The sequence below is a fragment of the Nitratireductor thuwali genome, from assembly GCF_036621415.1.
GTDB classification, from domain to species: Bacteria; Pseudomonadota; Alphaproteobacteria; order Rhizobiales; family Rhizobiaceae; genus Chelativorans; species Chelativorans thuwali.
Genome location: NZ_CP030941.1, coordinates 1,140,841 through 1,197,001 on the forward strand (window position 1 = coordinate 1,140,841; position 56,161 = coordinate 1,197,001).

Consider the following 56,161-nt stretch of genomic DNA (forward strand, 5'->3'; position numbering starts at 1 on the left):
CGAAGGCGGCGAGCGAGCAGGCCATCACATTGCCCGCCACCGAGAGCGCCGATATGACGAAGGAATTCCAGAAGAAGGTGCCGAAATCCACCCGCAGGCCGAACCAGCCGCGCGGGTAGGCGGCAAGCGATACCGCCGACGGGATGAGCGACGTCGAGGAGAAGATCTCCTCCTCCGGCCGGAACGAGGCCGAAAGCATCCACAGCAGCGGATAAAGCATCACGATGGAGGCGCCGATCAGGAGAACATGCAGCACTACCGAGACCCACACCCTGCGCTTGCCGAGGCCGACGACCTCGAGCGGGCGGGCGTCCTGCATGACGGCAATCGCGGGATCAGTCATCGTAGTGCACCCAATAGCGAGCGGACAGGAAGGAGAAGGCTGTGAAGAGCGCGATGATCACCAGCAGGATCCACGCCAGCGCCGACGCATAGCCCATGCGGAAGAAGCCGAAAGCCTCCTGATAGAGATAGAGCGTGTAGAACAGCGTCGAATTGATCGGCCCGCCCGTGCCGCCGGAGATGATGAAGGCGGGGGTAAAGGCCTTGAATGCTTCGATGGTCTGCACCACGGCGTTGAAAAAGACGACCGGCGTGAGCAGCGGCAGGGTTATCTTCCAGAACTGGCGCCACTTGGACGCGCCGTCCAGGCTCGCCGCCTCATACATGTCCTGCGGTATCTGTCTGAGGCCCGCCAGGAAGATGATCATGGGCGAGCCGAACTGCCACACCGACAGGACGATGAGCGTGTAGAGCGAGTAGTTCGGGTTGGAAATCCAGCTCGGTCCGATGATGCCGAAATTGGCAAGGAAGGAGTTCACCAGGCCGTTGCCGGCGAACAATTGCCGCCACAAGACGGCGATCGCCACCGAGGCGCCCAGCAGCGACGGCAGATAGAAGATGGCCCTGTACCAGGGCAGGCCGCGGATGCCCCTGTTCAAGGCCATGGCGACGAGAAGCGCAAAGGCCAGCTTCAGCGGCACCGATATGAGCACGTAGAAAAACGTCACCTGCATCGATGCGACGAAGCGCGGGTCCGCCGTGGCGATGCGCACATAGTTCGAGGCCCCGGTCCAGCGCGGCGGCGTCAGGAGGTCGAAATCCGTGAAGGAAAGATAGAGCGAGACCAGTGCCGGGCCGGCCGTCAGCCCGAAGAAGCCGATGAACCACGGCAGGAGGAACATGTAGCCCGCGCCGTTGCGCGACCAGGCGCGTGCGAGCCTGCTTCGGAAGGATGTGTGGACGGGGGCGTGAGAGGCGATGGCGGTCATTTGCGCTCGGCTTCGCTCCGGCAATTCAGCTGCGCCCCGTCCGCGGGCGGAGCGAACCGGCGCTTCCGCCGGTTGCGCACAGCCAGGGATGGGGCTCGGACGCCTGCCGCCTGCGCCGGGAAAGGCGCAGGCGGCCAGGGCGCTAGCCGCGGGCCAGGATCGACTTCGCCTCCTCGACGAAGGCTTCCGCGCCCGATTGCGGCGTGTGCTGCTCGAACGCAACCTCCTCGCTGACACGGATCAGCATCTTGTCGATCTCGCCCGCGCCGAGCGGCGGCGGGGGCGGCAGCGGACCGGCGAGATCGCCCAGCCCGCCGATATACTCGACCGCAGCGCGGCCCGTCTCGTCGAGATGCGGCTTGAGCGCCTCGCGCACCGCTGCCGATTCGGGCACCCCGCGCTCGACGTCGAGGACGGCCGCCGCCTCGGGATTGGTCACGAAGAAGGAGATGTAGGCCGCCGCAGCCTCCGGGTTCTCGCTCTGCGAGGACACCGAGAAGAACATCGACGGCTTGCGGTAGTGACCGCCGCCGGCACCCGCTTCGATGCGCGGATAGGCGTGCATCACGATCGGGTCCTTGTTGATGGTCTGGTAGCCCACAAGCTGGTTCGAATGGGCATAGGAGACCGCCGCATGGCCGAGCGAGACCATGCCCGTCTCGATCTGGCGCTTGTCCAGCGCCTGCAGGTCCGGTGGCACGCAGGCCTTGGATTCGCGCATGGCCGCCCACAATTCGAACCACTCGCGCGCATCCTCCGCGTCGAAGGCAAGTTCACCTTCCTCCGTATAAAGCGCCTTTCCGCGCTGGCGGACGAAGTTCTCGAAGAAGGGCTCCACGCCCGATCCGTCCGACAGACCATAGAAGTTCTGCCGCTTGCCGGCCGCGGTGATCTCCTCGCCGATGCGCTTCATCTCGTCGAAGGTCAGCGACTGGTCGGGAATGGCGATTCCCGCCTCCTCGAAGGCGGCGGAATTGACCATCATGGCCGAAGAGTTGGCCCCGAGGCTGACGCCGTAGAGGGAGCCGTCCACCGATCCGCCGTCAAGGGCGGCCTGGTCGAAATCGGAAACGTTCAGCACGTCGGGGACGTAGCCCTCCAGCGGCGCCAGCGCGTCGCGGCGGGCATATTCGAAGATGTAGCGGTAGTCCATCTGGATGATGTCCGGCGCGTTCCGCCCGGCCACCTGGGTGGCGAGCCGTGGCCAGTAATCATCCCAGCCGACGGTCTCCCCGTCGATCGTGACGCCCGGATTGGCCTCCATGTAGAGATTGCTGACCTTGAAGGTGCGATCGGCTCGCGGCTGCGAGCCCCACCACATCAGCCTCAGCCTGGTCTCCTGGCCGAAGGCAAGGCCCCCGCCAAGGGCGGAAGCCGAAAGTGCTGCTGCACCGCCCGCAAGAACACTGCGCCTGCTTATCCGATATGCCATTGATGTTCCTCCCATTTTTCCTGCCGCGGCCTGCGCATCTCCTCAAACGCGCAAGGCACACCTCCTCCAGTGCCGGTAATAACCAGACAGTTACAAGCTGAATAATCCTCAGCCGCCTGTCAAGGCGCGAACGCAGCTCGGCGCAGATAGAGGCGTTTCAACGGAGGTTTCCAGATAGCCGCCGCCACGGGCAAGTTCGGGCCGGGCACGGCCTGTTGCCGCGAGGCGGCCGTCTCCGGCCGGCGGACGAAAGCGACTTGCAAAATCGTTCATTGATGATCGATCGGAAGCGCTGCTCCGGTGCGTCGGCCCCGTCCGTCAGGCCCCGTGCATCACGCAAGCAGCGGGCGTGGGCGCTCGCGCATCTCCCGGCGAAAGTCGGACGGGCTCACGCCGGCCATCTTGCGGAAGCTTTTGTTGAAGGCCGACAGGGACCCGAAACCGCTTTCCATCGCCACACGGAGCACGTTGGCGTCCTGCTGCATCAGCAGGGCCTGGGCGTAGGACAGGCGAAGCAGGTTCACATATTCGTTCAGCGTCATGCCGGTCGACTTCTTGAAGACGCTCATCGCGTATTTCGGATGGATGTCGGCCGAAACGGCTATGTCGGCCGAGTCGATCTGCTGGCGGAAGTTCGTGGCTATGAAGGCGCATATGCGCCCGATATTGTGAAAGCTCTGCTGATCCGGTGCTTCGATGGGCGTTGCCGGCAGCCCGTCCGCCGCCGACAGGCGGTATGGGCCGAACTGGATGCGCTCGATCCTGAGCAGCAGTTCCTCGAGCGCGTGATTGACCAGTTGCGGCTTGTCCGAGCACAGATACTCCGACCAGCGCGTGAAGTTGGCCGGATCGCTTTCGTCCGCTTTCTCCGCGACCAGCGCCCCGCCCCGCATGAGCCGCTGCTGGATATCGTGCGGAAGCCGCAGCCGGAAGAAATTTATGAGCGGCATGTGGATGGCGACGTAGAAGGGATCCTCGGACGTATCCACGACCCGGTGCGGTAGACCGCCCCAGAAAATGCACAGGTCGCCCGCCTCCAGGCGAACCGGAAAGCCGTGCATTCGATAATCGACCGAGCCACGGAACACGTAGTTGATTTCGACCTGCGCGTGCCAGTGCGCCGAACTCATGATTCCCGGCTGCATATGGCTGACGACAAGCGCATTCGGCACCTTTTCAACGGTGCTCTTCACGGGATTCCAGTAGCGCTTTCCCAGCGTCTTACTATTGGACAACTTTGCCTTCCCATTACGCAAGACGTCCACCCTAGAGCCGCTACTCTATCGGTCGCCCGAATGTCGGGCAATGGGAAAGGGAGGACTTTCGATGGACGTTCATCTCGGCCGCGCCGCGCTCGCACTGGCTTTTGCCTTGGGCGCGACCCCGGCCTACAGCCAGTCTGGGGAGCTTACCGTCTGGAGCTGGAACATTGCGGCTTCGTCGCTCGAAGCGGTTGCGGAGAAGTTCAAGGAAAAGCACCCCGACGTCGAAATCAACGTCCAGGACCTGGGCAACGACCAGGTCTTCGACCGGCTGCTCGCCGGCTGCGCGGCAGGCGGTTCGGGGCTACCCGACATCGTCTCCGTAGAAAACCACGAAGCCGAGATTTTCTGGGCGCAGTTTCCCGGCTGCTTCAGCGATCTGACGGAGCTCGGCTATACGGAGGAGATCGCTTCCGGCTTTCCCGAATTCAAGCGGACCGAACTCGAAGTCGGCGATGCCGCCTACGCGATGCCCTGGGATTCCGGGCCGGTGGTCATGTTCTACCGCCGCGACTATTACGACAAGGCGGGCGTCGACCCGCAGGACATCGAGACCTGGGCCGATTTCATCCAGGCCGGCAAGAAGATCATGGAGGCCAATCCGGGGGTCGTCATGACCCAGGCCGACCTCAATGGCGACACCGAGTGGTTCCGCATGATCTCCAACGAGCAGGGCTGCGGCTACTTCTCCAACGATGCCAGCGCCATCAGGGTCAATCAGCCGGCCTGCGTGGCAACCCTCGAGGCGATCAAGGACGTCTATGACGCCGGCCTCCTGAAGGCGGCCAACTGGAACGAGAAGATCCAGTCCAACACCGCCGGAACAGTCGCCACGCAGATGTATGGCGGCTGGTATGAGGGCACGATCCGCTCCACCTCGCCTGAACAGGCCGGACAGTGGGGCGTCTACCTGATGCCGAGCCTGTCCGAAGACGGGCCCCGCGCTGCCAATCTGGGCGGTTCCGCGCTGGCCATTCCGGCAGCTTCCGAAAACAAGGATGCGGCCTGGGCCTTCGTCAATTATGCGCTGGGCACCAATGAGGGCCAGGTCACCATGCTGCGCGAATACGGCCTCGTCCCATCGTTGCTGTCGGCCCTCGACGCTCCCTACGTCCAGCAGGAACAGCCCTTCTGGGGCGGCCAGAAGATCTGGATCGATATCCTGGGAACGCTCGACAAGATCGAGCCGAGCCGCGGTACGCCCTTCTTCGGCGATGCCGATCAGATCGTCCAGGACGTGCAGACGCAATATCTGAATGGCGGCTTCCCCGATGCCAAGGCCGCGCTGGACAGCGCCGCCGAGCAGATCGAGCTCGTCACCGGCCTTCCCGTTCAAGAATAGCGAACGGCGCGGGGCCAGGCGGCCCCGCTTCACGCCGAAACCGGGGAGACCATCGGAATGCGCGCGCGCACGCGGACGGCCTACGGCTTTCTCACGCCCTATCTCGTGATCTTTGCTGCCTTTTGGGTGTGGCCGATCATCTATTCCTTCTGGCTGTCTTTCCTGCAGACGCGGGGCCTTCCCTGGCGCTTCAACCCCGGCGCGACCTGGGGCCGTCTGATCGTCGACCCGGCCTTTGCCAACGCGCTCAAGAACACGCTGCTCATCCTGGCGATCCAGGTGCCGGTGATGATCACCCTCGCCACCATACTCGCCGTCCTGCTCAACTCGCCGCTTTTGAAGGCGCGCGGCCTCATGCGCTTTGCCTTCTTCGCGCCGGTCGTCGTCGGCGAGGTGGCCTATGCCGCCGTCTTCCGGCTGATGTTCAATGCCGAGTTCGGGGTCGTGAACAAGATCGCCGGCGGTGTCGGCCTTCCCGCCGTGGAATGGTTTTCAAACCCGACCGCGGCCATGGCTCTCATCATCATCGCCATCACCTGGCGCTGGGTGGGCTACAACGCGATTCTCATCCTGTCCGGTCTGCAGTCCATTCCGGCCGATGTCTACGAGGCGGCGACGCTCGACCGGGTTTCGAAATTCAAGCAGTTCATTTTCATCACCCTGCCGCTTCTGCGGCCGGTCATCCTCGTCTGCCTGGTCCTGTCGATCATCGGCACCATGCAGCTTTTCGTCGAGCCGTTCCTGATCACCAATCGCGGCGGCCCGGGCAGCGCGACCGAAACGCTCGGCCTGTTCCTCTACCGGCAGGGCTTCACGGTGCTCAATTTCGGCTACGCCTCGGCGGTCGCCTACACCATCGCCGCGCTCGCCGTCCTGATCTCGCTCGTCAATTTCTGGCTGGCAAGGGAGCCGAAATGAAATCCAGATCCGCCGCCCGGCTGACGAACGCGATCGTGCTGCACGCGATCCTGGTGCCCTTGGCCATCGTCTGGCTGTTTCCGATCTGGATGATGTTCGTCTTCTCCACCATGCCGGAGAATGCCATTTTCAGCCCGAACGTCGTTCTCTTCCCGTCGGATCAGTTCTGGGTCAATTTCCAGCTTCTGGAAGCCGACACCAACTTCACGCGAACCGTCTTCGTCTCGGTCGTCGTGGCCCTCGTCTACACGTTCCTGTCGGTCATGCTCACTTCCATGGCCGGCTGGGCGCTGGCCCGCTACCGGTTCTTTGGCAAGCGCATCGTCCTCGGCATCATCCTCGGCACGCTGACCCTGCCCTTCTTCGTGGTGATCATCCCGCAATTCATCATGGTCGCGCGCGACTTCGGGCTGGCGAATACATGGTTCGCGCTGATCGTGCCCCCGCTTTTCAACTCGCTCGGCGTTCTGTTCATGCGCCAGTCCTTTTCCATGATGCCGGGTGATCTTTTCGATGCCGCCCGCGTGGAAGGCGTGAAGGAATGGCGCATCTTCCTGTTCGTCGCCCTGCCCATGGCGAGGCCGACGCTGGCGGCGCTCTGCATCATTCTCTTCCTGTTCTCCTGGAACAACTATCTCTGGCCGCTCCTCATCAGCAACCAGCCCGACATGATGACCGCGCCCGTGGCGCTCGGCACGCTGATCGGTTTCACGCGGGTTTCCTGGGGCGGCATCATGACGGGCGCGGTCGTTTTGACCGTCCCCATGCTCATCGTCTTTGTCGTTTTGCAGCGTCACTTCATGGCGGGGATCACCGCCGGAGCGATCAAGTAGGAAGGTTGTCTGATGGCGGGGGTAACCCTCAACGAGGTCAAGAAGCGGTTCGGAGCCTTCGAGGTCATACACGGAGCCTCCCTGGAGGTGAACGATGGCGAGTTTATCGTCTTCGTCGGGCCATCCGGGTGCGGAAAATCCACCCTGTTGCGCATGATAGCCGGGCTTGAGGATATCAGCGGCGGCGAAATCGGGATCGGCGGCAAGGTCGTCAATGACGTCGAGCCGGCGGACCGCGGCACGGCCATGGTCTTCCAGTCCTACGCGCTCTACCCGCACATGAACGTCCGCCAGAACCTGTCCTTCGGCCTGCGCATGAACGGCAACCCGCGCGAGGATACCGAGCGGCGCGTCAGGCACGCGGCCGAGATCCTGCGCATCACCGAGCTTCTCGACCGCCGCCCGCGCCAGCTTTCCGGCGGTCAGCGTCAGCGCGTGGCGATCGGCAGGGCCATCGTGCGCGAACCGGAGGTCTTCCTCTTCGACGAACCGCTCTCCAACCTCGATGCCGAGCTTCGGGTGCAGATGCGCGTCGAGATCGCCAAGCTCCACGCCGAACTCGGCACCACCATGATCTATGTCACCCACGACCAGACGGAGGCGATGACGCTGGCCGACCGGATCGTCGTCCTCCGCGACGGGCGCATCGAACAGATCGGCAGGCCGCTCGATCTTTACGACGATCCGGCCAACCGGTTCGTCGCCGGCTTTCTCGGCTCCCCGAAGATGAATTTTCTCGAGGCCGAGGTCGTTGCAAGCGGCAGTACCGGCGCAACCCTCGCCCTCCTGAACCACCAGGGCGCAAAGCTCACGATTCCGGTCGCCAACGCCGTCTCCGGCGGGGAGCGTGTCGTCGTCGGCATCCGCCCCGAGCACTTCCGGGAGGCCGGCAAAGGCGACTGCAACCTTCAGCTCGATGTCGATGTCGTCGAGCATCTCGGCTCCACGAGCTATGTCTACGCCAACACCAACTCGCCCGAGCAGCTCATCGTCCAGCGCGAGGAGCAGCAGGGCCGGCTTGACACGCTGAACGTCTCGATCCCATCGGCCCGGGTCTACCTGTTCGATCAGGCCGGCAAACGGCTCCAATAAACATCCGCAACGAAAGAGATTTATCATGAGCGAACATTCCCGACTGCGCTGGGGCATTGTCGGACCAGGCACCATCGCCCGGGCCTTCGCGGATGGCCTTGCCCATTCGCGCACCGGCACGCTCGCCGCCATTGGAACCCGCAATCCGGATCGGCCCGGCCTGGGCGAGCATTTTCCCGGCGCGCGCGTGCATCGCGGCTATGAGGCGCTGCTGGCGGATGACGAGATAGACGCGATCTACATCGCCACGCCGCACCCCACCCACGCCGAATGGGCCATCAAGGCCGCGGAAGCGGGCAAGCATGTGCTGGTGGAAAAGCCGATGGGGCTCACCGCCTACGAGGCCGAGGCGATCATCCACGCCGCGCGGCGCGCCGGCACCTTCATGGGCGAAGGCTACATGTACCGCCTCCACCCCCAGACCGCCAGGCTGCTGGAGCTCATCCGCGACGGCGTGATCGGCGACGTCCGCATGGTCAAGTCGAGCTTCGGCTTTGCCATGCCAGGCTTCGACCCCGAGCACCGCCTCTATTCAAGCCTCCTTGCGGGCGGCGGCATTCTGGACGTGGGCGGCTATCCCGTTTCCATGGCGCGGCTGATCGCCGGCGCGACGGTGGACAAGCCCTTTCTGGAACCGGAAAAACTGGTCGGCACGGCCCATCTCGGCCAGTCGGGCGTTGATGAGTGGGCGTCGGCCGTCCTGCACTTCCCCAACGGCATCCTGGCGGAGGTCTCCTGCTCGATCTCGCTCAAGCAGGACAATGTGCTGCGCGTCTTCGGCACCGCGGGACGCATCGAGGTCGCCGATTTCTGGTTTGCCTCCGGCAAGCAGGGCGGCGAGGGCCGCATCGAGATCATCGGAAATGACGGCAGCCGCCGGACCGTCGCGGTCGCCGAGCCGCGCCGTCTTTATGCTTTCGAGATAGACGCCGCCGCCGAGGCGATCCGCGCCGGCCGTCAGGAGTTTGCCGCGCCCGGCATGAGTTGGGCCGACACGCTCGGCAACCTCAAGGTGATGGACAAATGGCGCATGGCCGCGGGTCTTGAATATGAGATCGAAAAACCGGCCCTGCGCACCCGCACGCTCAAGGGCGAGGTCCTGGAAAAACGCTTCGAGCGCATCGGTGCACGCACGATAGCCGGCCTCGACCGGCCGGTCTCGCAGGTCGTGCTCGGCTTCGAGGACTTTCCGACCTTCGCCAGCGCCTCGGTCCTTCTCGACGCCTATTTCGAGCGGGGCGGCAACGTGTTCGACACCGCCTATGTCTATGGCAGCGGCCGCGCCGAGCGCCTCCTCGGCCAGTGGATGAAGAGCCGCAACGTGCGCGAGGCGGCCGTCGTCATCGGCAAAGGCGCCCACACTCCCCTCACCTACCCGGACGTGATCGGCCGACAGCTCGACGAGACGCTGGACCGCCTCCAGACCGACCATCTGGACATCTATTTCATGCACCGGGACAATCCCGCTGTGCCGGTCGATGAATTCGTCGACGCAATGGATGCGGAGGTGAAGGCCGGGCGCATCCGCGGTCCTTTCGGCGGCTCCAACTGGACGCGCGAGCGCATGGACGCGGCGATCGACTATGCCAGGCGGACCGGCAAGACGGCCCCCATGGTGCTGTCGAACAACTTCTCGCTCGCTGAGATGCACAATCCTATCTGGCCCGGCTGCGTCTCCGCGTCCGACGATTCCTGGAAGGCGTGGCTGAAGGAGCGGCAGGTCACGAACTTCGCCTGGTCGAGCCAGGGCCGAGGCTTCTTCACCGAGCGGGCCGGCCGCGACAAGCGCGACAATGAGGAGCTGGTGCGCTGCTGGTACTCGGATCAGAATTTCGCCCGCCGCGACCGCGCCGTGGCCCTGGCCGAAAGACGGGGCTGCAAGCCGATCCATATCGCGCTCGCCTATGTGCTCGCCCAGCCCTTTCCGGTCGTGCCGCTGATCGGCCCGCGCGCCATCGCCGAGCTCGACGACAGCCTGCGGGCTCTCGATATCAGGCTTTCGCCCGACGATATCCGATGGCTGGAATCGGGCGCCTGATCGTGCCGGGCGGCTGGCAATTCCAGGAAAGGCAGGGGCCGGTTCTCTGTCCGGAATTGGGTGGAAACAAGCAGTTCGATCAGTTCGTCGTTCCTGTGAAACGGTGAACTGTTCGGGCCCTGCGGAAGGAGGTGCTGCCAGTCCCGAAGGAGCGGCCGGCAGGGGCCGGCGTCAAAGCCGGCTCCCCTCGCCTTCGGCCTGCCCGAGCGCGCCCATCTTCTCGATAAAGGCGATGATTTCATCCACGCCCACCCGACGTGAAAGATCGGTCATCACATAGGGGCGGCCGAGGCGCGCCTTTTCCGTGTCGGCCCGCATCACCTCGAGATCGGCGCCGACATGAGGCGCAAGGTCCGTCTTGTTGATGACGAGGAGGTCGGAGCGGGTGATCGCCGGACCGCCCTTGCGCGGAATCTTCTCTCCCTGCGCGACGGAGATGACGTAGATCGTGAGATCGGCCAGGTCGGGCGAGAAGGTGGCGGCAAGATTGTCGCCGCCGCTCTCGATCAGCACCACGTCGAGATCGGGAAAACGACGGTTGAGGTCGGCGATGGCCGAAAGGTTGAGGGAAGCATCTTCGCGGATCGCCGTATGCGGACAGCCGCCGGTCTCCACGCCCACGATCCGGTCTTCCGAGATCGCCTGAAGGCGCGCCAGGATCAGCGCGTCCTCCTTGGTGTAGATGTCGTTTGTAACCACCGCCATCGAATAGCGGTCGCGCATCGCCTTCAGCAGGACCTCGCACAACGTCGTCTTGCCGGACCCGACGGGTCCGCCGATGCCGATGCGGAGCGGGCCATTGGGGGATTTCATGAGCGGAAGATCCTTGTTGCAAGTGTTTCGTGCTTCATGGCCGCAATGTCGGCCGCATAGGCCGCCGAGCCGAGGTCGTCGACGGTGGCGTCCGACAATACAGCCGCCAGGGCTTCTATCATGGGCTCGAGTCCGGCCTGGATATTCAGGCCGTCCGTCTGGCCGATCGGCACCAGCCGCACGGCGACCGAAATCTGCGCCTGTGCAAAGGCGGCCAGATAGGCAGTGAGCGTTCCGGTGGCATCTATGCCTCCGGCTCCCGCCGCCGCCCCGAACGCGACCGGATAGGGGCATGGGGAGGCAAGCCGGTCATGCACCGGCGCCGGCCACGCGCGTACCGCCTCCATGAATGCATTTCCGGTCACCAGCATTTCTTCGCGCCGCTGGCGCGCCGGCGTCAGCGCCAGGCACAGTTCGGCCAACGCGCAGAGCCGGGCGGCGCTCCCACACGTGCGATGAGCCTCGGCCACGAAAATGGCATCGCTGTGCGCGGTGCCGCTTTTGAGGCTGGCTTCGATCCAGTTACGCGTCCGGGCGGGGTCGCCAACGGTGCCTTCTGCAATGGCCGTTTCCAGGCCGCCCGAATAGGCAAACGCGCCCGCGGGAAAGGCGGGTGAGCTCCACGCCAGCAGCCTTTGCAGGGCGCGCGGCTCAGTCATGGTGGTGATGGTGGCCCTGCGCATGACCGTGATAGGCGCCGCCTTCGGGCGAAAAGGGTTCCGCGACCTCGGTCACGGTGGCGCCAAGCCCCGTCAGCATGTCGCAAATGACGCGATCGCGGCGGATGAGGATACGGTCCTGCATGATCTGCGCAGGCAGATGGCGGTTCCCCAACTGCCAGGCAAGCGCGACAAGGTGCCGGGCATCGCGCCCGCGCACCTCGTAAAGGAGTTCGGGCGCCGCCCGCACCTCGACCACGCTTCCATCGTCGAGAACGAGGCCGTCGCCATGTTGGAGCAGCCGCGCCTCGGGAAGGTCCAGCAGGAATTCCATCCCGTTGTCGGAGCGCATGGAAACGCGGCGGCGATGGCGTGCCGTCTCGTCGAGCGTGATTGTGTCGGCGGCAGCGCCGAAGGAGCGGGTGACAGCGGTGGCGCGGTTCATTGTTGCATTGGCTCCCGGTCTCAGAACAGGAAATAGCGCTGGGCCATGGGCAGGACCGCGGCCGGTTCGCAGGTCAAGAGCTCGCCGTCGGCCCGCACCTCGTAGGTTTCCGGATCCACCTCTATATGCGGCGTGGCGTCGTTGAAGACCATGGACTTCTTGCCGATGCTGCCGCGCGTGTTCTCCACGGCGAGCATGCCCTTCTCGATCCCGAGCTTTTCGCGCAGCCCGTCGTCCAGTGCCGCCTGCGAGGTGAAGGTCACGGAAGAGGCCGGGACCGCCTTGCCGAAGGCGCCGAACATGGAGCGATAGTGCATCGGTTGCGGCGTGGGAATGGAGGCATTGGGATCGCCCATCAGGGCGGCGGCGATGGTGCCGCCAAGCAGGATCATCTCCGGCTTGACGCCGAAGAAGGCGGGGTTCCACAGCACGAGGTCCGCCCGCTTGCCGGCCTCGATGGAGCCGATATGCCGCGAAACGCCGTGCGCGATAGCCGGGTTGATCGTGTATTTGGCGATGTAGCGCTTGACGCGCACATTGTCGTTTTCGCCGGTCTCCTCGGGGAGCCGGCCGCGCTGGCGCTTCATCTTGTCCGCCGTCTGCCAGGTGCGGATGATCACCTCGCCCACGCGCCCCATGGCCTGGCTGTCGGAGGCGATGATGGAGAAGGCGCCCAGATCGTGCAGGATATCCTCGGCCGCGATCGTCTCCTTGCGGATGCGGCTTTCGGCAAAGGCCACGTCTTCGGGAATAGACGGGTCGAGATGGTGGCACACCATCAGCATGTCCAGATGTTCGGCGATGGTGTTGACTGTGTACGGCCGCGTCGGATTTGTGGAGGAAGGAATGACGTTCTCGAGCCCGCATACCTTGATGATGTCGGGCGCGTGCCCCCCGCCGGCGCCTTCCGTGTGGTAGGCATGGATCGTGCGGCCCTTGAGCGCCCTGATCGTGCTCTCCACGAAACCGCTCTCGTTCAGCGTATCCGTGTGGATCATCACCTGCACGTCATGATCGTCGGCGACCGCCAGGCAGTTGTCAATGGCTGCGGGCGTCGTGCCCCAGTCCTCATGCAGCTTGAGCGAACAGGCACCGCCCTTCACCATCTCGATCAGCGGTTCCGGCAGCGACGCATTTCCCTTGCCCGCAAGGCCGATATTCATCGGAAAGGCGTCGAAGGACTGGATCATCCGCCCGATATGGAAGCTGCCGGGCGTGCAGGTGGTGGCCAGCGTCCCGTGCGCGGGTCCCGTGCCGCCGCCCAACATTGTCGTGAGGCCGCTCATCAGCGCTTCCTCGATCTGCTGCGGGCAGATGAAGTGGATATGGGCGTCGAAGCCGCCGGCGGTCAGGATCTTGCCTTCGCCGGCGATGATCTCCGTTCCCGGTCCGATGAGGATGTCGACGCCCGGCTGCGTGTCGGGGTTGCCGGCCTTGCCGATCGCAGCGATCCGCCCGTCGCGAAGCCCCACATCCGCCTTATGGATGCCGGTGACGTCGACGATCAGCGCATTCGTGATGACGGTGTCCATAGCGCCGGCCGCGCGCGTGGCCTGGCTCTGGCCCATGCCGTCGCGGATCACCTTGCCGCCGCCGAACTTCACCTCCTCGCCATAGATGGTGAAATCCTTCTCCACCTCGACGAAAAGCTCCGTGTCGGCCAGCCGCACCCTGTCGCCCGTGGTCGGGCCGTACATGTCGGCATAGGCCGCGCGGGAAATTTTGGCGGGCATCAAAGCGCTCCCATGATCTTCTGCTGAAAGCCATAGGCCTTTCGGCTGCCCGAAAGCGGCACCAGCCGCACCTCGCGCGTCTGGCCGGGTTCGAAGCGGACCGCCGTTCCGGCGGCAATGTCGAGGCGGCGCCCGCGCGCCTTGTCGCGGTCGAAGGAAAGCGCCTCGTTGGCTTCGAAGAAGTGGTAATGCGAGCCCACCTGGACCGGCCGGTCGCCCGTGTTGGAAACCTCCAGCACCACCTGCTCGGCGCCCGCGTTCAACTCGATCTCGCCGGGCTTGGTAATGACTTCACCGGGTATCGTCATGGTAGGGTCTCCTGCGATGGGCGGCTCAGCCGGCAAAGGCGAGCCATAGGCCGGCGAGTGCCGTGGCAAGGCCGGCCATGCGGGTCAAAAGCCCGTCCATCGCCCCCTTCTGCCGGCGGCCCAGGGCAAGTCCCAGCGCGATGCCCGCCATGTGCAGGAGCGCCGTGGCGACGGCGAATCCCGCGGCAAAGGGCAGCGCGCCGGCCATGCCGAGTTCGGCGCCATGGGCATGGCCGTGGAAGAAGGCGAAAAAGGCGACGCATCCCGCGACGCCCGCCACGGGCAGCGGCAGGGCAAGCGCCATCATCAGGCCGATGAAGACGATGGAGGCGAGGATCACCGGCTCCACCAGCGGCAGCGGTGCGCCTGAAAGGGCGGCGGCGAAGCCCGCGATCATCGTGCCGACGAAGGCCGCCGGCACGATCGTAAGACCCCGCTGCCCAAGGCTCGCCGCCCACAGGCCGACCGCCACCATCACCAGGACGTGGTCGGCGCCGAAGAGAGGGTGCGAGAAGCCGGCCATGAAGGAACCGTGTCCGGCGGGATCGAGATGCGCGAAAGCAGGCGCGGTGGCTGCGAAAAAAACAGCGGCGGCAAATGCAGGACGTTTGAACATGCGAAAATTCCCTTGAAAATTCTCAGTCAGCGGATCGGTTCGTGAACGGTGACGAGCTTGGTGCCGTCGGGAAAGGTGGCTTCCACCTGGATGTCGTGGATCATCTCGGCCACGCCCTCCATCACCTGCTCGCGGCTGATGACGTGAGCGCCCGCCTCCATGAGCTCGGCCACCGGGCGGCCGTCGCGCGCGCCTTCCACGATGAAATCGGTGATGAGAGCGATCGCCTCGGGATGGTTGAGCCTCACGCCGCGCTCGAGCCGTCGCCGCGCCACCATGGCGGCCATGGCGATCAGCAGCTTGTCTTTTTCTCGGGGCGTCAGGTTCATGGGTGTCTCATTCTCGTTCAGATGGTCCACAGGCGGGGCATCGAGCCCGCCGTGGAAAGAAGACCGATGGCCGGTGCGAGTACGCGCCGAAGCAGGAATCCCGACGGCGCCAGCACACGCAGGACGAGGCGCCCGTCCGCCGCGCTCGCGGCAGCACATGCGTGGGGATCCAGAAGCGATCGCAGCGCCTCCAGCTTCTCCTCCGCATCGGGTGTAATGGCCAGGGCCGTGGCAAAGGCGTTGTGGCCGGCCAGCAGCGACAGGCCCTCGCGCTCGAAATCCTCGCCGGTCAGGCGCGTCGCCTCGGCATGGACAAGGCGGCCGGCGCGAAAGATGCGCCAGCGATCCTTCAGTCTGGCAAGGCGCGCGGTCTCGCCCATGGCCGCGCGGCCGATAAGCACGGCCTCGACGGCAGTGAACGTCGCCCCTTCGGCAAGCTCGACGGTCATGCTGCGGTCGAGCCGGCTTCCTTCGAAAAGGATTGTTTCCTGCGGCAGCCAGTCGACGTGGCCGCCGGCGCCGACACGGATATCCGTCGAAACGCGGGCGTCATCGCCCGTCGAGCGGTACACCCGTTCGCAGGCCTGGGTGGTGAGCACCATTGTGGCGCCCGCCGCCGCTTCGGCATGCCATTCGACGCGGTCTCCGCCGGTGAGCCCGCCGGAAGTGTTGATCAACACCGCTTCCAGCGCCTCGCCATGGCTGCGGGGCAGGCGGATCTTGCAGCAGCCTTCCTGGTAGAAGGTATCGAGGCAGGTACGGCCGGCGCGCAGCTTGGTGCCGAGGCGGCCCGCCCCGCGCGAGCGCTGCATGGCGACGGGTGCGGATGGCACGACTGCGGGAATGTTCGCTGCAACGGGCATTGCTGGTCACACCATCAGGTGACGCCGGATCTCCGGCTTGTCGAGTTCGGATGCGGCGCCGGAATGGACGATCTCGCCCCGGTCCATGATGTATATACTGTCCGCCAGCTCGCGGCAGAAGTCGAGATACTGTTCCACCAACAGGATCGTCATGCCCAATTCGTCACGCAAGAACTGAAGCGCCCGGCCGATGTCCTTGATGATGGAAGGCTGGATGCCCTCGGTCGGCTCGTCGAGGATAAGCACCTTCGGCCGCGTCACCAGCGCACGCCCGATGGCAAGCTGCTGCTGCTGGCCGCCGGACAGGTCGCCCCCTCGCCTGGAAAGCATGTCCTTCAGCACGGGGAACAGGGTGAAGATGGTGTCGGGGATCGAGCGTTCGCCGGCCTTTAGTGCCGCGAACCCCGTTTGCAGGTTCTCCCTCACCGTCAGCAGCGGAAAGATCTCCCGCCCCTGCGGCACGTAGCCGAGGCCGAGGCGGGCGCGGCGGTAGGGCGGCGCCTTGCCGAGGGCTGAACCGCCGAAAAGCACCTCGCCCTTCGCCACCGGGTGCACCCCGGCAATGGCCCTGAGCAGAGAGGATTTGCCCACGCCGTTGCGCCCGAGAACGGCGGTGATGGCCGCCGGCTTCGCCTCCACGCTGACGGCCTTCAGCGCCCGCGCCGCGCCGTAATGGAGGTCGATGCTTTCCACAGCCAGCGAAACGGCCACCCTCACCTCCCCAGATAGCTTTCGATCACGCGCGGGTCGGCGCTCACGTGGTCGAGGCTGCCTTGCGCCAGCACCGACCCCTCCGCCAGCACGGTCACGCGCGCGGCAAGATCGCGGATGAAGCTCATGTCGTGCTCGACCACCACCACGGACCGTGTCCTGGCGATCTCCTTCAGAAGCTTCGCCGTCTCCACTGTCTCGGCATCCGTCATGCCGGCCACCGGCTCGTCGACCAGGAGCAGCTTGGGATCCTGCGCCAGAAGCATGCCGATCTCCAGCCATTGCTTCTGGCCGTGACTCAGGTTGGCCGCCAGCTCGTCGCGCCGGCGGCCGAGGCGGATGATTTCGAGAATCTCCTCCAGCCGCTCCACATCCGCGTCCGAAGGATGGTGGAACCAGGCGGAGAACACGCCGCGCGGCTTCTTCAGCGCCAGCTCCAGATTGTCCCACACCGTGTGGCTCTCGAACACCGTCGGCTTCTGGAATTTCCGCCCGATGCCAAGCTCGGCAATGGCCGCCTCGTCGAGACGGGTAAGGTCGGTGTCGCCTTCGAAGAAAACCTCCCCTTCGTCCGGCCGCGTCCTGCCGGTGATGATGTCCATCATCGTCGTCTTGCCGGCCCCGTTGGGGCCGATGATGGCCTGCAGCTCGCCGTGCTTGACGATAAGCGAAAGATTGTTGATCGCCCTGAACCCGTCGAAGGAGACGGAGACGCCGTCGAGATACAGAAGCGCCTTCTTGTCGCTCATCGCGCTTACTCCGCCGGGGAAGGTTCGAGGCTGGCCGAGGCCGGCGCGCCCGCCGTCCCGTCTTCCGTCCGCGCCGAAGCCCGCCGCGCCTTCAGCGCCGTCCAGCCCTGCGCGGTCGTGCCGACGATGCCCTTGGGCAGGAACAGCGTCACGGCCACGAACAGCCCGCCCAGCGCGAACAGCCAGAACTCGGGGAGAACCCCCGTGAACCAGGATTTCCCGGCATTCACCAGCACCGCACCGATGATCGGCCCGACAAGCGTCCCGCGCCCGCCGACGGCGGCCCAGATCACGACCTCGATGGAATTGGCCGGCGCGAACTCGCCCGGATTGATGATGCCCACCTGCGGCACGTAAAGCGCTCCGGCGATGCCCGCGATGACGGCCGAGGCGGTGAAGGCGAAGAGCTTGTAGCGGTCCACCCGGTAGCCGAGGAAGCGCGTGCGGCTTTCCGCGTCCCGCACGGCGACCAGCACCTTGCCGAGCTTGGAATTCACGATGGCCGAGCAGACGAGGAAGGAAACCGCCAGCGCAACGGCCGAGGCCGCGAAGAGAGCCGCCCGCGTCGAGCCCGCCTGGATCGGCGCGCCGAGAATGTCCTTGAAGTCGGTCAGCCCGTTGTTGCCGCCGAAGCCCATGTCGTTGCGGAAGAAGGCGAGCAGCAGGGCGTAGGTCATGGCCTGGGTGATGATGGAAAGGTAGACGCCGGTGACCCTTGAGCGGAAGGCAAACCAGCCGAAGACGAAGGCGAGCAGCCCCGGCACCAGCACCACCATGAGGGCGGCGAACCAGAACATGTCGAAGCCGTGCCAGAACCAGGGCAGTTCCTGGTAGTTCAGGAACACCATGAAGTCCGGCAGGACCGGATTCGCATAGACCCCGCGCTCGCCGATCTGGCGCATGAGATACATGCCCATTGCGTAGCCGCCCAGCGCGAAGAAGGCGCCGTGGCCGAGCGAGAGAATGCCGCAATAACCCCACACGAGATCAAGCGCCAGCGCCAGCATGGCGTAGGTGAGATACTTGCCGAACAGCGGCACAAAGTGATTGGGCACGCGCAGCGGATGGCCTGCCGGCAGGCAAAGGTTCGAGGCGGGCACGGCGATGGCGAGGAAAACCAGGATCGCCACCACCCATAGAGCCTTGCCGTCCAAGGCGCGCAGGAATGTTTTCGTGATCATGCGTCCACCGCCCGGCCCTTGAGCGCGAAAAGCCCGCGCGGGCGCCGCTGGATGAAGAGGATGATGAAGACGAGGATGAAGATCTTCGCCAGCACCGCGCCGGCGTAGGGCTCGAGGAACTTGTTCACCACGCCCAGCGTCAGCGCGCCCACCAGCGTGCCCCACAGATTGCCGACGCCGCCGAACACCACGACCATGAAGCTGTCGATGATGTAGCTCTGGCCGAGATTGGGTGAGACGTTGTCGATCTGGCTGAGCGCCACGCCCGCGATGCCGGCAATGCCGGAGCCGAGCCCGAACGTCATGGCGTCCACCCACGGCGTGCGGATGCCCATGGCCGACGCCATGCGTCGGTTCTGCGTCACCGCGCGCATCTGCAGCCCCAGCGGCGTGCGGTTCAGCACGGCCAGCAGCACGGCAAAGACGACCAGCGCGAAGACGACGATCCACATGCGGTTCCAGGTGATCGACAGCCCGCCCAGTTCGAAGGCGCCGGACATCCAGCTTGGATTGCCCACCTCGCGGTTGTTGGGGCCGAAGATGGTGCGCACCGTCTGCTGCAGGATGAGGCTCAGGCCCCAGGTGGCCAGCAGCGTCTCCAGCGGGCGCCCGTAGAGCCAGCGGATGATGCCGCGCTCGATGGCGATGCCGACCAGCGCCGTCACGAGGAAGGCGAGCGGGAGCGCGATCGCCAGGGAGTAGTCGAAGAGATCAGGAAAGGAGGTGCGGATCACCTGCTGCACGGCGAAGGTGGTGTAGGCGCCGAGCATGACGATCTCGCCATGGGCCATGTTGATGACGCCCATGACGCCGAAGGTGATGGCCAGCCCGATGGCCGCGAGCAGGAGCACCGAGCCCAGCGACAGCCCGTACCAGACGTTCTGGGCCGCGTCCCACATGGCAAGCCTGCCCTCGATATGGTCGATGCCGCGCTCGATGGCCGGCTTCAGCTCAGGCGGGGCGTCGGCGAGCGAACCGGTCAGCACCGCCAGCGCCTCGCGATTGCCCCGGGCGGCCAAAGTGTCTACTGCCGCCGCCTTCTCCTCCAGCCCCGCATCGGTCTTCAATATCGTGGTGGCCCGCGCCAGCTCCATCACCGTCTTCACGCCGGCATCCGTCTCGGCGGCAAGGGCCTCGTCGAGCAGTTCCAGCGCGTCCGGGTCGGCGTTGCCGAGCAGGGTCTGCGCCGCCGTCAGGCGGACCGAGGGGCTGGGGCTCATCAGGGTAAGCTGGCCGATGGCGCTGCGGATGGCGCGGCGCAGGCGGTTGTTGACGCGGATCTTGTCGAGATCGGAAGAAGCGGCGGTGCCCAATTCCTCGCCCGTCAGCGGATCGCTCAGCGCATAATCGCGCCCGGCGCGCTTGCCCCCAACCAGGCGGCCGTCCTCTTCCCGCACATACAGATCGCCTTCGCCCAGCACCTTCAGGAGGTTCGCCACGCGGTCGTCACCGGTAGCGGCAAGCTCGAAGATCACCTTCTCGCGGTCGGAATAGCTGCCCTCGGGGAGAGACCGCACGAGCGCCTCGACGTCCTGCGCGAAGGCGCCGGAGGCCGTGAACAACAGCGCAAGCGCGAGAAGGAGCTTCATAATGAGGCAGGTTGGGTGCATGGTCTTGCTATCTGCTACTGCGGAGACGCATTTGCTCTTGCGCACCCCCCTCTGTCCTGCCGGACATCTCCCCCCTCAAGGGGGGAGATCAGCCGTCCGCCACGTTCCGTGCATACTGCAGCGGCATTCTGCAGCGCTGGCGATTGTGAAGACGGCTTTGCCAGCCAAGCTCCCCCCTTGAGGGGGAGAGACCCGGCAGGGCAGAGGGGGGGGTGGCGGGACGCAGCCTTCACCGCGCCCCTTCACCTCAGCTCGCGCCGCCGCAGCTCTTCGTCTCGGTGTTGTAGTTTCCGCAGTTGACCGGCGCCGTCCAATCCGCCTCGATCATCTTCGATTCCGGCAGGAAGTCCGACCAGGCGTCGCCCGGCACCACCTCTTCCGTCTCCCACACCACCTCGAACTGGCCGTCGTCCTGGATCTCGCCGATCAGCACGGGCTTGGTGATGTGATGGTTGGGGAGCATCTTGGCGATGCCGCCGGTCAGGTTCGGCGTCTCCAGCCCGATGATGGCGTCGAGCACGGCATCGGTGTCGGTCGTGCCGGCCTTCTCGACCGCCTGGACCCACAGGTTGAAGCCGACCACATGGGCTTCCATCGGGTCGTTGGTCACGCGATCCTCGTCGCCGATGAATTCGCGCCACTTGGCGATGAATTCCTCGTTCTCCGGCGTGTCGACGGACTGGAAGTAGTTCCAGGCGGCCAGATGCCCCACCAGCGGTTCGGTGTCGATGCCCGCAAGCTCTTCCTCGCCGACGGAGAAGGCCACGACCGGAATGTCTTCCGCCGCGATGCCCTGATTGGCAAGCTCCTTGTAGAACGGCACGTTGGCATCGCCATTGATGGTGGAGACGACGGCCGTCTTCTTGCCCGCCGAGCCGAACGCCTTGATGTCGGAGACGATCGTCTGCCAGTCGGAATGGCTGAACGGCGTGTAGTTGATCATGATGTCCTCGGCGGCCACGCCCTTGTCCATCAGATATTGCTCGAGGATCTTGTTGGTCGTGCGCGGATAGACATAGTCGGTGCCGGCCAGCACCCAGCGCTCCACGCCTTCCTCGTTCATCAGGTAGTCGACGGCGGGAATGGCCTGCTGGTTGGGCGCCGCACCCGTATAGAACACGTTGCGCTGGCTCTCCTCGCCCTCATACTGCACCGGATAGAAGAGGATCGAGTTCAACTCCTCGAACACCGGCAGAACGGACTTGCGGGAGACCGACGTCCAGCAGCCGAACACCGCGGCCACGTCGTTGACCGAGATCAGCTCGCGCGCCTTCTCGGCGAACAGCGGCCAGTCGGAAGCGGGGTCCACCACCACGGCCTCCAGCTTCTTTCCCAGAAGCCCGCCCTTCCTGTTCTGCTCGTCGATAAGGAAGAGCATCGTGTCCTTCAGCGTCGTCTCGGAAATCGCCATCGTGCCCGAGAGCGAATGGAGGACGCCGACCTTGATGGTCTCCTCCTGCGCGTAGCTTATGCCTGCCGAAAGCCATGCGGAGCCGGCGAGCGCCGTGGCTAGGACCGCGCGGCGGGTGAATGTCATGCTCATCTGTCTGTTCCCCTGCGAAAGATCGATTGGGCCGAGTGAGGGCCGGAGGGAACTTTGCAGCCCTGCAGGGAAAGCACCTATACGTTGAACGACGTAGGTGGCCGGGCGTTACATCTGCAATGCCGTTTCCATGCCTGAACCGCCATCCTGGGACGAAGCGCCTCAGGACACGTCGGAAAACATCGCCGCACACTTTTTAATCATCTTGCGAAATTGCCAAAAAAGTAGTCATCTATGGCTGTGGCTCAGGGGACAGCCAGCGGGGGACATGAACGGACCAATGGCGCGGCAGCGGATTCTTCCCATCAGGCGCGAGTATAATCGCTGGGTGGCCAACCAGACGCTGGAGGACTACGCCCTTCGCTTCACCGCCAAGAGCGCGCGGCGGTTCTCCAGCCAGCGCATCTCCCAGACCGCCATCGGCGCCATCTCCTTCCTGGCGCTGGAGGCGATCGGCGGGGCGATCACGCTTTCCTACGGCACGGCCAACGCCATCGCCGCCATCCTCGTCGCCTCGATCGCCATCCTCGCCGTCGGCATCCCCATCTCGCGCTACGCCACCCGCCACGGCCTCGACATAGACCTTCTGACGCGCGGGGCGGGCTTCGGCTATATCGGCTCCACCATCACCTCGCTCGTCTATGCGAGCTTCACCTTCATCCTCTTCGCCATTGAGGCCTCGATCATGTCGAGCGCGCTGGCGCTCGCCTTCGGTCTTCCGCTGTGGATCGGCTACATCGTCAGCGCCGTGGTGGTGATCCCGCTGGTCACCCACGGCGTCAAGCTTATCAGCCGCTTCCAGCTCTTGACCCAGCCCATCTGGATCGTGCTCAACATCCTGCCCTTCATCTTCATCGCCTTCATGGACTGGGAAAAATTCGACCTGTGGCGCGCCTTTCCCGGCATCCACGAGCCGGCGGGCAGCATTTCCGTCCTGGAAGTGGCGAAGTTCGGCGCCGCCTCCGCCGTCATTCTCGCCTTGATGACGCAGATCGGCGAGCAGGTCGACTTCCTGCGCTTCCTGCCGCCGGAGGGCACCGCGCAGAAGCGCCACCGCCTCGGCGTCTTCCTCGCCGGCCCCGGCTGGGTGGTCGTGGGTGCGCCGAAGCTCCTGGCGGGCTCGTTCCTTGCCGTCCTGGTGCTTTCGGCCGGCGTGCCGCCCGAGCATGCCTCCGAGCCCGCGCAGATGTACGCCGTCGCCTTCGGCTACATGATCCCCAACGAAACCCTGGCGCTGGTGCTGATGGCCATCTTCGTCGTCGTCAGCCAGCTCAAGATCAACGTCATGAACGCCTATGCCGGGTCGCTCGCCTGGTCCAACTTCTTCTCGCGCCTCACCCACAGCCACCCCGGCCGCGTCGTCTGGCTTCTCTTCAACGTCGCCATCGCGCTCCTCCTGATGGAGCTCGGCATCTACCGCCTCTTGGAAGCCACGCTCGCCATCTTCTCCATCGTCGCCATGGCGTGGCTGTGCACCGTCTCGGCCGACCTCTTCGTCAACAAGCCACTTGGCCTTGCCCCGCCCGGCATCGAGTTCAAGCGCGCGCATCTCTACGACATCAACCCTGTCGGCCTTGGCTCCATGGCGCTGTCGGCGGGCATCGCGCTCACCGCCCACTTCGGCGCCTTTGGCGAAATGGCGGCCGCGCTCGCGCCCTATATCGCGCTCGTCACCGCCTTCATCGCAGCCCCGGCCATCGCCCATGCCACCGGCGGCAGATATTACCTGGCGCGCAAGCCGCGCAAGGCCTGGGCCGGCCAGGGCACCATCACCTGCTCCATCTGCGAGCACCCGTTCGAGCCGGAGGACATGGCCTGGTGCCCGGCCTATGCCGCGCCCATCTGCTCGCTGTGCTGTTCGCTCGACGCCCGCTGCCACGACCTCTGCAAGCCCAGGGCCAGCGCCCGCGCGCAGGCCATGACCATGGCCCAAGCCCTCCTGCCCGCCTGGGCCGTGGACAAGCTCCAGACGCGGCTTGGCCGCTTCGCCATGGCCATGGCCTTCGCCGTCGCCCTCATCGGCGCCATCCTCGCCCTCGTCTATTCCTTCGCCACCGAGGTCGCGCCGGACACGGCGGATGTGGTGGGCGGCACCATCGCCGTGGTCTTCTTCGTCTTCTGCGTGGTGGCCGGCATCGTCACCTGGTACCTGGTGCTCGCCCATGACAGCCGCAGGATAGCCGAGGAGGAGAGCGCGCGGCAGAACACGCTGCTCCTCAAGGAAATCTCCGCGCACCGGAGAACCGACGCGGCGCTGCAAAAGGCCAAGGAAAAGGCGGAAGCCGCCAACCAGGCCAAGAGCCGCTATGTCGTCGGCCTCTCGCACGAGTTGCGCACGCCGCTCAACGCGGTGCTAGGCTACGCCCAAATTCTTGAGCGTGAGGAGAACGCTCCCCCGCCGTGGCATTCCTCGATCAAGGTCATCCGCCGCAGCGCCGAGCATCTGTCGGGCCTGATCGACGGCTTGCTCGACATCTCCAAGATCGAGGCCGGGCGGCTCCAGGTCTATTCCAACGAGATCAACCTTTCCGATTTCCTCGATCAGATCGTCGGCATGTTCCGCCTGCAGGCGGAGGCCAAGGGCCTCGCCTTCCGGCACCGGCGCGACCCCGACCTGCCGCAATATGTGCGCACCGACGACAAGCGGCTGAGGCAGATCCTCGTCAACCTGCTCTCCAACGCGATCAAGTTCACCGACGGCGGCCATGTGGATTTCACCGTCAGCTATCGCTCGCAGGTCGCCACCTTCCGCGTCAGCGACAGCGGCCCCGGCATTCTGGACGACGACCTGGAGCATATCTTCGAGCCCTTCATGCGCGGCCAGGCAGAGCGCAACCGGCTTTCGCCCGGCCTCGGCCTCGGGCTCACCATCACCAAGCTCCTGTCGGAAACGCTGGGCGGCGAGATCACCGTGGACAGCGTGCCCGGCACCGGCTCCACCTTCCAGGTGCGGCTGATGCTCGCCAAGGTCGACCGGCCGGCCGTGCGCGCCGCGCGGGATCGCCCCGTCAAGGGCTACAGCGGCCCCCGCCGCACCATCATGGTGGTGGACGACAATGCCGAGCACCGCGAGATGATGCGTCAGATGCTGCAGCCGCTCGATTTCACGGTGCTCACCGCCGTCGACGGCCCCGACTGCCTGACGCTGATCGAAGGCGTGCGGCCGGACCTGTTCTTCATCGACATCCTCATGCCCGGCCTGAGCGGCTGGGACCTGGTCGAACGTCTGCGCGGCAAGGGCATCGCCGCGCCCATCATCATGCTGTCGGCCAACATCGGCGACGGTACCGCGAAGACGAATCGCGATGCGGGCCACAATGACGCGATGGCGAAACCCTTCAGCCTGCGTCAGCTCCTGGAGAAGATCGCCACCCATCTTCGCCTCGAATGGATCGATGAAGGCACGGATAAGCCGGCGCCGGCTCCCGGCGGCAATGGACAGGCGCTCAGGTCGCCCGGCGCGGAGCATGTGCGCGAGCTCATCGGCCTCGGCCAGATCGGCCATGTGCGCGGCATCGACGTCAAGCTCAGCGAGCTTGCGCTGAGGCCGGAAAACGCGCCATTGGTCGATCTCTTGCGGGCACGCATGGAAGCCTATGATTTCGCCGGCTATACGGAGCTTTTGCAGAGCGTGAGCGGAAATGAGTGACATGACACCCGAGGGGGACATCGTTCTCGTCGTCGACGATTCGCCCGAGGCGCTGGGCTTTCTCACCCGCGCCCTCGAAGAGGCGGGCGTGACCGTGCTCGTCGCCACCAGCGGCGAAGCGGGCCTCGGCGTCGCTGCAAAGGTCACGCCGGATATCGTCCTGATGGATGCGGTGATGCCCGGTCTCGACGGCTTCGAGACCTGCCGTCGGCTGAAGACGCTGCCGGGCGTGGCCCATGTGCCGGTCATCTTCATGACGGCGCTGACCGAGACCGAGCATGTCGTGCACGCGCTGGAATCGGGCGGCGTCGACTACCTCACGAAGCCGATCAACCTGGAGGAACTGCGCGCCCGCATGCGCGTGCATCTGTCGAATGCCCGCAGCGCGCACAATGCGCGCGTGGCGCTGGATGCGGCGGGCCGGCACCTGATGGCCTTTTCCGCCGAGGGAGAAGTGCACTGGACCACGCCTCAGGTGACAAAGCTTTTGGGCGCTCCCGTGGCCAGCGGCGATCCCCACCCTGTCAGAGCGCGCGTTGCGGAATGGCTCGGGCGCCACGACCGGACGTCTGCTGGGGAGAGCTTCACGGTGAAGCTTCCCGACTTGCGCAACCTGCAACTCTCCTATCTGGGCCCGATCGGACCTGACGAGCACCTCTTCAGGCTGGTCTCCGAAACCGGTGCCGATCTGCAGGCGACGCTGCGGCAGCATTTCGGCCTGACATTGCGGGAAAGCGAGGTCCTGTTGTGGATCTCTCGCGGCAAGTCCAACCGGGACATCGGCGACGTGCTTGGCTTGAGCCCCCGCACGGTCAACAAGCATCTGGAACAGATCTATGTGAAGCTGGGCGTCGAAAACCGCGCCTCGGCCGCCGTCAAGGCAATGCTCGTGTTGACTTGATTCCGGGATCGGCTCGAGAATCCTCCATCCCTGTTTCCCGCATCGGCGATGTCAGCTTTCCTCATCCGCCGACCGGCCGAGCGTGTCCGCCATCACGGCCCCGCGTTCGCCGGCCGGCTGCGGCTCGCCGATTGTGGTGTCGGTGGCCGTCTGATGCTCCATCTCGGAATTCAGCTCCGCTCCCACGAGCAGGATGACCACCGAAAGCCAGATCCACATCAGGAAGCCGATCGCCGCGCCCAGCGTGCCGTAGGTCGCGTTGTAGTTGGCGAAGTTCTCCAGATAGTAGGAAAAGGCCATCGAGGCTGCGAGCCAGACGATGGTGGCGAGCGCCGCGCCCCAGGTCAGCCAGGGCAATTGTGCCGTCTCGCGGCTTGGCCCGTAGCGGTAGATCAGCGTGATCCCGACCGCTATGATGACCAGCATCACCGGCCATCGCGCGATCCTGACCAGCGTCTCCACCCAGCCGCCGACGTCGAGAAATGCCAGCACCGCCGGGATTACGCCCAGCGAGACCAGGAAAGCGGTTCCGATCACGATAGCGCCCAGGGTGAACGCCAGCGTCAGCACGTTCAGCCAGACGAATCCGCGCTTCTCGGTCTCGCCATAGGCGATGTTCATCGCCTCGAACAATGCCTTGATGCCCTTGTTGGCGCTCCACAGGGCAACGGCAAGCCCGAAGATGAAGCCGAAGCTCAGAGCGTCCGTATCCTGGCCGGCCAGGCGCTCCAGTTGCGACCTGATCAACTCCAGTCCGCCAGAAGGCAGCACGTTTTCCAGAAGGGCGATGTGGTCGGCAAGCGTCCGCGGGTCGGCCACGAAGCCGTAGATCGAGACGAAGGCCGCCAGCGCCGGGAATATCGCCAGCAGAATGTAGAACGTTACTCCCGCCGCGGTCAGCGTGACGCGGTCTTCGAGCATCTGGGTCCAGACCCGCAGGAGGATGTCCTTCCAGCCCCTTGCGGGTATCGCAGCCGGTCGCTTGGCCTCGCGCCCGCGGCCTTCCTCCTCTCGCCGGCGCTCGAACTTGGCACGCTCTGCTTGGTCGTTCCTTGTCTTGCTGTTTCCCATGTCCGCGCCTCCGCCTTTCCTGTCCACCGAACGCGCGGGGCAGCAAAAAGATGCGGACTTTCGACAATGATCCGGCCATTGGCCGGCTTGCCATCACCGGCCGCCAGCCGGGCGAGGCGGCGGGTCAGCCCAGGATATCCGGCAGGAACATGACGAGGTCCGGCCACAGGATCATTGCGGCGATGACCACGATATCGGCGAGTATGAACAGCAACGCGCCCCGGAAGATGCCGGCAAGGCTGACATGCTCGGCCGCCACCGATCGTATGACGAAGACGTTCATGCCGAGCGGCGGCGTGATCATGCCCACCTCGAGCAGCTTCACCAGCAGCACCCCGAACCAGACGCGGTCGATCCCCTGCGTGGCCAGCAGCGGCATCAGGATCGGCAGGGTGATGAGCATGGCGCCGAAAGGTTCCAGGAACATGCCGATGACGAGATAAAGCAGCACGATCACCGCCATCAGGCCGAAATAGCCGATGTCGAGCCCGCTGAAGAATTCATTGATGAAGCCGGCAACGCCGCTCAGCCCGAGGAAGCGCGTGAGCATGACCGCGCCGGCGCCGACGATGAAGAGCGCGGCACAGGTGCCCAGCGTCTCGAACAGCGCCCGGCGGAAGGCCGGCCAGCTCAGGCGGCGCAGGATGACGGCGATGACGATCGCTCCGGCGGCGCCGATGGCGCCGGCCTCGGTGGCGGTGAAAATTCCGCCGAACATGCCCCCGAAGACGAGCAGGATGAGCACGATGAGCGGCACGATGTCGCGAAGGACGCCGCGGGCGTCCAGTTGTCCGTCTTCACCGGCCCGGGCGGGTATGATGTCCTTGCGCAGCAGCGCCACGAGGATGATCACCAGGCAGTACGACGCCGCCGTGAGGATGCCGACGGAGATGCCGCCGAGGAACACCTTGGTGACGGAGGTCTCGGCGAAGACGCCGTAGACGATCATCAGGATCGAAGGGGGGATCAAGGCGCCCACCGTGCCGCCGGCGGCCAGGATGCCCGCCGAAAAGCTGGGCTTGTAGCCGGCGCGCACCATCTCCGGAATGGCGATCCGTCCCATCGTGGCCGCGCAGGCGAGGCTTGAGCCCGACACCGCGGCAAAACCCGTGCAGGCGAAGATCGCCGCCAGCCCGAGCCCGCCGGGCACGCGGCGCACCACCACCTTGGCCGCGTCGAACAGCCCCGTGGTCAGGCCCGCATGATAGGTCACGAAGCCCATCAGCAGGAACATCGGAATCGCCGAAAGGGTCCAGCTCGCGACGAATTCGTACGGCGTGGCGCTGAGGATGCCGATCGCGGGCGCCAGCCCCAGCATGTACCAGATGCCGCAGAAGGAGACGAGGATCAGCGCCACGGCGATCGGCACCTGCAGCGCCAGGAGCAGCAGCAGGACCGCCAGCCCGATCAGCCCCACCGCGACGTTCATGCCTGCACGTCCCCGGCCGCCCGCTCATGCCCGTCCGACAGCGCATCCGGATCGCCGCCCGACAGCGTCACTGCCAGCTTTACGAGGCTGACGAGGAGGGCGAGCGCGAAGGCGACGGGAAGCACGAAATAGCTCGGCCACACCAGAACGGCCACGTTGAGCGACATGACGAAGGTGCCGCTGCGCAGATTGGCCATGGCCTCCGACCAGGTGGTCCAGGTGAGCACCGCGAAGGCGGCGGCGCAGGCCAGATACACGAAGACCTGGATCAGGCGCCGCAAGCGCTCCGACAGCAGGCCCGAAAGGACCTCCACCCGTATCATCTCGCCGCGCCGGTCGGCCCAGGCAAGGCTCAGGAAGGCCACCATCACCATGTAGTAGCGCGAGACGATCTCGTTGGTGGCCGGAACAGGCCAGTGAAAGAGCTGGCGCAGCACCACGTCGACATTGATGTGGACCAGCATCGCCACCACGCCGAGCGCGCCGACAACGGCCAGCGCATCGGTGAGACGGCGCGTCAGGCGCAGGACGAAAGCCGGCATCAGGTTCCTCCGAAGCAGAGGCCGGCGCCGGATCCGCTCCGGCGCCGGCGATGCCCGTCAAAGGCCATAGGTCTCGTAGTCGACCTTGTCCCACACTTCTTCCTGAACTCTGGCGGCGATCGCCTCGGGATCGTCGCCAGTCTGCTCCACGATGGCCGACCACTTGTCGACCAGTTCCCGAAAGCGGACGATCTTCTCGGCCGCCCCCTCGATGCCGTAGGTGGCGCCGGCGACCTCCACGGCGGTATCCGGATCGCCGGCCGAGAAGGCCTCGGTCGCCTCCACCAGATCCTGTGCCGGCTCGATGAACTCGATGCCGGCCTCGCGCGCCGCCTCGCGCGCCTTGCCGGGGCGGTCGTAGCCCCAGTCCTGGGTGAAGCGGGCGGATGCCACATTGGCCGCGCGCATGAGGCCGGCCCGCTCGTCCGGCGTCATCTCCGCCCAGGCCTTTGCGGAGACCGTGAAGTTGGACGTGCAGTGATAGGTGCCGAGCTGGATCTCGGTGACATATTTAACGAGGTCGATCATGCGGTAGGAGATCAGGTCGTTGATCGAGGCCATCGTGCCGTCGATGACGCCTTGCGACAGCTGCTCGAACTGGTCGCTCACCGGCACGCTGGCCGGCGAGGCGCCCATGGCCTCGGCCCAGCGGGAGAAGGGCGAGCCGCCGGAGCGCAGGCGCAGCCCCTGCAGGTCCGCCTTGGTCCGCACCGGCTGGGTCGTCATGACCACGTAGACATCCGACGATCCGGAGCCGCCATAGACGAAGCCTGCCTTCTTGAACTCCGCCTGGCAATCCTCGCAGGTCACCACATATTCCGTCATCGCCGCGCCCATCACATGCGGGTTGCGGCCGAGAAACGCTAGGTCGCCCATCAGCGCCGAATTGGGCAGGTCGGCCGGATAGTAAAGCGGCAGGATGTTGCCCACCTCCGTGACCTGCGACTGGAGCGAGGCCTTCATGTTGCCGATATTGACCACCTCCGTGCCGATGACGGTGCCGGTTAGCGCTCCGCCCGTCTCCTCGGGCAGCCGCTCGACGAAGGTGGAGTAGAGCGGATCGGCTGCCGGATGCGCCGGGGGCGCGCCCGGCGAGACACGCAGGTCCCGCGCATCGGCCGCGCCGGCAAAGGCCGCGGCAAGGCCGAAACTTAAAGCAAAGGCAGTGATTCTCATGACGGTTCCTCCCTTGAGATTGACACGAGGGAAGATGACCACCCACCGATCCGACCTTCGATGTTGCCCATCGCGGCCAGGCTCGTCGCCCGTGGTGCCGGGTGTCACGAGCCTGGCGCAATGATGCCGTCACGCGCCCGGGCAGCGGTTCGCCTCGGGCAATCGGATCCGTCGATGGTCACCTCCCTTGGTATAACTGCGTAGGCGTCTTGCCCGTTTGCCGGGTTCTTGTGGTTGATCAGATGTTCAGCAGCCTCCTGGCATTCTCCTTCAGGATCTTCGGCCGCACCTCGTCCTTGATCGGCAGTTTCTCGAAGTCGGACAGCCAGCGGTCGGGCATGATCGCCGGCCAGTCCGAGCCGAACAGGACGCGGTCCTTGAGAAGCGTGTTGGCGTATCGCACGAGGATCGGCGGGAAATATTTCGGCGACCAGCCCGAAAGGTCGATCCAGATGTTGGGCTTGTGGGTCGCCACCGCCAGCGCCTCCTCCTGCCAGGGAAAGCTCGGGTGAGCGAGGATGATCTGCATGTCCGGAAAATCCACCGCCACATCGTCGAGATAGAGCGGGTTGGAATATTTGAGCTTCATGCCCATCCCGCCATGCATGCCGGCGCCGACGCCGGTTTGACCCGTGTGGAAAAGTGCCGGCAGCCCCGCCTCGGCGATCGCCTCGTAGAGCACATAGGCGCTGCGGTCATTGGGGTAGAAGCCCTGGAAGGTAGGATGGAACTTGAAGCCTTTGATGCCGTGGTCTTCGATCAGCCGGCGCGCCTCGCGTGCGCCCGCCTTGCCCTTGGCCGGGTCGATCGAGGCGAAGGGGATGAGGATGTCGGAATGCTTGGCCGCAAGGTCGGCCACTTCGAAATTGTCGTAGCGGCGGAAGCCCGTCTCCCGCTCGCTGTCGACCGGAAAGATCACGGCGGCGATCTTGCGCTCGCGGAAATAGGCGGCGGTCTCGGGCACGGTCGGCGGATGTTGGAAGGGCGAGCGGAAATAGGCGCTCATTCCCGCCTGAAAGTCGTCGTAGCCGTCATCGGCATGGGTGCCGCAGGGCTCTTCCGCATGGGTGTGGATATCGATCGCGACCAGTTCGTCGACATTCATCATGAAGAGCGCCTCCCGTTCTCCATCATTCAGCCCGCGCCGGCGCCGGGGGATCTTCGGCCAGTGGCGGCCGGCCCGCCACTTTGCGCAAAAGACCGACCAGTTGGCGGTGCTCCTGCGCCGTCAGCATGGACATGGCCTCGGCATCGAGCTTGCGCATGCGGGGCCTGATCTCCCGCAACTGCGCGCGCCCCTCCTCGGTCAGCCGCAAAAGCACGGAGCGGCGGTCGTTCGGCGGCACATAGCGCTCGACAAGGCCGCGCATCTCCATGGAGCGGACGAACTTTGTCATGTGCGACCATTTGATGTGCAGCACGTCGGCGATGGCGCCCTGACGGGCGTCCGGATTGTCCTCGATCACCTGCAGCAGCGTCTGCTCGGACAGCTTGAGCGGCATGTTAGGCGCAATGGCGAAAATCGCCTCATAGGCGGCGAGCTGCGCGATGCGCAGCAGGAACGAGGCCGAACGCTCCAGATCGCCCAGATCGATGGCGGCGGGGTCGAGCTCCGTTTCGACGATCGCCTCCTTGCCGGCAGCCACCCGCATCTCCTACTTGGCCGGCGCGGCGACGCGCGCCGCGCGTTTGTCGAGGAAGGCCCGCAGCCTGGCATGGGCTTCGGGCGTCGACTGGGTGAAGGCGGCTATCATGGACTCGAAGAAGAGCCCCTCGTCATAGCCGCTGTCGCGAATGCGAGGCAGCGCGTTGATGATGGCGTAGTTGGACAGCGGCGCATTGGCGCTGGCACGCTTGGCAAGCTCGGTCGCCTTCTCGACGGCACCGCCCGGTTCGGTGACATAGGTGACGATGTCGCAGCGCTCGGCCTCCTCGGCGTCCAGCACGCGGCCGGTCAGCATCAAGTCCATCATGCGCGCCACGCTCATCAGCCGCGACACATTCACCGAGCCGCCGCCGCCGACGAAAATGCCGCGCTGGCCCTCGGGCAGGGCGAAGAAGGCGGTGCTGTCGGCCACACGCACATGGGCCACCGCTGCAAGTTCCAGCCCCCCGCCGATCACGCCGCCGTGCAGAGCCGCGAAATAGGGGATGCGGCTGGAGCGGATGCGCTGGAACACCCAGTGCCAGCCGCGCGAGCCCTCGATGCTTTCGACAGGGGTGCGCTCGGACTGCTCGGCAAGGTCGAGGCCTGCGCAGAAATGGTCGCCGGCGCCCGCGAGCACCACCGCCTGTGCCTCCTCCGCAGCGCGGTCCACGCACGCCGCCAGATCCGCCAGCATCGCGTCGCACATGGCGTTGCGCTTGTCGGGCCGCGCCAGCGTCAGCCGCGCGATGCCGTCCGCGATCTCATAGTCGACGAAAGCCATCGATCCTCCCCGAGCTTCCGCGATATTTAACTTGCATTCAACACTGTTTACAAGTGAATAATACACGTCGACATGGATTGCCCCGGCCGGGGCACCGGAGGAGACATGTCTGAACGGTCACATGAGGGCTGGCGCCGCGCTCCGGTGCGCCCGGTCGAACTTCTAAAGCCCGACCCGCAGATCGTCCGCGCCGGGGACGGTACGATCTACGTCTCCGAGCGGAAGCAACTGGCGCCCTACCCGCGCCGGATCACCGAGGACCTGATCCGCTACGCGCAGGCGACGCCGGACGCTGTTTTCCTGGCCGACCGCAAGGCCGGCGGCGGCTGGCGCACCATCACCTATGCGCGGATGCTCGAGCGCGCGCGGCGGCTCGGGCAGGCGCTTCTCGATGCCGGTCTCGGTCCGCAGCGCCCGCTTGCGATCCTTTCGGGCAACGACATCGAGCATGCCGCGCTCGCCATGGCGGCGATGCATGTGGGCGTGCCCTACGCGCCCATCTCGCCAGCCTATTCCCTCACCGGCGGCGGTCATGAGAGGCTGCGCGAAACGATTGCCGCGACCAGCCCCGGCATGGTCTATGCCGCGGACGCAGAAGCCTTCGCGCCGGCGGTGCAGGCGGTGATGCCGGACATTCCCTTCGTGGCTGACACGCCGGCCGCCGGCGCCGCTGCGCTGGAGCGGCTGCTCGACACCCGCCCCACCGGCGCCGTCGACGCCGCCCATGAAGCGGTGGGATCGGAAACGATCGCGAAGTTCCTGTTCACCTCGGGCTCCACGGGCAGCCCCAAGGCCGTGCCCAACACCCACGGCATGCTGTGCTCCAACCAGGCGATGCTGCGCATGGCCTACGCCTACTTCCAGACCGAGCCGCCGCAGATCCTCGACTGGCTGCCCTGGCACCACACGGCCGGCGGCAACTCCGTCTTCCTGTCGGTGCTGATGAACGGCGGCACGCTCTACGTCGACGACGGCCGCCCCACCAGGGCGGACATCGCGAGGACGGTGCGCAATCTGCGGGAGGTATCTCCCACCTGGTATTTCAACGTTCCGACCGGCTTCGACGCGCTCATCCCCTTCCTGCGCGAGGACGCCGGGCTGTGCGAGGCATTCTTCAGACGGCTCAAGATGCTGTGGTATGCCGGCGCCTCGCTGTCGCAGCCCAGTTGGGATGCGTTGCAGGAACTGGCGGTGCGGACCACCGGCATGCGCATCCTCATCGGCTCGGGGCTCGGCGCCACCGAAACGTCGCCGGCCGCGCTGTTCTGCATTTGGCCGCAGGAGACCGCCGGCAATGTCGGCCTGCCCATTCCCGGCGTGACCCTGAAGCTCGTGCCGTTCGAGGGCAAATACGATGCACGGGTAAAGGGGCCGAACGTCATGTCCGGCTACTGGCGCCGGCCGGAGCTTTCGAAGCAGTGCTTCGACGAGGAGGGATTTTACAAGTTCGGCGACGCCCTGAAGCCGGTCGATCCCGACGATCTGACCAAAGGCTTCCTGTTCGACGGCCGTACGGCGGAGAACTTCAAGCTCGATACCGGCACCTGGGTGAGCACTGGAGCGCTGCGCATGGCGCTGGTCGATCATTTCGGCGATGCGATCCGCGACGCGGCGATCGCCGGCCCGGACAGGCCCTATCTCGGCGCGCTCGTCTTTCCGCGCCAGCCGGATGAGGCGCGGGACCCCGGCTACCACGCCCGGCTGCGCGGCCTGCTGGAAAGCTTCGCGGCCAAGGCCACCGGCTCGTCCAACCGCGTCTGCCGGCTTCTGCTGGTGGAAGAGCCGCCCTCGATGGCGGCCGGCGAGGTGACGGACAAGGGATCGCTGAACCAGCGGGCCGTGCTCGCCAACCGTGCTGCACTGGTCGAGGAGCTCTACGCCGGCTCGCCGCGGGTGATCGGCCTGCCCGGGCATGGCCGCGGTCCGCACAGGCCGCAGGGGTAAGGCCGAACCAGACGCTGGACCGTTTCGCCATGTCCGGAAGGCGGCGAAACGATCCAGCCGTCTGGTTCCACGCAGTTCCCGGCGGAAAAGCCGGTTCTTTTCCTGAACCGGTCTACGCCACCCCGCCCCAAACCGCCTCGGCCACTTTCACCACCAGCTCCAGCTTGCGGCGCTGGTCGTCCATCGTCAGCTCATTGCCCTCCTCGGTGGAGGAGAAGCCGCATTGCGGGGCGATTCCAAGCTGGTCGATGTCGACGAATTTCGAGGCCTCGTCGAAAAGCCGCTTCAGATCGTCCAGGCTTTCGAGCGCCGGCGTTTTCGTGGTGATGAAGCCGGCCATTACCCGCTGCCTGCCTTTCGGCAGAAGCCGCAGCGGTTCCAGCCCGCCGGCCCGCTCGGTATCGTATTCCATGAAAAAGACGTCGACGCCGGTCTTGTTGAAGATCGCCTCCGCCGCCGGGTCGTAGCCGCCCTCGGCAACCCAGGTGGAGCGGAAATTGCCCCGGCACATATGCATGGCGATGACCATGTCCTCGGGCCGGTCGGCAATCGCGTCGTGCATCATCCTTGCATAGCGGTCGATCAGCCAGTCGGGGTCGATGCCCTTTTCCTGCCACGCCGCGCGGATCTTCGGGTCGCACAGATAGGCGTAGTAGATGTCGTCCATCTGCAGATAGCGGCAGCCCGCATCGTAGAAGGCCCGCACCGCCTTGCGGTAGGTCTTCACCAGATCGGCGAAATAGGCCTCCGCGTCCTCGGCATATTCCTTCACGCGGATGTCCCCCGGCTCCAGCCGGTAGTGGCAGCAGCTCGGGCCGGGGATGGAGATTTTCGGCGTCACGCTGGTGTTGGCGGCGAGGAAGCGGAAATGGTCCAGCATCGGGTGGTCGTCGGGGAAATCCAGCCTGCCGTTGACGACCGGCACCTTCGGCTTGGTCTTCACCCCGTGAAACTGGATGCCGTCCCCTTCACGGGTGACGATGTCGAGCCCGTCGAGCATGCCCATGAAGTCGTAATGCCACCAGGAACGCCTGATCTCGCCGTCGGTGACGGCCGGCAGACCCACCTCCTCCTGCATGCGGATCACCTCGCGGATCGCCGCGTCTTCGGCCTCGCGCAGCGCCTCGGCTGCCCCCGGCTCCCCTGCCTCGACCCGCGCCCTCGCCTTCCTGACGGCGGGAGGGCGCAGCAGGCTGCCGACATGGTCGGCGCGGAACGGTGGTGTCATGGTCGTCACGGCTTCGTCTCCTTTGTTGCGGTCAACGTTTATCGTGAGTGGTGCCGCTCACGCTCCGGCTTCGGCCGCCGCGTCGCGCAGGGCATCGATGAACTCGGCCTGCAGCGCGGTCGCCATCCAGTGCCGCCGATAGGTGATGCCCACCGAGCGGGCATGGGGTGGCAGCTCCACATCGAGCGGGCGCAGAAAACCCGCCTCCATGTCGTAGCGTATCTGGTGCCGCGACAGGAGCGCCAGATGGTGCGAATGGAGCAGCAGGCCGCGGATCGCCACCAGCGACCCCGCCTCGACCGTACATCGCGGCGGCCGGTCGGGCGGGAAGTGGGCCGCCATCTGCGAGAACACCTCGCGCGAGGGCGTGCCCTCGCGCGCCACCACCCAGGGATAGTCGGCCAGATCCGCGATCGACAGGCCGTTCCTGTCCAGAAGCGGATGGCCGCGGCCGGCGACGACGGCCAGGCAATAGGTGAACAGATCCTCCTGCACCAGCGAGCGGGCCGGAAACGCGCCGCGCAGGGCGCCGACGATCAGGTCGATGCGCCCGTCCTCCAGGTCGCCGACCAGGGCGTCGTAGCGTCCCTCGACGATTTCGAACTGCGCCTGCGGGTGGCGCGAGGCGACGCGGGCGATGGCGCGGGGAACGAGGCTGGTACGCGTCAGGGGCAGCGTGCCGACCGGCACGCGCCCCTCGAAACGGCCCTCGGACTCGCCCAGTTCGGCACCCGCATTCTCCAGCTCGTTCAGCGCCAGGCGCGACCAGCGGGCGGCGGACCTGCCCAGCGGCGACAGCCTGATCGCCCGCCCCGCGCCCTCGAACAGCGGCACATTGAGGGAGGCTTCCGCGTCGCGGGCCGCGCGATGCACGGCGGGCTCCGACTGACCGAGAAGCCGGGCCGCGGCGCTGAAGCTGCCGCGCGCCGCGAAGGCCGCCAGCGCCCGCATATGCGCGATGGTGAGCCGGGAGGCCGCGTTCCGGTCCGCCCCCGGCAGGCGCCCGCATCCGGCCTGTATCAGGTCGAGCGCGCGCCTTGCCCGCGCCAGCACGATCCGCCCCTCGGGGGTCGCGGCCGGGGCGCCGTTCTGCCGGTCGATCAGGCGCCTGCCGAAGATCGCCTCGAACCGCGCCAGGGCCTGCGAAGCGGCCGCCTGCGTCAGGCCGATCTCCTCGGCGGCGCGGCTGACCGATCCGCGCTGCAGGCAGGCGCAGAACAGGCGCACATGGCGCAGGTTCGGATAGTCTTTCACCAGACAGCCCTCCCGCAAGGCGCCGGGCACCTGCCCGGTCGAGCGCAGAGCGCATCTCGCAACCAGATTGATTTTCTACGCTCCGTCTTTCTGCCTTTACCGCATTTGCGCTGGCGGCGGTGATTTTCCTCCCGCCGCAGATCGCCCGGAAATCACGCCCGATTGCGATATTCCCTGCGGCTCGCCTCGTGGATCGGCCAAGGGTGGACTTCGGCGCCGATCTCCATCTGCCGGTGCGGCTCGACGGCGGGCTTGTCGGTGCCGCCGTCGGCCTCGCCCCACAGCACGGTGAGCCTCGTGCCGGGCTGCGACAGCGCGCCCTCCACCATTGCCAGCGATATCCATGCGCGCTCATTGGCCGTGTAGACGGGATAGGTGGAAAAGCCGACGAGCCGGCCGCCGGCCAGCACCTGGTCGTAAGGGTGGGCGGCATAGTGGGCGGCGGGCATTTCCATGAGCTTGGGCGGCGTGCCCTCTTCCATCATGCCCGCGAATACTTTCAGCACGTCCGCCTTGTCCCAGACCAGCGTGACCTTGGTGCGGTGCGGCCTGTCGGCCATCTCCTCCAGTGCGGCGCGGCCGATGAAATCGTGGTCGAACTTGACGAGCCTGCCATAGTCCAGGTCCCAGGGCGTAAGATAATAATCCTCGACATTATCGGACTGGAAGCTGCCGCCGATGGAGGCAGTGGCTTCGAAGCCGTTGCCGGCAAGCCACTGGCGGTAGGGTCTCATCGCCCCGCCCGTATAGATCGCCGGCAGCGGCGAGGGGATCCAGCCGGACTCCATCGCCACCGTCGAATAGGCGCGGAAGCCTGCCTGCTTGAGGCCGAGCGGCTCGCCCGCCGCCAGCAGCGCCGCCTTGACCTTCCGCCCATCCTCGAACGGCCCGAACAGCTCCAGCCCCTTGGCGCCGCTCATGCCGTGCGCCAGTGTCCGCGCCTTGCAACCGGCGATCGTGATCTCGCCCATATTGAAGAATTTCGTGACGAGTGGCCCGCCCTCGTTGACCGCCTCCAGAATGCGCATGGCGTTGGGGCCCTGCACCTCGTAGCGATACATGCGGCGCGGCTTGTCGGGATTGTCGGCGGTACGCTCGTCGCGCTCGACCGTGACGTCGTAGCCGCCGGTCTCTGCGTGATACTGAACCCAGTTGGGCACCGGCGGGCGGCCCACGAGATTCACCGCATCGTCCTCAAGGCCGAAGCAGATCACATCGCCGATGACATAGCCGTCGTGGTTGCAGGCGACGAACTGCTTGGCTTTGCCTCTGCCGAAACCTGAAAAGCTGTTGACGCCAAGATGCGACAGGAGACGGATCGTGTCGGGGCCGCGCACGTAAAGGTCGGTCATATGGAAGGACTGATCGAACAGGACCGCGCTCTCGCGCCAGGCGCGCTGCTCCTCCATCCAATTGGTGAATTCTGCCGGGATCGGATAGACGTAGCGCCCCGTCGGCGCGTTCTGCATCATCACGGCCGGATTGCCCACGGCCTGCAGTTTGTCCTCGAGCGATCTGTAGCTCATGATGCCTTGCCTCCCTTGACGTTGCGCGCCGCGAACACGGCGCCGATGCCTTCTGCAAGATTGTCGGCGGCCGGCGGCGGCGCGGGCGCGGCGCCCATCTGGTCCTGGACGCCGGCAATGGCCTCGGCCATGTCTCCGGACAGGCCGAGCTCTCTCATGGCGGCCGCGCTCTCGCGCATTTCGGCGGCCCGGCGGCGGCCGTGGCGCAGCGTGCGCTCGAACTCATAGGCGGCGAAATCGGGCCAGCCGAGGCCGGGAAAGCTGCGGCCGAGCGACTGCAGGATTTGGTCGAGACAGCCCGCCGCCTGCGCCGCCAGCAGCGTCTCCACGGTGATCGCCTCCAGCCCTTTGACGAACAGCGAGCGGACGAGCTTTATCCCCGTCGCCTGCCCCACATGCGGCCCCGCGACGTCGAAATCGAAGCCGAGCCGGGCAAGCTCCGGGCCGGCCTGATGCGCAGCCTCCCCGGCGATCAGGACCGGCGTGCGGTGCCCGTGCGGATGCACGGGCGCCATCACGGCCATGTCGAGATAGGCCGCACTGCGGGCGCCGGCCATGGCCGCGCTCTCGCGCTTGCGGGCGGGCGAGACGGAGTTGATGTCGATGACGAGCTGCCCCTGCCGCAGATACGGTGCAACTTCCCGCAGCGCGGCGACGCTCTGGTCGGCCGTCACGGCGCTGAACAACCAGTCGGCCTCCGCAAGTCCGGCGGGATCGCAGGCGGCAACACCCTCGGCCGCCATCGCCGCGCGCATCTGCGGCGCAGCGGCCTCCTCGCGCAGCAGGATGTCGTAGGCCAGGAAGCGGAGCGCGGGATCGCGGGCGGCGAGGCTGGCGCGGAAGGCCCGCGCTGCCTCGCCGAAGCCGAGAAAGCCTATCCGCTTCATTTGCCGTCCGTCCGTCGTCATTTCGGGAACACCACAGTCTTGGAGCCGTTCAGAAGCACCCGGTCCTCGATATGCCAGGCGATCGCCTGCGCCAGCACGCGGCGCTCGATGTCGCGGCCCTTGCGCACCAGATCGTCTGGCGTATCGGCATGGCTGACATGCTCGACGTCCTGGCTGATGATCGGACCCTCGTCGAGATCCCCGGTGATGTAGTGCGCTGTCGCGCCGATCATCTTGACGCCGCGCTCATGCGCCTGGTGATAAGGCTTGGCGCCCTTGAAGCCGGGCAGGAAGGAATGATGGATGTTGATGCAGCGCCCCGACAGATACTCGGCGAATTCGTCCGACAGGATCTGCATGTAGCGCGCCAGCACCACCAGTTCGGCCCCGGTCTCCTCGATCACCGCCTTGATGCGCGCTTCCTGCTCGCGCCGGTTTTCCCTTGTGACCGGGAAATGATGGTAGGGGATGCCGTTATGCAGCGTCAGGTTCAGCACCTCGCTCGGATGGTTGGAGACGATGCCGGCAACCTCCATGTTCAACTCGCCGATGCGCGTGCGGTAGAGCAGGTCTCCCATGCAATGGTCGAATTTCGACACGAGGATGAGCACGCGCCGGGGAGCGCCGGCCGGACGCAGCGTCCAGTCGAAGCCGAACAGCGCCACATCCTCGGCAAATCCCTCCTCCAAGGCCTCGACCGGCGCCTCGAGCTCGAAGGCGACGCGCATGAAGAACCTGCCGGTCATCGCGTCGTCGAACTGATGTGCCTCGGTGATGTTGCCGCCGAGCGCCGCCAGGCGGCCGGCGACGGCGGCGACGATGCCGGGCCGGTTGTCGCAGCTCAGGGTGAGGATCCAGTCGCTCATGTCAGCCCTGGCCAAAGATGACGCCGTCGAACAGCTTGCGCGCCGTGCGCAGGATCGCCGCGCGCGCGACCGCGCCGTCCTGCATGGTGGCGATCACGCTCATCTCGCCGCTCGGATGCTCGATCGACAGGTGCTTTTCGTCGCCGTCCGGAACCGCCGCCTGTTCTGCCGCCGGCCCTTCCGGCAGCAGGCAGGCGGTGGCGACGCTGACGGCGCCGAGCACGCCGATCGAGGAATGGCAGCGATGCGGAATGAAGCTGCGCGTCGAGATGGCGCCGCCGGCGCGCGGGGCGGAGACCATGGTCATCTTCGGCACGGATTTCTCCGCCACGTCGCCGAGATTCATCATCGGCCCGGCAGCCAGCCGGATCGCTTCCAGCCGCGCGCGCAGCGCTTCGTCCGCCTCCAGCTCGGCCGGCGTCTCGTCGCCGGCGATACCCATGTCCTCCGCCTTCAGCACAACGGCCGGCATGCCGTTGTCGATCAGCGTGCAGGCGGTGCCTTCCACCGTGTCGACGGCATTTCCGGTCGGCAGCAGCGCTCCGCAGGACGAGCCCGCCGTGTCCTCGAAGGCGATCGGGATGGCAGCCGCCGTGCCCGGCACGCCGTCGATGCGCGCACCGCCCTCATAGGTCACGCGCCCTCCCGGCGTCGCCACCGTGGCCACGGCGAGTTGGCCGGTGTTCTCCATGAAGATGCGCACCTCGGTCTGCCCGTCGCGCGCCGGCACCAGGCCGCGCTCGATGGCGAATGGTGCGACGCCGGCCAGGATATTGCCGCAGTTCTGGCTGTCGGTGACGATGGGACGGTCGACAAAGACCTGCAGGAACAGATAGTCGACATCGGCCTCCGCCCGCGCCGAGCGCCTCACCACCGCGACCTTGGAGGTCAGCGGATCGCCGCCGCCCATGCCGTCGATCTGGCGCGGATCGGGCGAACCCATGGCCCGCAGGAGGAAAGCATCGCGGTCCTCCGGCAGGTCGTCCGCCAGGAAGTAGCCGCCCTTGGAGGTGCCGCCGCGCATCCACACGCAGCGCACGCCGTCGGCCGGCGACAAGCGATGCTCAGACATATTTCAGCCCTTTCTCGGCCAGCCGGGCACGCATGTCGTAGATGTCGAGGCCCAGTTCGCCGGCGGCCAGCCGCTTGCGCTTGGCCTCCTCATTGGCGATGCGCGCCTCGGCCTTCTCCAGCACCGAAGTCGCCTCCTCGCGCGCCACCACGCAGACCCCGTCGTCGTCTGCGACGATCACGTCGCCCGGCCGCACATGGGCGCCGGCGCACACGATCGGCACGTTCACCGAGCCCAGCGTCTCCTTCACCGTCCCCTGCGCATGCACGACCTTGGACCAGACCGGACAGCCCATGCGCGTCAGGTCGGCGATATCGCGGACGCCGGCATCGATGACGAGGCCAAGGCCCCCGCGCGCTTGCATGGAGGTGGCCAGAAGATCGCCGAAATATCCGTCCTCCGAGGGCGAGGTGGGCGCCAGCACCAGCACGTCGCCGGCCTTCACCTGCTCGATGGCCACATGGAGCATCCAGTTGTCGCCCGGTGGAGCGGAGATCGTCACCGCCGAACCGCCGACCGCCGCGCCCCGGTAGATCGGCGTCATATAGGATGCCAGCAGGCCCTTGCGCCCCTGCGCCTCATGCACCGTCGCCACCCCGCAGGCGCCCAGCCGCCGCACGATGTCGGGGTCGGCGCGCTCGATGTTCTGTACAACGATGCCGGCCATCACAGTTCATCCACGGTGCGCGGAAAGACCGACTGGAAGCCCTCGGCATGGGTGGCCGCGCGCCCGCCCGCCTGGCCGCCGGAGTTTCGGCGGAAATGATTGCCGCGATTGACGGCGACGTTGGTGTAGTAGTCCCACAGGTGCTCCTGGCCCTGCATGCACTCGATCGCGGCGCGCTTCTTGTCCCACACCGCGGAAATGTCGAGGAAGACGTCGGGCTTCCAGCCCATCTGCTCGGTCTGGTGCGGCTCGAAGAGATAAAGCTGCGGCGCGCCCAGCACCTTCTCTCCCGGATTGTGGCCCCAGGCCTGGGCGATCATGCGCGTTTCCAGCGCCACCTGCGTCGCATACATGTGATCGGTGTTGTAGGGGTCGTACTGCGAATGGCTCAGCATGAAGGCAGGCTGGACGGCCCGGATGACGTCGACCAGCCGGTACTTGGCCTCGCGGTCCATCTCCAGCGGGTAGTCGCCGAGATCGAAGAACCGGATGTCGTGGACGCCGAGCGCGGTGGCGGCGTTCTCCGCCTCCTTGCGCCGCGCCGCCTTGACCTTGTCCAACGTCATGCCTTCCTGCTTCCACAGCTTGGCGCTTTCGCCGCGCTCGCCATAGGAAAGGCAGACGACCGTCACCTCGTAGCCCTTGTCCTGATGCAGTGCGATCGCGCCGCCGCAGCGCCAGACGAAATCCGCCGAATGGGCGCTTATCACTAGTGCGGTCTTGGCCATATGCTCTCCTTGTTTCCGCTTCTAATCCTCGCCCACGGGCGGCGTGCCGTGGGTGTGAAAGGTCTCGATCGTCTTCAGCCCCCAGGCCTGGCCCTTCCTGCGCTCGGCCTCCGTCCAGGTGATCGTCTTCCAGTCGGGCCGCAGGATGAGGCGGGCGCCGGCATTGGCCACCTCCACCCGGTTGCCGGCCGGCTCCCATACGTAGAGAAAGAAGGTTCCCTGGATCGCGTGCTTGTGCGGTCCGGTCTCGATATGGACGCCGTTCTCCAGAAAGATGTCGGCGGCCCGCAGCACGTCCTCGCGCTGGTCCACCGCATAGGTGATGTGGTGGAAGCGGCCGCGCGCGCCGGAGTGATCCTGCGTGTAGGCCACGTCGTAGCTCTTGTTGTTGACCGTGAACCAGCAGCCGCCGAGGCGCCCGCTGTCGAGCTGGATCTGCTCGGTGACGCGGGCGCCCAGCGCCCTCGTCATGAAGTCGCGGATCGCGTCCACGTCCTGCGCCAGGAGGTTGAAATGGTCGAGCCGGCGCGGGCACACGCCGCGGCCGTGATATTTCTGGGCGATGTTCTTCAGGGCCGGCTTCTGGTCCTCGGGCGGCTCGTAGTCGCGGGTCTCGTAATAGAGTTCGAAAACATGGCCGTCCGGATCGGTGAAGCGATAGGCGCGGCCGTGCCCGAGATCGCCGTCCACCCAACCGATGCCGCAACCCATCGCCTCGATCGCCTTCACCCGCCGCTCCAGTGCCTCGGGCGAGGAGGCGCGGTAGCCTACATGGCCGAGCCCGGTGGTCTCGTGCCGCGTCAGCTTCAGCGTGTGATACTCGTAATCGTCGAAGGCGCGCAGATAGACGCTGTCGCCCTCGCGCCCGCTCTCGGTCAGCCCATAGACACGGGTGAAGAAGTCGAGACTTTCCTCGAACCGGTCGGAGTAGATCTCCAGATGCCCCAGATGGGCCACGTCGTAGCAGGGTTCACTCATCTCGCTCGCGGATCTCCTCAGTTGATCATGGTGTTCGGCAGCAGAAGAACGATCTGCGGAAAGGCGACGAGCAGCGCCAGCGCCGCCAGCATTGCCAGCCAGAAGGGAAAGACGCCGGCGAAGATCCTGCCGAGCGGCACATCGCGCGCCACCGATTTCACGATGAAGACATTCACCCCGACAGGCGGCGAGATCAGCCCCATCTCGAGGGTCAGCACGACCAGCACTCCGAACCAGATCGGGTCGAAGCCGAGCTGCATGATCACCGGGAAGAAGATCGGCATGGTCAGCACCAGCATGGCAAAGCCTTCCAGGAAGCAGCCAAGCACAAGATAGCAGGCAAGGATCACCACCAGTACGCCCATGGGCGGCATCTGCAGGGCGGCCAGGAACTCGCCCAGCGCCTGCGGGATCTGGCTGAGCGCCAGGAAGGGGTTGATCATGTGCGCGGAAATCAGGATCAGCATGACCGTGGCCGTGGTCACCACCGAATCCCGCGTCGCGCTCCACAGCGCGCGCAGCGAAAGCTTTCCCAGCGCCGCGCCCACCAGTATCACCAGCCCCGCCCCCACCGCCGCCGCCTCGACGGGCGAGAAGATGCCGCCATAGATGCCGCCGATGGTCAGGAGGATGATGCCGAGAATGGGCGCAGCGCCGCCTATCGCCTGCGCCTTCTGCGACAGGCTGGTGCGCGGGCCGGCCGGACCGAGCTTCGGGTTCACCAGGCACAGAAGGCTGATCGTCAGCACGAACAGCGTCAAGAGCAGCAGGCCGGGCAGGACCCCGGCCAGGAACAGCCGCCCGATGGATTGCTGGGTCAGGATGGCATAGATGACGAAGCCCGTGGAGGGCGGGATGAGAATGCCGAGCGTGCCGCCGGCCGCCACCACGCCGGTCGAAAGGCGCGAATCGTAGTTGAAGCGGTCCATCTCCGCGAGCGACACCTTGCCCATGGTCAGCGCGGAGGCGACGGACGAGCCCGACAGCGCGGCGAAACCGCCGCAGCCGATGACGGTGGCCGAGGCGAGCCCGCCGCGGATGGAGCCGATCACCGCATAGGCGGCGTCGTAGAGCCGCCGGCTCAGCCCCGCCTCGGTGGCGACGTTGCCCATCAGGATGAAGAGCGGCACCACGACCAGCTCGGCCGAGGAGGAGAGCGTGAAGGTCTCGGAGGCCATGAGGCTCATGGCCGCCATCGGACCGTTCAGGACGGCGATACCGACGAAGCCCACCGCGAACATGGCCAGCGCCACCGGCACGCGCAGCACGAGCAGCATGAGCAGGATCGCCATGCCCAGGGTGCCGATGGTCATGGAGCTCATACCAGCCGCCCCCCATGCGGGGCACTGGCGCCGCGCAGCACCATCTCCACCGCCCGCAGCAGCATTCCGAAGGCCGTGACGAGGGCGAAGGCGCTGAGCGTCCACTGGAACCAGTATTTGGGCAGCCCGATGATGTTGGTCGACAGGTTCAGCATCTGCGACAGCCTTGCGCTCTCGAATACCGTCCAGGCGATGCCGGCGAAGATGACGGCGCCCAGCAGCGCCGCGACGATATCCGTCCAGCGGTTCAGCCAGTGGGGAAAGGCGGGCTCGAACACGTCGACCGAGATGTGGCCGCCCAGCCTGTCGCAGAGCGCCATGCCGCCGAAGACGACGATGACCATCGTCATCTGCGAGATATCCTGCGCGCCCGCCAGGGGCACACCGAAATAGCGGCCGACGACGTCGGCCAGGATCACCACCACCTCGACCAGAAGGCCGATGGCGCCGATGATGGCGGACAGGCCGATCAGCCTGTCCGCAAGACGCCTGAGCCCGGTGAGCATGGGGCGCTCACTCTCCCCGCATGGCGGCGAAGACTTCCTCTGCGCCAAGCTCGGAGACCATCTTTTCCGTCACCGGAAGGGTCAACTCGCCGAAGGCTGCCGCCTCTTCATCGGTCAATTCGATCACCGTGTTGTCGCCGGAAGCTTTCAGCCCCTCGATGGTCTCGGCCGCGCGCGCCCGCCAGGCATCCTCGGCGCTCTTCGACAGGACGATGCCGGTATTGGCATCGATCGCCGCCTTGAAGCCGTCGGGAAGGCTGTCATACTTGGCCTGGTTCATCACCACGTAGAAGGTGATCTGGCCGAGCGGCGCCCCGATCGTGTAGCTGTTGGCCACCTCGTCGAGCTTGAAGTCCGCCACGGCCGAGGCTCCCGTGATGACCCCGTCGATCAGCCCGGTCTGCAGCGAATTGTATATCTCACCGGCAGGCATCTGCACCGGCGTCGCGCCCAGCGCTTCCACGAGCCGGCCCGCGATGGAGCCCGAGACGCGGATCTTCAGCCCCTTGAGATCGTCCGGCGTGCGGATCTCGTGGTCCTTCATGATGAAGATGTTGGGCTCCGACGTCCAAAGCGCCAGCGGCTTGGTGCCGGGAAACTCGCTGGCCAGGTGCTCGTCATAGGCGTTCCACAAAAGATCGTAGCCCATCATGCCGTCGGGGATGGCACCCGGCAATTCGGCGAGCATAGTCTTCGGGAACTGTGACGACGTATAGCCCTGCAGGCCCCACACGATGTCGGCGACACCCTGCACGACGCGCACATATTGCTCCAGCGGACCGGCGCCCAGTTCGCCGCCGGGATAGACCTGAACGGTGAGTTCCCCGTTCGTATCCGCCGACAGGCCCTCGGACAGAGGCTCGACGACCGAACTGGTCAAGACATGCGCCGGGGCGACGAAATGGGCGAACTTCAAGGTTTCAGCGGAGGCCGGAACGGCCGCGGCGGCCAAAAGTCCGGTCGTAAAGGCCAGAGTGGCCAAACCATGCGATAGCGATTTCCTGAACATGCGACTTCCTCCCTTTGTAAGCGCTGGCGGCGCAGGACGCCGTCCGCACGAACCGCCGGACTGTAACGCCTGTTTTGGCACAGCGAAGAATTCGTTCTGCTGCCTTCCCATAAGTTTTAGTTACAGATAATCGTCACCCGCCGCGGCGGCGCGGCACCGGTATCGCGGCGGGAGCAGTCGTCTTCCCTACGGCATCGGCCCGTCGATCGGCATCTATTTCCGGAAAGCACGATGCGTAGTTTCAAAGCGTTAGAGCGTCGTTTGTCCATCCGAATGGGCGCACGGCGCTCCAGCTATGCCATGGCGAAGCGTGAAGGCGCCGCCATGGCCGGCAGGGTATGATCGCCATTGAGAATAGGCAATCGCCCCTTCTTCTCTGGCGTCAGGCGGTCTTCCTCGTGCGCCAGCTTTCCGCATAGCTCTCGCGGGCTTCCCGGGCATAGGGAGTGGGCGAGACGCGCACGCGGATCTCGGCCTGCCGGTGCCTTTCGGTGGACGTCTTGCCGCTGCCGCCGTCCGGCTCCCCCCACACCAGCGTCAGCACGTCGCCCTCCTGCACGTCGTCGTCGACCACGCCCAGCGACAGCACGCAGCGCTCGTTGAAGCTGTAGCCGTTGAACATGGACAGACCGACGAGCTTGCCGTCGCGCAGGATCTTGTCGAAACCCGAAGAGGCATAGTTCGGCTGCGGGAAGTCGATCCACTTGTAGGGCACTTCGCCCGGCCGGAAGGCGGAGGCGATGACCTCGACCACGTCCTCGGCGTTCCACTCGAAGGTCACCTTCTTGCGGTGCGGCTGGTCCTTCATCTTCTCCAGTGCCTCGCGGCCGATGAAGTCGTGATCGTTCTTGATGTAGATCCCATAGCCGAGCGCGAAGGGCGAGGTGTAATAGTCGCGGATGTCGTCCGACACGAAACTGCCGCCGATCGCGCCGGTCGCCTCGTAGCCATTGGCGGGCAGCCACTCGCGGTATTCCTTCATGATGCCGTCGCCCGTGTAGATGGCCGGCAGCGGCGACGGGATCCAGCCCGATTCCAGCGTGTTGGTGGAATAGGCGCGGCTGCCGACCTGGTGCAGGTCGACGCCCGCCTCCTCGGCGGCGTTGAGGATCGCGTCGCGGATCTCGTCCTTCTCCGCATAGGGCCCCCAGATTTCCAGGCCCGGCGCGCCGGCCATGCCATGGCGCAGCGCCTGCACCCGGCGGCTGCCGATATTGATCCAGTCGACATGGAAGAACTTGATGTCCGGCAAGGGCCCGCCATGCATCTTCTCGAAAACCCGCGGAGCGTCGGGTCCCTGGATCTGGTAGCGGTAGTGGACGCGCTCCACCTTCTTGCCGTCGGGTCGCGAGGGCGAGCGCGGATCGCGCGTGATCTTCACGTCATGCTTGCCGCGCGAGCCATGGAACTCCACCCAATTGGCCGCCGGCGCGCGGCCGACGAGAATGAACTTGTCCTCGCGCTCGCGGAACATGATCATGTCGCCGATCACATAGCCTTCGGGCGTGACCGGAACGAAATGCTTGGCCCGGTTGGTGCCGAATTTGGCGAAACTGTTGATGGCCAGACCCTCGAGCAGCTTGGCCGCATCCGGTCCCTCGACGATCACCTCGTCCATGTGGTGCGACTGGTCGAACAGCACGGCCGAATCCCGCCAGGCGCGCTGCTCGTCGCGCCAGTTGGTGAACTCCGCCGCCACCACCGGGTATACATACATGCCGATTTTGGAATTCCGCAGAACCGGAACGATGTTGCCCTTTTCTTCCAAAATGCTCTGCAAGCTGGGTTTTGCCACGAGTTCTTCCTCCCTGTCGTGAAATACCATGTATACATTTCTCGCGCAGTCGGGCGGGATTTGCAAGCGGAAACCGCCCCTGTGTACACACGAGCGGGTCACCGGCAGAACCAGATCGCGGCTAGAGCGCCGTGCGTCTTTCAAGACGCACAAAGGACGCTCTAAACCATTGAATCTACGCATCGAGCTTCCCGAAAATCGAGTCCGGTTCTCGGGCCGATGCTGTAGAGGACCGCCGCCATCGAGGCGGGCGGCAGGCGCGCGCCGGGCCGCTCCGCGCTACACCACGACCAATGCCAGACCGGGCACGGTGCCGATCAGGCTGCGATCCTTGGACAGGACGTATTCGAGGTCGGCCCGCGCCGTGCGCGCATGCTCGCGCGCTATATGTTCGGCGCGCGCGCCTTCACGCGCAGCGATAGCGGCGACCAGCGCGCGGTGCTGCTCCTGCGCCAGGGGCAGCGACCGTCGGCGCGTGGCGAATTCCACCTTGTCCGGCAGAAAGGCCGAGGGCGAAGCGAATGGCAGCCGCTTCACGCGCTCCAGCTCGCGCCGCACGACTTCGCTGCCGACAAGCCCGGCAAGCTGGTCGTGGAAGCGCGCGTTCAATCGCGAATAGCCCTCGAAGTCCACGTCGCCGCCATCTTTGTCGAAACACAGATCGAGTTCGTCCACGGTGGCTCGGATGGCGGCCAGCGCTTCCGGCGCCACGCCACGCTCGGCGGCCAGCCGCGCTGCCGTACCTTCCAGCACGCCGCGCAGTTCGACCGCGTCGACGACGTCGGAAAAGCCGAAGGTCCGCACGACGAAGCCGCCGCCGCGGGCCCGGTCCAAAAGCCCCTCCTCCGCGAGCCGCGACATGGCCTCGCGCACGGGCGTGCGCGATATCTGCAGCAACTCCGCCAGCGGCACCTCGAACAGCCGCTGCCCGCCCGGCAGCTCGCCGCTCAGGATCCGCCTTCTGAGTTCGGTCAACGCCCTCATCGTATGGGTGGTGCTCGCAGTCTCCGCCATCTTCCGCAATTTCCCCTTCGCCTTCACCGCCAACGCGCGGCACGACCATGCCGCCAATCGCCGGAAGAATCCAGCCTCATTGTGCATACATGGAACGGAAGGTGACACCGCTCATCTCAAGATTCGTGACAATTATGTATGCAAAACCAGCGAATTTCCGGTTGATAAAGCCAAATCCTCGCTATATATCGGAATCTGTGTATACATGTCGGCAACTGCCCATGATCGAGATGTACGCAGATGGAGTCGTTGCGGTGCGCTGGCTCCGATCGTCGCCAAGGCAGGGCCGGAGAGTTGCTCAACCGCGGTGGCGGCGATGTGGCGTGGACGCGGGACCGACGGGAGGCGGAGACCATGATGCTCATGCAGGCGATCCGGAAGGGCCCTCGGCCCCGCACGCTCGATCTGATCGAGGATTATTCGCTGGAGATCACGGCGAAGGATGTCGACAATCTCGCCCAGGCGGCTCTGAAGATACCGGCAGGCACGCGCATATCGGTCACCTTCCTGCCCAATGAGGATTTGCAGGCCCGCATCGAGGCGGCAGCAACCGTCCGCCGGCTCGGCTTCGTGCCGGTGCCGCACATTTCGGCCCGCCGCCTGCGGTCGCAGCACGAGCTGGAAGGCTTCCTCGAAGCGCTGGCGCGCGAGGCGCGGATCGACGACGCATTCGTCGTCGCCGGCGACCCTCCCCGGCCTGAAGGTCCCTACGAGGATGCGCTCGCAGTCATCCGCAGCGGGCTCCTCGAAAAATACGGCATTCGGCACATCGGCATTTCCGGCTACCCGGAAGGTCACCCCGACATCGGGCCCGACAAGCTCATGCAGGCGATGCGCGACAAGCTGGCCCGGATCGAGGCGCAGGGTCTTGAGGCGTCCATCACCACGCAGTTCGGCTTCGACGCCGCGCCCATCCTCTCCTGGCTCGAACGCATCCGTGCGGCGGGCATCCATGAGCCGGTGCGCATCGGCGTGCCCGGTCCCTGCAATGTCGGCACGCTGTTGCGCTTTGCCGCGCGCTGCGGCGTCGGCGCTTCCGCCTCGGTCATGGCCAAATACGGCGTGTCGATCACCAGGGTCCTGTCGACGGCCGGCCCGGACCCGCTGGTCACGGCGCTCGCCGCAGGCCTCGATCCTGCCGTCCATGGCAGTGTCTCATTGCATCTCTATCCGTTCGGCGGGCTGCTCAAATCGGCGGAATGGGCCGAAGGCTTCATGAGCGCCCAGGCCGCCGCGACACGGTAAGGCAACCGCCGGAGCGCCGTTGGGCACCGTGAATGCACGGCGGCCGGCGTTCAGGAAGTGCCCGGCAAAGGCAGTGCCTGGCAGCCGGGACCGCTGCCGCGCTCACCGGCGGCCCCGAACCCTCCAATGTCTCAGGCCACGGCTTCGGGCGATGTGCCTGCGGCCCCGGCCGCCGCGCCGGCGGCGGCTGCCGTTGCATTGCAAATAGCCCGCGGATGGACCATAAAGGCCCGAGAAGCCCGGAAAGGGCACGCGCCATGAAGAACCACAGCCTGACGATATTTCTGCTCGCAATGATGCTGATTTTCATCGCTTCAGGTCTGCTGCTGTACTATCCGATTTGATCGCAATGCCTCGCGGATGTGGCTGGAGCTTCATCTTCAACGCTCGCTATCGGCCGGACATCGTGATATGGTCTTCACTAGACGCTGGGCCTGAACCCGCCCATGTCGCGGTGAGTTAATCCGGTATACCCTGCATGCGTCGGCCCTCCGCTTGGGCCTTCCCGTCTGGCGGCAACTCGATCTTTCACTGATAGCCCGGAACCCCGCACGCTCTGTCTGCAGGGTACGGAGTGCCCCGACCAGACGGACGTGACAAATGTTCAAACAACACGGCGGCAGCAAATTCGATGGACGCGACCGGCGCGAGTCCCAGACCGCCGAGCGGCGGATGCTGCTTTGGATCGCCGCCCTGGGCGGAATAATCGGCGTCTCGGTGGTTATTATCGTCGCCACGTTCTTATAGGACGAACTTCAGCTTCGACCGTTTCGCTCAGTTGGTTTCCCTCGAGGCGGCAGCGCAGATCCGTCCGCGCCGCCGCCTTGCAGGCGGAAGGCTCCTCAGGCCGGCGCCCGTTGCGGCCTGCGGTAGGTGCAAAGCGCCGCCCCGATTTCAAGAATGCCGAAGATCAGGTGCGGCCAGAAGACCTGGCTGCTGAATCCGAAGAGCCAGGGCGAGGCCGCGAGAAAAAGCCCGCCAAGAGCGTCGATGCCCAGGTGAACGGGCATTGGAATGAGCCGGACCAGCCCGAGCTCGTAATCGGTGAAAAGACTGTAGACGATGACCGCGAGCCCGACAATGACCGGCACCCACTGCGCAGCCTGGCCATCTGCGAATCCGAGCAGCCAGGGCAACACGATGAGCAGCAAGCCCATCGCGTAATCGAGAATGCCGTGAACCCGGGTTGGGATTATCTGCATCGTTCCCTCCTGTCCTGAGTTGAGTGACGCCGCGTCCGGCCGGTGACCCGCCAACTGTGGCGGTCACCAAAGGTTCCGGCCCTTTAAAATCGGTGTGCGGTCAGGTTTCCCTGGCGGACGGTCAGGTGAACGAAAAATCCCTTGCACGGGCGCGCGCATTTTCTATCATTGAGTTCCAAGGGAGGCTTTCATGGTAAACACCAGCACGAACAAGGTTCCCCCAGCCCTCAAGCAAGCACTGCAGGAATTCCTGCAACGGCGGCGAAGCGACCGGCCCGTCTCCATTGCGGACATGATGCAGCGCACCCGATACGCGCTGCCCGATCTTGCCTTGACCGATGACGAGTTGGAACGGGCCATCGCCGAGGAAATCGTCGATAGACACGGCAATATCGCCTTTGACAGGCACGACACCTCGCATTTGCGGCCGTCGAAAAACTGAAGGATCCGCTGCAGGCCAGGTCAGCCAGCGCAACTTTGCGCCGGATACAGCATCGGCCCGAAACGATTTTCGGGCCGGTGTGTGGATTCGCCGATGCGTAGATTCAAAAGTTGGAGCGCCCTTGCATAGCGTCCTCATGGACACCCGGCGCTCCGACCGTTCGGCGTGGCTGGAACATGTGGGCGGGACAAGTGTTCCGACCGCTACCGACGCCACGCTTTGAAGAGGACATCATGGCCATCGGACGCAACCAGTGGGCGATCGCCGAAGGATATATCCCCGGAAGCAGCACCGGGCCCGCTCCGGCTATGACCAGCCACGAAACGGCGTGCATCCTGAACGCCGGCGACCGCGAGATCCACGTCGAGATCACCATCTACTTTGCCGACCGCGAGCCGGTCGGCCCCTACCGGGTCTCGGTGCCGCCGCGGCGGACGCTGCATTTGCGCTTCAACGAATTGGAGGATCCGGAGAGCATCCCGCGTGACACGCCCTTCTCGAGCGTCCTCGTCTCCGACGGTCCGATGGTGGTTCAGCACACGCGGCTCGACAGCCGCCAGGCCGAAAATGCGCTGCTCTCCACCATCGCCTATTCGGAAGCCTGAGCGGCCGGCCGGCTTCCTGCGGACGGCGCTGGGCGGTCCTGCGGCCTGCCTCTTGTAAACATGGCTATTCCGCAAGGCCTCCGCCCCGGTCGTGTCTGTCCCGGCGGGGCTTTTCGCCGGACGGGAGAAGATCCGTCCGCGGCTGCTCCGTGAACGGCATTTCGACGAGCTTCGGCAAGGTGACGTCCTCCGGCCTGCGGTAGGCCGGCACGCCGATATCGATCTCCTTCTGGGGCACGTCGAGCCGCAGCGTGCCGTGCAGCCGGTCCCACAGAGTCAGCCCGCTCGACCAGTTCGAATTGACCTCGTCCTCGATGATCGAATGGTGGATGCCATGCATGCGCGGCGTGACGAGCAGCCGGGAAAGCCGGCGCTCCAGCCGCAGCGGCAGCTTCAGGTCGGAGTGGTGGAACATGACGGAGACGAGCAGGAGCGTCTGCCAGATCGAAAGCGGCTTCGGCGCCACGCCAAGAAGGGCGACCTGCGCCGCCCGGTAGGGAACCGACGCGGCCATCTCGCCGAAATGGAACCGCAGCGCCGTCGAGGTATCCATGTCGAGGTCGGCGTGATGCACCTGATGGAAGCGCCATAGGAAGGGCACCCGGTGGAGCATGATGTGCCAGAGATAAAGGCCGTAATCCATCAGCGCGACGGCAAGAAGGTTCTCGGCCCACGGCGGCAGGCGCAGCCGCCCGAGCAGCCCCCAGCGGCGGCGTTCGGCCAGTCTCGAGATCGGGTCGATCACCGGCTTTTCCAGCATCTGCAGGGTGGCCGCGCTCATGGCCGCCACGGCGATGTTGCGGATATTGCGCCTGGCCTTGCCTTCGCGCTTCTCACGCAGCGGCCGCCGCGTCTCCGACCAGACCAGCAGACCGAAAACGCCGAGCACCGCTGCGCCGCTGACCCAGGCCGGGATCCGCCTATCCTGCCCCATGGCTGCCGATCTGAAACATGTCGCTCATTGGTTCCGGCAGGCCGGAATCATCGCCGCCACCGCATTGCAGCCTTGCGGGCCTCGGGCAAGGTGAGCGCGAAGGTGGCAAAATGGGTCAGCGCATCGACGATGCAGTAGGGGCACCACGCCTTGTCCACCTTGGGCATCTGGTAGAACAGATATTTGGCCGCGACAGCCGCCTGCGCGGCGGCGGCGAAGCCCGCGGCAATCGGAACCCAGGGCCGCCGCCTGTGCCGGTCGGGCGGCCCGGCCGCCGCCAGGACGAGGTTGACGGCATGCATCGCCACCGCCAGCGGCCCGTCCGGCATGCCGTAGCTGTAGGCCTCCTCGGAGGAATTCACCTTGTCCGAGTGGAAATGGGGCCGCCGCGTCGGCGGGTCGGGCAGATGCCGCACGATTCCCGTCTGCAGCAGGCTCACCACCGCCATGCTGGCGATGCCGGCCAGCGACACGCCGACGATTGCCCTGCGATAATCCATCTCGCGGCTGTCGTCCCCCTGCAGGGAGCGGCGCAGGTCTCGCGGAGTGAGACCCGGACTGGTCAGTTCCATCAGATATTGTCGCATCGGCTCTCCTCCCGCTCGTCACATGGGTCTCGCAAGGCAGCGCCTGAAGCCTGCCGCGGCATCTTTCGAACAGCGACCGCGCGCCAAAGTTCCGGCAATGACGGCCTCCCGCCGCCGCTTTAACTGTGGCGCGAATGCTTCCCGCGCTCTCGCGCCGGAGCCTTGCGGTCGAGCAGATTGTATGCCGTGTCGACGAGGGCCAGATGCGATAGAGCCTGGGGAAAATTGCCGAGCTGCATTTCAGCCTGCGCATCGTATTCCTCCGACAGAAGACCGACATCGTTGCGGATGGAAAGCAGCCGCTGGAAAATCTCCTGCCCCTCCTCGACGCGGCCCTGGAGGATGAGATTGTCGGCCAGCCAGAAAGTGCAGGCCAGGAAAACGCCCTCGCCGGGAGGCAGGCCGTCGCGCGAGGTCTCCGTGTCGTAGCGGCGCACCAGCCCGTCGGAGACGAGGTGCCGCTGGATGGCTTCGACCGTCCCGACCACCCGCGGATCGGTGGCCGGCAGGAACCCCACCGGCGCGATCAGGAGTGCGGAGGCGTCGAGGTCCTTGCTTCCATAGGCACGCGTGAAGGAGCCGATTTCCGGATCGAAGGCTTTCTCGCATATCTCCGCGTGCAGTTCCTCGCGCAGGCTGCGCCAAAGCTCGACGCGGCCGTCCAGCCCGAAATCCTCGACGGCCGAGACTGCCCGGTCGAAGGCCACCCACATCATCACCTTCGAGTGGGTGAAATGCTGCTCCTTCGCCCGCACCTCCCAGATGCCGTGGTCCGGCATGTCCTTCATCTTTTCCAGATATTCCAGCAGCGCCTTCTGGAGCGCCCAGCTTTCCTCGGTGGCGGCGAGATCGTTGCGGCGGGCGTGGTGAAGGGCGTCGAGCACCTCGCCGAACACGTCGAGCTGCAGATGCCCGGAGGCCGCGTTGCCGACGCGCACGGGCCGGGAGCCGGCAAAGCCGTCGAGCCACGGCACTTCCCATTCGTCCAGCCGGTGCTCGCCGATGATCGTGTAGAGCGGCTGCACCTGCGATGCCTTGCCGGCGATGGCGCGCACGAGCCAGTTGCGCCAGTGCTCCGCCTCCGCCCGGTGACCGGCGGCCATCAGCGACAAGAGGGTGAAGGTGGCGTCGCGCAGCCAGCAGAAGCGGTAATCCCAATTGCGGTTGCCGCCCATATATTCCGGCAACGAGGTGGTGGGCGCCGCGATGATGCCGCCCGTGGGCGCATAGGTCAGCGCCTTGAGCGTGATCAGGGAGCGGATGACGGCGTCTCTCCAGGGCCCGTCATAATCGCACATACCGGCCCATTCCCGCCAGTGGCGGTCCGTTCTCTCCAGGGCCTCGAACGGGTCCAGGCTTGTCGCCGGACCCGCGTAGGATAGGCCGTAGGCGAGCTGGAAGGGCA

At 65.7% G+C, this 56,161-nt stretch carries 54 protein-coding genes (2 of these 54 running past the window's edge); 12 read left to right on the forward strand and 42 right to left on the reverse strand.

Going from position 1 to position 56,161, the window contains the following annotated elements:
* From NTH_RS05430 to NTH_RS05445, 4 genes are all read right to left on the reverse strand, one after another.
* A protein-coding gene (locus NTH_RS05430) for a carbohydrate ABC transporter permease (RefSeq protein WP_422392350.1) crosses the window boundary here: on the reverse strand, nt 1–343 show its 5' end (the start). It extends 554 nt beyond the left edge of the window; the window shows 343 of its 897 coding nt (coding positions 1–343); the start codon lies at nt 341–343; its stop codon lies off the left edge, out of view.
* The gene (locus NTH_RS05435; protein WP_338529067.1) at nt 336–1,271 is read right to left on the reverse strand and encodes a carbohydrate ABC transporter permease; all 936 of its coding nucleotides are present in this window, start codon (nt 1,269–1,271) and stop codon (nt 336–338) included. Before NTH_RS05435 ends, NTH_RS05430 begins: the two co-directional genes overlap by 8 nt.
* 142 nt (nt 1,272–1,413) lie before the next feature.
* Entirely contained in the window at nt 1,414–2,703 is a 1,290-nt protein-coding gene (locus NTH_RS05440) for an ABC transporter substrate-binding protein (RefSeq protein ID WP_338529068.1), read from the reverse strand.
* A gap of 332 nt (nt 2,704–3,035) precedes the next feature.
* The gene (locus NTH_RS05445; protein ID WP_422392351.1) at nt 3,036–3,938 is read right to left on the reverse strand and encodes a helix-turn-helix domain-containing protein; all 903 of its coding nucleotides are present in this window, start codon (nt 3,936–3,938) and stop codon (nt 3,036–3,038) included.
* Nucleotides 3,939–4,029: 91 nt separating this feature from the next.
* Here NTH_RS05445 and NTH_RS05450 point away from each other — a divergent pair, with 91 nt between their 5' ends.
* The 5 genes from NTH_RS05450 to NTH_RS05470 are packed head-to-tail and all read left to right on the forward strand — an operon-like array spanning nt 4,030 to nt 10,188.
* On the forward strand, nt 4,030–5,307 hold the full coding sequence (locus NTH_RS05450; protein WP_338529069.1) for an ABC transporter substrate-binding protein: 1,278 nt from the start codon (nt 4,030–4,032) through the stop codon (nt 5,305–5,307).
* Between the two features lie 57 nt (nt 5,308–5,364).
* On the forward strand, nt 5,365–6,225 hold the full coding sequence (locus NTH_RS05455) for a carbohydrate ABC transporter permease (RefSeq protein ID WP_338529070.1): 861 nt from the start codon (nt 5,365–5,367) through the stop codon (nt 6,223–6,225).
* Nucleotides 6,222–7,058, forward strand: a complete 837-nt coding sequence (locus NTH_RS05460) for a carbohydrate ABC transporter permease (protein WP_338529071.1) — start codon at nt 6,222–6,224, stop codon at nt 7,056–7,058. The genes NTH_RS05455 and NTH_RS05460 overlap by 4 nt, the downstream gene beginning before the upstream one ends.
* Nucleotides 7,059–7,070: 12 nt before the next feature.
* A complete protein-coding gene (locus tag NTH_RS05465; protein WP_338529072.1) occupies nt 7,071–8,150 on the forward strand; it encodes an ABC transporter ATP-binding protein in 1,080 nt (359 codons plus the stop codon).
* 25 nt (nt 8,151–8,175) lie between these two features.
* Entirely contained in the window at nt 8,176–10,188 is a 2,013-nt protein-coding gene (locus NTH_RS05470; protein WP_338529073.1) for an aldo/keto reductase, read from the forward strand.
* A 171-nt stretch (nt 10,189–10,359) separates the two neighbouring features.
* Here the strand turns inward: NTH_RS05470 and ureG are convergent, their stop codons facing one another.
* The 13 genes from ureG to urtA form a co-directional block, all read right to left on the reverse strand.
* The gene (gene ureG, locus NTH_RS05475) at nt 10,360–11,001 is read right to left on the reverse strand and encodes an urease accessory protein UreG (RefSeq protein ID WP_338529074.1); all 642 of its coding nucleotides are present in this window, start codon (nt 10,999–11,001) and stop codon (nt 10,360–10,362) included.
* On the reverse strand, nt 10,998–11,684 hold the full coding sequence (locus NTH_RS05480) for an urease accessory protein UreF (protein WP_338529075.1): 687 nt from the start codon (nt 11,682–11,684) through the stop codon (nt 10,998–11,000). Before NTH_RS05480 ends, ureG begins: the two co-directional genes overlap by 4 nt.
* Nucleotides 11,653–12,105 carry an urease accessory protein UreE gene (locus NTH_RS05485; protein ID WP_338529076.1) on the reverse strand — a complete coding sequence of 151 codons (453 nt, stop codon included), beginning with the start codon at nt 12,103–12,105 and terminating at the stop codon, nt 11,653–11,655. Before NTH_RS05485 ends, NTH_RS05480 begins: the two co-directional genes overlap by 32 nt.
* Before the next feature lie 20 nt (nt 12,106–12,125).
* A complete protein-coding gene (gene ureC, locus NTH_RS05490; protein WP_338529077.1) occupies nt 12,126–13,838 on the reverse strand; it encodes an urease subunit alpha in 1,713 nt (570 codons plus the stop codon).
* Nucleotides 13,838–14,146: an urease subunit beta gene (locus NTH_RS05495; protein ID WP_338529078.1), complete on the reverse strand. Its 309-nt coding sequence runs from the start codon at nt 14,144–14,146 to the stop codon at nt 13,838–13,840. The genes ureC and NTH_RS05495 overlap by 1 nt, the downstream gene beginning before the upstream one ends.
* A gap of 25 nt (nt 14,147–14,171) precedes the next feature.
* On the reverse strand, nt 14,172–14,762 hold the full coding sequence (locus NTH_RS05500; protein WP_338529079.1) for a HupE/UreJ family protein: 591 nt from the start codon (nt 14,760–14,762) through the stop codon (nt 14,172–14,174).
* A gap of 26 nt (nt 14,763–14,788) precedes the next feature.
* The gene (locus tag NTH_RS05505) at nt 14,789–15,091 is read right to left on the reverse strand and encodes an urease subunit gamma (RefSeq protein ID WP_338529080.1); all 303 of its coding nucleotides are present in this window, start codon (nt 15,089–15,091) and stop codon (nt 14,789–14,791) included.
* Between the two features lie 17 nt (nt 15,092–15,108).
* Entirely contained in the window at nt 15,109–15,954 is an 846-nt protein-coding gene (locus NTH_RS05510; protein WP_338529081.1) for an urease accessory protein UreD, read from the reverse strand.
* A 6-nt stretch (nt 15,955–15,960) separates the two neighbouring features.
* Nucleotides 15,961–16,665, reverse strand: a complete 705-nt coding sequence (gene urtE / locus NTH_RS05515) for an urea ABC transporter ATP-binding subunit UrtE (protein WP_338529082.1) — start codon at nt 16,663–16,665, stop codon at nt 15,961–15,963.
* A 2-nt stretch (nt 16,666–16,667) separates the two neighbouring features.
* Entirely contained in the window at nt 16,668–17,414 is a 747-nt protein-coding gene (gene urtD, locus NTH_RS05520; RefSeq protein WP_338529083.1) for an urea ABC transporter ATP-binding protein UrtD, read from the reverse strand.
* A 5-nt stretch (nt 17,415–17,419) separates the two neighbouring features.
* On the reverse strand, nt 17,420–18,595 hold the full coding sequence (gene urtC, locus NTH_RS05525; RefSeq protein ID WP_338529084.1) for an urea ABC transporter permease subunit UrtC: 1,176 nt from the start codon (nt 18,593–18,595) through the stop codon (nt 17,420–17,422).
* Nucleotides 18,592–20,205, reverse strand: a complete 1,614-nt coding sequence (gene urtB, locus NTH_RS05530; RefSeq protein WP_338529085.1) for an urea ABC transporter permease subunit UrtB — start codon at nt 20,203–20,205, stop codon at nt 18,592–18,594. The genes urtC and urtB overlap by 4 nt, the downstream gene beginning before the upstream one ends.
* 247 nt (nt 20,206–20,452) lie before the next feature.
* Complete coding sequence (gene urtA, locus NTH_RS05535) at nt 20,453–21,748, reverse strand: urea ABC transporter substrate-binding protein (RefSeq protein WP_422392352.1); 1,296 nt, start codon at nt 21,746–21,748, stop codon at nt 20,453–20,455.
* A gap of 268 nt (nt 21,749–22,016) precedes the next feature.
* Here urtA and NTH_RS05540 point away from each other — a divergent pair, with 268 nt between their 5' ends.
* Together NTH_RS05540 and NTH_RS05545 are read left to right on the forward strand one after the other, a co-directional pair.
* On the forward strand, nt 22,017–25,397 hold the full coding sequence (locus tag NTH_RS05540; protein ID WP_338529086.1) for a hybrid sensor histidine kinase/response regulator: 3,381 nt from the start codon (nt 22,017–22,019) through the stop codon (nt 25,395–25,397).
* The gene (locus tag NTH_RS05545; RefSeq protein ID WP_338529087.1) at nt 25,390–26,298 is read left to right on the forward strand and encodes a response regulator; all 909 of its coding nucleotides are present in this window, start codon (nt 25,390–25,392) and stop codon (nt 26,296–26,298) included. The genes NTH_RS05540 and NTH_RS05545 overlap by 8 nt, the downstream gene beginning before the upstream one ends.
* Before the next feature lie 51 nt (nt 26,299–26,349).
* On the opposite strand, the gene NTH_RS05550 is transcribed toward NTH_RS05545, so the two are convergent.
* The 7 genes from NTH_RS05550 to NTH_RS05580 all read right to left on the reverse strand — a co-directional run bounded on the left by NTH_RS05550 (nt 26,350) and on the right by NTH_RS05580 (nt 32,945).
* Nucleotides 26,350–27,369 (reverse strand): YihY/virulence factor BrkB family protein, encoded by a 1,020-nt coding sequence (locus NTH_RS05550; protein ID WP_338529088.1) that lies wholly within the window; start codon nt 27,367–27,369, stop codon nt 26,350–26,352.
* A 124-nt stretch (nt 27,370–27,493) separates the two neighbouring features.
* Nucleotides 27,494–28,798: a TRAP transporter large permease gene (locus NTH_RS05555; RefSeq protein WP_338529089.1), complete on the reverse strand. Its 1,305-nt coding sequence runs from the start codon at nt 28,796–28,798 to the stop codon at nt 27,494–27,496.
* Nucleotides 28,795–29,340, reverse strand: a complete 546-nt coding sequence (locus NTH_RS05560; RefSeq protein WP_338529090.1) for a TRAP transporter small permease — start codon at nt 29,338–29,340, stop codon at nt 28,795–28,797. Before NTH_RS05560 ends, NTH_RS05555 begins: the two co-directional genes overlap by 4 nt.
* Before the next feature lie 57 nt (nt 29,341–29,397).
* Complete coding sequence (locus tag NTH_RS05565) at nt 29,398–30,516, reverse strand: C4-dicarboxylate TRAP transporter substrate-binding protein (RefSeq protein WP_338529091.1); 1,119 nt, start codon at nt 30,514–30,516, stop codon at nt 29,398–29,400.
* Between the two features lie 238 nt (nt 30,517–30,754).
* Nucleotides 30,755–31,624, reverse strand: a complete 870-nt coding sequence (locus tag NTH_RS05570; protein WP_338529092.1) for an amidohydrolase family protein — start codon at nt 31,622–31,624, stop codon at nt 30,755–30,757.
* 22 nt (nt 31,625–31,646) lie between these two features.
* Complete coding sequence (locus NTH_RS05575) at nt 31,647–32,162, reverse strand: MarR family winged helix-turn-helix transcriptional regulator (RefSeq protein ID WP_338529093.1); 516 nt, start codon at nt 32,160–32,162, stop codon at nt 31,647–31,649.
* Nucleotides 32,163–32,171: 9 nt separating this feature from the next.
* Nucleotides 32,172–32,945 carry a crotonase/enoyl-CoA hydratase family protein gene (locus tag NTH_RS05580; RefSeq protein ID WP_338529094.1) on the reverse strand — a complete coding sequence of 258 codons (774 nt, stop codon included), beginning with the start codon at nt 32,943–32,945 and terminating at the stop codon, nt 32,172–32,174.
* Nucleotides 32,946–33,050: 105 nt separating this feature from the next.
* On the opposite strand from NTH_RS05580, the gene NTH_RS05585 reads away from it, so the two are divergent.
* Nucleotides 33,051–34,889: a feruloyl-CoA synthase gene (locus NTH_RS05585; protein WP_338529095.1), complete on the forward strand. Its 1,839-nt coding sequence runs from the start codon at nt 33,051–33,053 to the stop codon at nt 34,887–34,889.
* A gap of 112 nt (nt 34,890–35,001) precedes the next feature.
* Here NTH_RS05585 and NTH_RS05590 read toward each other — a convergent pair whose 3' ends face one another.
* From NTH_RS05590 to NTH_RS05655, 14 genes are all read right to left on the reverse strand, one after another.
* Nucleotides 35,002–36,117 carry a 5-methyltetrahydropteroyltriglutamate--homocysteine S-methyltransferase gene (locus tag NTH_RS05590; protein WP_338531814.1) on the reverse strand — a complete coding sequence of 372 codons (1,116 nt, stop codon included), beginning with the start codon at nt 36,115–36,117 and terminating at the stop codon, nt 35,002–35,004.
* A gap of 57 nt (nt 36,118–36,174) precedes the next feature.
* Nucleotides 36,175–37,371 carry a LysR family transcriptional regulator gene (locus tag NTH_RS05595; RefSeq protein ID WP_338529096.1) on the reverse strand — a complete coding sequence of 399 codons (1,197 nt, stop codon included), beginning with the start codon at nt 37,369–37,371 and terminating at the stop codon, nt 36,175–36,177.
* Between the two features lie 152 nt (nt 37,372–37,523).
* Nucleotides 37,524–38,897 (reverse strand): aminomethyl transferase family protein, encoded by a 1,374-nt coding sequence (locus tag NTH_RS05600; RefSeq protein ID WP_338529097.1) that lies wholly within the window; start codon nt 38,895–38,897, stop codon nt 37,524–37,526.
* Nucleotides 38,894–39,784 (reverse strand): NAD(P)-dependent oxidoreductase, encoded by an 891-nt coding sequence (locus tag NTH_RS05605; RefSeq protein ID WP_338529098.1) that lies wholly within the window; start codon nt 39,782–39,784, stop codon nt 38,894–38,896. The genes NTH_RS05600 and NTH_RS05605 overlap by 4 nt, the downstream gene beginning before the upstream one ends.
* A 17-nt stretch (nt 39,785–39,801) precedes the next feature.
* Nucleotides 39,802–40,650 (reverse strand): formyltetrahydrofolate deformylase, encoded by an 849-nt coding sequence (purU, locus tag NTH_RS05610; protein ID WP_338529099.1) that lies wholly within the window; start codon nt 40,648–40,650, stop codon nt 39,802–39,804.
* A 1-nt stretch (nt 40,651) separates the two neighbouring features.
* Nucleotides 40,652–41,722 (reverse strand): 4-oxalomesaconate tautomerase, encoded by a 1,071-nt coding sequence (locus NTH_RS05615; protein ID WP_422392353.1) that lies wholly within the window; start codon nt 41,720–41,722, stop codon nt 40,652–40,654.
* Entirely contained in the window at nt 41,715–42,389 is a 675-nt protein-coding gene (locus tag NTH_RS05620) for a 4-carboxy-4-hydroxy-2-oxoadipate aldolase/oxaloacetate decarboxylase (RefSeq protein WP_338529100.1), read from the reverse strand. The genes NTH_RS05615 and NTH_RS05620 overlap by 8 nt, the downstream gene beginning before the upstream one ends.
* Nucleotides 42,389–43,117 (reverse strand): PIG-L deacetylase family protein, encoded by a 729-nt coding sequence (locus tag NTH_RS05625; protein ID WP_338529101.1) that lies wholly within the window; start codon nt 43,115–43,117, stop codon nt 42,389–42,391. The genes NTH_RS05620 and NTH_RS05625 overlap by 1 nt, the downstream gene beginning before the upstream one ends.
* Nucleotides 43,118–43,138: 21 nt before the next feature.
* Entirely contained in the window at nt 43,139–44,095 is a 957-nt protein-coding gene (locus NTH_RS05630; protein WP_338529102.1) for a catechol 2,3-dioxygenase, read from the reverse strand.
* Nucleotides 44,096–44,112: 17 nt separating this feature from the next.
* Nucleotides 44,113–45,408 (reverse strand): TRAP transporter large permease, encoded by a 1,296-nt coding sequence (locus NTH_RS05635; RefSeq protein ID WP_338529103.1) that lies wholly within the window; start codon nt 45,406–45,408, stop codon nt 44,113–44,115.
* A 5-nt stretch (nt 45,409–45,413) separates the two neighbouring features.
* Entirely contained in the window at nt 45,414–45,923 is a 510-nt protein-coding gene (locus NTH_RS05640; protein ID WP_338529104.1) for a TRAP transporter small permease, read from the reverse strand.
* Between the two features lie 7 nt (nt 45,924–45,930).
* Complete coding sequence (locus NTH_RS05645) at nt 45,931–46,932, reverse strand: TRAP transporter substrate-binding protein (RefSeq protein WP_338529105.1); 1,002 nt, start codon at nt 46,930–46,932, stop codon at nt 45,931–45,933.
* Between the two features lie 382 nt (nt 46,933–47,314).
* A complete protein-coding gene (gene ligM, locus NTH_RS05650) occupies nt 47,315–48,727 on the reverse strand; it encodes a vanillate/3-O-methylgallate O-demethylase (RefSeq protein ID WP_338529106.1) in 1,413 nt (470 codons plus the stop codon).
* 279 nt (nt 48,728–49,006) lie between these two features.
* Nucleotides 49,007–49,741, reverse strand: a complete 735-nt coding sequence (locus NTH_RS05655; RefSeq protein ID WP_338529107.1) for a GntR family transcriptional regulator — start codon at nt 49,739–49,741, stop codon at nt 49,007–49,009.
* Between the two features lie 354 nt (nt 49,742–50,095).
* Here NTH_RS05655 and NTH_RS05660 point away from each other — a divergent pair, with 354 nt between their 5' ends.
* Together NTH_RS05660 and NTH_RS05665 are read left to right on the forward strand one after the other, a co-directional pair.
* A complete protein-coding gene (locus NTH_RS05660; RefSeq protein ID WP_338529108.1) occupies nt 50,096–50,986 on the forward strand; it encodes a methylenetetrahydrofolate reductase in 891 nt (296 codons plus the stop codon).
* Nucleotides 50,987–51,586: 600 nt separating this feature from the next.
* Nucleotides 51,587–51,733, forward strand: a complete 147-nt coding sequence (locus NTH_RS05665) for a hypothetical protein (protein WP_338529109.1) — start codon at nt 51,587–51,589, stop codon at nt 51,731–51,733.
* A gap of 95 nt (nt 51,734–51,828) precedes the next feature.
* Here the strand turns inward: NTH_RS05665 and NTH_RS05670 are convergent, their stop codons facing one another.
* Nucleotides 51,829–52,188 carry an SPW repeat protein gene (locus tag NTH_RS05670; protein WP_338529110.1) on the reverse strand — a complete coding sequence of 120 codons (360 nt, stop codon included), beginning with the start codon at nt 52,186–52,188 and terminating at the stop codon, nt 51,829–51,831.
* A 190-nt stretch (nt 52,189–52,378) separates the two neighbouring features.
* On the opposite strand from NTH_RS05670, the gene NTH_RS05675 reads away from it, so the two are divergent.
* The gene (locus NTH_RS05675; RefSeq protein ID WP_338529111.1) at nt 52,379–52,630 is read left to right on the forward strand and encodes a hypothetical protein; all 252 of its coding nucleotides are present in this window, start codon (nt 52,379–52,381) and stop codon (nt 52,628–52,630) included.
* Between the two features lie 233 nt (nt 52,631–52,863).
* Nucleotides 52,864–53,235: a sensory rhodopsin transducer gene (locus NTH_RS05680; protein ID WP_338529112.1), complete on the forward strand. Its 372-nt coding sequence runs from the start codon at nt 52,864–52,866 to the stop codon at nt 53,233–53,235.
* Nucleotides 53,236–53,299: 64 nt separating this feature from the next.
* Here NTH_RS05680 and NTH_RS05685 read toward each other — a convergent pair whose 3' ends face one another.
* The 3 genes from NTH_RS05685 to NTH_RS05695 form a co-directional block, all read right to left on the reverse strand.
* Nucleotides 53,300–54,169, reverse strand: a complete 870-nt coding sequence (locus NTH_RS05685) for a sterol desaturase family protein (protein ID WP_338529113.1) — start codon at nt 54,167–54,169, stop codon at nt 53,300–53,302.
* A gap of 47 nt (nt 54,170–54,216) precedes the next feature.
* Nucleotides 54,217–54,756: a vitamin K epoxide reductase family protein gene (locus NTH_RS05690; RefSeq protein ID WP_338529114.1), complete on the reverse strand. Its 540-nt coding sequence runs from the start codon at nt 54,754–54,756 to the stop codon at nt 54,217–54,219.
* A gap of 119 nt (nt 54,757–54,875) precedes the next feature.
* Nucleotides 54,876–56,161 carry the 3' portion of a glycoside hydrolase family 15 protein gene (locus NTH_RS05695; RefSeq protein WP_338529115.1) on the reverse strand. Its footprint extends 520 nt past the window's final position, so the window shows 1,286 of its 1,806 coding nt (coding positions 521–1,806); the start codon falls outside the window, past its right edge; the stop codon is at nt 54,876–54,878.

Bases quoted from the DNA above. Each gene is read 5' to 3' on its own strand.
- NTH_RS05435 (WP_338529067.1), bottom strand. From the start codon at position 1,271: ATGACCGCCATCGCCTCTCACGCCCCCGTCCACACATCCTTCCGAAGC.
- NTH_RS05440 (WP_338529068.1), bottom strand. From the start codon at position 2,703: ATGGCATATCGGATAAGCAGGCGCAGTGTTCTTGCGGGCGGTGCAGCA.
- NTH_RS05450 (WP_338529069.1), top strand. From the start codon at position 4,030: ATGGACGTTCATCTCGGCCGCGCCGCGCTCGCACTGGCTTTTGCCTTG.
- NTH_RS05455 (WP_338529070.1), top strand. From the start codon at position 5,365: ATGCGCGCGCGCACGCGGACGGCCTACGGCTTTCTCACGCCCTATCTC.
- NTH_RS05460 (WP_338529071.1), top strand. From the start codon at position 6,222: ATGAAATCCAGATCCGCCGCCCGGCTGACGAACGCGATCGTGCTGCAC.
- NTH_RS05465 (WP_338529072.1), top strand. From the start codon at position 7,071: ATGGCGGGGGTAACCCTCAACGAGGTCAAGAAGCGGTTCGGAGCCTTC.
- NTH_RS05470 (WP_338529073.1), top strand. From the start codon at position 8,176: ATGAGCGAACATTCCCGACTGCGCTGGGGCATTGTCGGACCAGGCACC.
- ureG (WP_338529074.1), bottom strand. From the start codon at position 11,001: ATGAAATCCCCCAATGGCCCGCTCCGCATCGGCATCGGCGGACCCGTC.
- NTH_RS05480 (WP_338529075.1), bottom strand. From the start codon at position 11,684: ATGCGCAGGGCCACCATCACCACCATGACTGAGCCGCGCGCCCTGCAA.
- NTH_RS05485 (WP_338529076.1), bottom strand. From the start codon at position 12,105: ATGAACCGCGCCACCGCTGTCACCCGCTCCTTCGGCGCTGCCGCCGAC.
- ureC (WP_338529077.1), bottom strand. From the start codon at position 13,838: ATGCCCGCCAAAATTTCCCGCGCGGCCTATGCCGACATGTACGGCCCG.
- NTH_RS05495 (WP_338529078.1), bottom strand. From the start codon at position 14,146: ATGACGATACCCGGTGAAGTCATTACCAAGCCCGGCGAGATCGAGTTG.
- NTH_RS05500 (WP_338529079.1), bottom strand. From the start codon at position 14,762: ATGTTCAAACGTCCTGCATTTGCCGCCGCTGTTTTTTTCGCAGCCACC.
- NTH_RS05505 (WP_338529080.1), bottom strand. From the start codon at position 15,091: ATGAACCTGACGCCCCGAGAAAAAGACAAGCTGCTGATCGCCATGGCC.
- NTH_RS05510 (WP_338529081.1), bottom strand. From the start codon at position 15,954: ATGCCCGTTGCAGCGAACATTCCCGCAGTCGTGCCATCCGCACCCGTC.
- urtD (WP_338529083.1), bottom strand. From the start codon at position 17,414: ATGAGCGACAAGAAGGCGCTTCTGTATCTCGACGGCGTCTCCGTCTCC.
- urtC (WP_338529084.1), bottom strand. From the start codon at position 18,595: ATGATCACGAAAACATTCCTGCGCGCCTTGGACGGCAAGGCTCTATGG.
- urtB (WP_338529085.1), bottom strand. From the start codon at position 20,205: ATGCACCCAACCTGCCTCATTATGAAGCTCCTTCTCGCGCTTGCGCTG.
- urtA (WP_422392352.1), bottom strand. From the start codon at position 21,748: ATGAGCATGACATTCACCCGCCGCGCGGTCCTAGCCACGGCGCTCGCC.
- NTH_RS05540 (WP_338529086.1), top strand. From the start codon at position 22,017: ATGAACGGACCAATGGCGCGGCAGCGGATTCTTCCCATCAGGCGCGAG.
- NTH_RS05545 (WP_338529087.1), top strand. From the start codon at position 25,390: ATGAGTGACATGACACCCGAGGGGGACATCGTTCTCGTCGTCGACGAT.
- NTH_RS05550 (WP_338529088.1), bottom strand. From the start codon at position 27,369: ATGGGAAACAGCAAGACAAGGAACGACCAAGCAGAGCGTGCCAAGTTC.
- NTH_RS05555 (WP_338529089.1), bottom strand. From the start codon at position 28,798: ATGAACGTCGCGGTGGGGCTGATCGGGCTGGCGGTCCTGCTGCTGCTC.
- NTH_RS05560 (WP_338529090.1), bottom strand. From the start codon at position 29,340: ATGCCGGCTTTCGTCCTGCGCCTGACGCGCCGTCTCACCGATGCGCTG.
- NTH_RS05565 (WP_338529091.1), bottom strand. From the start codon at position 30,516: ATGAGAATCACTGCCTTTGCTTTAAGTTTCGGCCTTGCCGCGGCCTTT.
- NTH_RS05570 (WP_338529092.1), bottom strand. From the start codon at position 31,624: ATGATGAATGTCGACGAACTGGTCGCGATCGATATCCACACCCATGCG.
- NTH_RS05580 (WP_338529094.1), bottom strand. From the start codon at position 32,945: ATGGCTTTCGTCGACTATGAGATCGCGGACGGCATCGCGCGGCTGACG.
- NTH_RS05585 (WP_338529095.1), top strand. From the start codon at position 33,051: ATGTCTGAACGGTCACATGAGGGCTGGCGCCGCGCTCCGGTGCGCCCG.
- NTH_RS05590 (WP_338531814.1), bottom strand. From the start codon at position 36,117: ATGACACCACCGTTCCGCGCCGACCATGTCGGCAGCCTGCTGCGCCCT.
- NTH_RS05600 (WP_338529097.1), bottom strand. From the start codon at position 38,897: ATGAGCTACAGATCGCTCGAGGACAAACTGCAGGCCGTGGGCAATCCG.
- NTH_RS05605 (WP_338529098.1), bottom strand. From the start codon at position 39,784: ATGAAGCGGATAGGCTTTCTCGGCTTCGGCGAGGCAGCGCGGGCCTTC.
- purU (WP_338529099.1), bottom strand. From the start codon at position 40,650: ATGAGCGACTGGATCCTCACCCTGAGCTGCGACAACCGGCCCGGCATC.
- NTH_RS05615 (WP_422392353.1), bottom strand. From the start codon at position 41,722: ATGTCTGAGCATCGCTTGTCGCCGGCCGACGGCGTGCGCTGCGTGTGG.
- NTH_RS05620 (WP_338529100.1), bottom strand. From the start codon at position 42,389: ATGGCCGGCATCGTTGTACAGAACATCGAGCGCGCCGACCCCGACATC.
- NTH_RS05625 (WP_338529101.1), bottom strand. From the start codon at position 43,117: ATGGCCAAGACCGCACTAGTGATAAGCGCCCATTCGGCGGATTTCGTC.
- NTH_RS05630 (WP_338529102.1), bottom strand. From the start codon at position 44,095: ATGAGTGAACCCTGCTACGACGTGGCCCATCTGGGGCATCTGGAGATC.
- NTH_RS05635 (WP_338529103.1), bottom strand. From the start codon at position 45,408: ATGACCATCGGCACCCTGGGCATGGCGATCCTGCTCATGCTGCTCGTG.
- NTH_RS05640 (WP_338529104.1), bottom strand. From the start codon at position 45,923: ATGCTCACCGGGCTCAGGCGTCTTGCGGACAGGCTGATCGGCCTGTCC.
- NTH_RS05645 (WP_338529105.1), bottom strand. From the start codon at position 46,932: ATGTTCAGGAAATCGCTATCGCATGGTTTGGCCACTCTGGCCTTTACG.
- NTH_RS05655 (WP_338529107.1), bottom strand. From the start codon at position 49,741: ATGGCGGAGACTGCGAGCACCACCCATACGATGAGGGCGTTGACCGAA.
- NTH_RS05660 (WP_338529108.1), top strand. From the start codon at position 50,096: ATGATGCTCATGCAGGCGATCCGGAAGGGCCCTCGGCCCCGCACGCTC.
- NTH_RS05665 (WP_338529109.1), top strand. From the start codon at position 51,587: ATGTTCAAACAACACGGCGGCAGCAAATTCGATGGACGCGACCGGCGC.
- NTH_RS05670 (WP_338529110.1), bottom strand. From the start codon at position 52,188: ATGCAGATAATCCCAACCCGGGTTCACGGCATTCTCGATTACGCGATG.
- NTH_RS05675 (WP_338529111.1), top strand. From the start codon at position 52,379: ATGGTAAACACCAGCACGAACAAGGTTCCCCCAGCCCTCAAGCAAGCA.
- NTH_RS05680 (WP_338529112.1), top strand. From the start codon at position 52,864: ATGGCCATCGGACGCAACCAGTGGGCGATCGCCGAAGGATATATCCCC.
- NTH_RS05685 (WP_338529113.1), bottom strand. From the start codon at position 54,169: ATGGGGCAGGATAGGCGGATCCCGGCCTGGGTCAGCGGCGCAGCGGTG.
- NTH_RS05690 (WP_338529114.1), bottom strand. From the start codon at position 54,756: ATGCGACAATATCTGATGGAACTGACCAGTCCGGGTCTCACTCCGCGA.